The sequence below is a fragment of the Caballeronia sp. AZ1_KS37 genome, assembly GCF_023631165.1.
In the GTDB taxonomy this organism is placed as follows: domain Bacteria; phylum Pseudomonadota; class Gammaproteobacteria; order Burkholderiales; family Burkholderiaceae; genus Caballeronia; species Caballeronia zhejiangensis.
In genome coordinates, this window is the sequence record NZ_JALQDP010000030.1 from 228,918 (window position 1) to 285,255 (window position 56,338).

Sequence of the window (56,338 nt, forward strand, 5' to 3'; positions counted from 1 at the left end):
TCCCCGCAGCACGCGTCGCAGCCGGCGGTCGCGCTGACGCCGCAGCAGGCGCGCGATGCGCTTGCCGTGCTCAACGATCCCGCGCGCCGTTCGCAAGTCGCGGATACGTTGCGCGCGATCGCCGCGGCAGGCGCGCTGGCCGCGCCCGCGAGCGCGCCGCAGGCGGCATCGTCCGCGGCGCCGGCATCGGGCGCATCGGGCGTGCTCGCGCATTCGTTGACCGCGAATGGGCTCGCGTCGCAACTGTCGCGGCAGGCGGGGCACTGGCTCGTCGAGATCGGCGCGGGGCTGCGGCATTCGACCGTCGCGCTGCTCGATTTCGGCTCTGTGATTTCGTGGTGGCGCGACCGTACGTCGAGCGACGCGGGGCGCGCGCTCATCGGCCATGTCATGTGGACCGTGCTGGCCTCGCTGATTCCCGCGTTGCTGCTCGAATTCTTGTGCTTGCGCCTGCTGAAGCGCCCGCGCGCCCGGATCGCGGCACGCGGCGTCGCCGATGCTGAGGAGCAGGATCCCGACCTCGTGCGCGAACAGCACGCCGCCGAGCGCGCGGAAGACGCCGCCGCGCAAACCGGCGACGCCACCGCGATGCATCTCGCCGAGCGCAAGGCGGACACCGCGCGCGGCCAGCGTCACGCCGCGCGTCACTGGACGCTGTTGCAGCGCCTGCCGAGCGCGCTCCTGTACGGCTTGCTGTCGCTGGTTCCGCTGATCGTGTTCATCGGCGTGGTGACGTTGCTGATGTCGATCTTCATCGACGACAACACGGCCGAGGCGCGCGTCGCGGGCTCGCTCATCGACGTCTATCTGGCGTGCCGCGCCGTCGTAATCGTGAGCGGCTTTTTCGTCGCGCCGCGCGCGCCCGGACTGCGCCTCATCCAGATGCGCGATGCCGCCGCCGCGTACACGCATCGCTGGGTGCGGCGCATCGTGTGCACCGCCGGCGCGGGCATCGCGCTCGCCAATGCCGGCGAACCGATCGGCCTGTCGGGCGATGCGCGCATCGCGGTGCTGAAGGTCACGCTGCTGATCGTGCATCTGATGATCGCATTCGTGATCTTCCAGAGCCGCAATTCGGTGGCCGAGCGCATCCGGCAGCGCGCGCGTTCGAACCGCTCGGTGAGATTGGTCGGCGCGTGGTTCGCCGATATCTGGGCGGGCGTCGCGATCTTCTTCGTGATCGCGCTGTGGTTCGTGTGGGCGCTCGACGTGCAGAACGGCTACCGCACGCTGTTTCATCTCGGCGGCGTGTCCTTGCTCGTGCTGGTCGGCGCGCGCGTGCTCGCGATCGTCGCGTTCGGCGCGCTCGGCCGCGTTTTCCATCAGAACGACGAAGAGGATCTCGCCGGCGAGTCGATCGCGCGGCGTCGCGCGTATCGCTATTACCCGGCGCTGCGGCGCATCGTGCAGGCGCTGATTTCCGTCATCACCGTGGTCGCGCTGCTGCAGGTGTGGCACGTCGATATCGTGCATTTCTTCACGTCGGGCGGCGTCGGCAACCGGCTCGCGTCGGCGCTCGTCACCATCGTGATCGCGGCCGTGTTCGCCGTGCTCGTGTGGGAAGCGGCGAACATCGTCGTCGAACGGCGGCTCGAACAATGGACCGCGAGCGGCGAGCGTCTGCGCGCCGCGCGCCTGCGCACGCTGCTGCCGATGATGCGTACCGGCCTTTTCATCGTGATCGCGATGGTCGTCGTGCTGACGGGCCTTTCGGAACTCGGCGTGAACACCGCGCCCTTGCTCGCGAGTGCGAGCATCTTCGGCGTGGCGCTCGGCTTCGGCTCGCAGAAGCTCGTGCAGGATCTCATCACAGGCATCTTCCTGCTGATGGAAAACGCGATGCAGGTCGGCGACTGGGTGACGCTCGCGGGCGTGTCGGGCACGGTCGAATATCTGTCGATTCGCACGGTGCGCTTGCGCGGCGGCGACGGCTCGCTCTACACCGTGCCGTTCAGTTCGGTCTCGACGGTGAACAACACGAATCGCGGCATCGGCAATGCAGCGGTGCGCGTCTCGATCGCACTCGGTCAGGACGTCGATCTCGCCATTTCGACGCTCAAGGAAATCGGCGCCGCCTTGCGTGACGACGAAGCATTCCGCGACGGCATTCTCTCCGACTTCAGTTTCTGGGGCGTCGATGCCGTCGACGGCTCGACCGTCACGCTCGCCGGCCAGATCCAGTGCCGCGACAGCGCGCGCTGGCCGGTGCAGCGCGAGTTCAACCGGCGCATTCTCAACGAGTTCACGGCGCGCGGCATCGAGATCGCGAATCCGCAGCGCAACTTCGTGATCGTGAACGGCGGCAATCAGGAAGGCGGCCCGGAAGGCGTTCAGGACGCGGACGAGGCGGGCGCGGATCAGCGCGGCGAGCCGTCGAAGGCCGCGCAGCATCCGACGGGCGAGGCGGCGGGTTCGGCGAACGTCGCGTCGAACGCGCCGCCGCCGCGGTCATCGCAAAGCGGCACCTGAGTTTTCGGTTAGCGCTCCTATAATCGTGCGGGTTGACCGCGCCCTGGCCGGGCGCGGTCTTCTTTCGAAGGTCGAACCCTTACGAGGATCCGCTCGCCATGAGAAAACTCCGCGCGTCACGATCGATAAAGCTCAGAAAAACCGCCTGTGCGTCACTGTTCGCCGCCGGCCTCGCGACCCTGACAGGTTGCGCGTTCGCCCAGCCATCCGATGACAGCGGCCCCGAAGGCGGCCGCCACGTCAAAGTGATGATCGTCACGATGTTCGGCCCCGAGGGCCAGGTCTGGCTCGACAAGCTCGGTCCGTGGCAGGCGATCAAGGTGCCGGGACTGTCGCCGGATTATCCCGAGGTCAATTGCAATCGCGACGATGTCTGCGTCATCACGACGGGCATGGGTCACACCAACGCGGCCGCGTCGATGATGGCGCTGGCATTCTCCGACCGCTTCAATCTGCGGCACACGTATTTTCTCGTCGCGGGCATCGCCGGTATCGATCCGAAGCAGGGCACGGTCGGCTCGGCAGCCTGGGCGAAGTATCTCGTCGATTTCGGCATTCAATGGGAACTCGACGCGCGCGAGAAGCCCGCCGACTGGCCTTCGGGTTTCCTCGGCATCAACACGAAAAGTCCGTACGAGAAACCGCCGCTCGACTATCGGACGGAGGCGTTCGCGCTCAATGCGTCGCTTGCGGATGCGGCCTTCGCGATCTCGCGCAACGTCACGCTCTCGGACAGCGATCAGGCGAAAGTCGCGCGCGCGAAATTCAACTACGCGCCGGCCAACCAGCCGCCGCGCGTGATCCAGTGCGACACGCTCGCCGGCGATACGTGGTGGTCCGGCAAATATATCGGCGAGCGGGCGAGGGAGTGGACGCGCCTCCTGACCGACGGGCGCGGTGTCTATTGCACGACGCAGCAGGAAGACAACGCGACGTACGAGGCGCTCAAGCGCGCGGCGAGCGTGAAACGGGTGGATCTGTCGCGCGTGGCGGTGCTGCGCGCCGGATCGGACTTCGACCGGCCGTACGAAGGGCAAGCCGCTTCGGACAATCTGCTCAATTACGCCGATCAGGGCGGCTTTGCGCCGGCCATCGAAAACCTGTATCGAACGGGCAATCCATTCATACAGGAGGTTGTTACACATTGGGGCGCCTGGCGCAAAGGCATCCCGCAAAAGTAACGCCACAGCGTTACAAAGCCGGTAACAAGGCCATGTTTCTGGCAGTAACAACTCTTTTACTGCGACCAAGTAACTATTACCTAACCTGCCGCGGATCGGTAATCGCCGATTTCGCGGCATTTTTTTGCTCTTTCACGTCCGATGAATGGCGAATAAAAGCTGGGTCTTGGCGTCAACGGAATCCCGTAAATGCCCGTTATATGGCGCGGAAGGCGATTATCAAGATAAAAACGAAGCCGCGCCGGGCGGACCTCGCAAACGTTAGACAAATACGCACCGGATCAAAGAATCGGTCAAATTCTCCAGACCGAAAAAATTACCGACCTAAAGTGTTGTTTGCAACAAAATATTATTGAGACACTCTTGCGTTAGGTTCAGACAGTTCTTAGAATCCGTCTCACAGTGGTTGTTACAAGATGTAACGCACTGAAACAAAGATTACGCAGTACGTAGCCGGGCAGAACGCGTCCGGTGAGGCACAAAAAAGACATCGGCAAAAAGCCGGCGGGAAATCGGGGATTTACTGGAAGTTGCAACCATGAACGGTCGCGAAACGCTGGAATCGATCCGGGAAATCAATTTGTCGTACATCATGCTCGCGCAGCGTCTACTGCGCGAAGACCGCGCCATCGGCATGTTCCGGCTCGGTCTGTCGGCGGAACTCGCCGATCTGCTGTCGGGGCTCACGCTCGCACAGGTCGTCAAGCTCGCGTCGTCGGATAACCTGCTTTGCGCATTCCGCTTCAACGATCACACGATGCTGTCGGCCTTGGTGCAGCCCGCGAAGAACGCGGACATCGCGCCGACGCACGCGGCAATCCTGCTGGCTGGCCAGCCGGCCGAACAGTTCGCTTAAGTGATGACGGAGCGAGCCATGCTGAAGAAGAGCCTCACTGAAGACGCCCAGGAAGTGTTCCGCGCCATCGCGCTGATCGAGCTCGGCGCGCGCATGCAAGTGCTGGAGAGCGAACTCACGCTCTCGCGCGATCGCATGATCCGCCTGTATCGCGAAGTGAAGGGCGTGTCGCCGCCGAAGGGCATGCTGCCGTTCTCGGCCGACTGGTACATGACGTGGCTCGCCAATATCCACGCATCGCTTTTCTATAACACCTATACGTTCCTGAAGAACGAAGCCGGCTGTTCGCATCTCGATGCGTTGACCAAGGGGTATCGGCTGTATCTCGAGCACTGCAACCATAGCGGCGCCGAGGCGGTACTCGATCTTACGCGGGCCTGGACTCTTGTGCGCTTCTTCGACGCGGGCATGCTGCAGATGACGGCTTGCTGCCGCTGCACCGGGAAGTTTGTCGCACACAAACATGATTTGCAGAACAACGTGGTGTGCGGGGCCTGCCAGCCGCCGTCACGCGCGGGGAAGACCAAGAAAGCGGCGGCCGCGAAACAGGCCAGCAAAGAAGCCGCGCTGGAGGTAGTGATGTCGAAGAACGAAGTGCCGGAGCATGCGGAGCACACGGTACTCGCTAACGTAGCGGCAGTAGCGGCGTTACAGCCGCAACGAGCTAGCCTGGTCGCACAGGCTGCTTAGGCGGTAGCGGCCGCCGGCTTTCCTTCCGGGGACTGTCCGCGAGGATGGTGGATGTCCGGCTCGCCGCTACCGCGTTTTACTTCCCGCCCGTTTTCCCGAATCCATAGCCCGGCGCCGATTGGCGTGCCGGGCTTTTTTCTTTTGCCGCCCAGTAAAATGCTTCGATGGCACGCGCTCTCGAAGATAACGGCTTGGCTACCGCACAACAGGGTTTTCTGCTGACTCGCCACTGGCGCGACACCGCGGCAGGGACGGAAGTCGATTTCTGGCTCGCGACCGACGACGGCCCGAGAAAGATCCGCATCGCGACGCAGACGAGCGTCGCGTTCATTCGCGCCGAAGATCGCGCGAAGGCGGAGCCTGTCGTCGCCGGCGTGCGCGACACGTATCTGCGCGAGCTGCCGCTCAAGGACTTCCGTCAAAAGCCGGTGCTCGGGCTTTACTGCCCGCAGTATCGTCAGTTACTCGCGCTCGAAAAGAACCTGAGAAGCGCCGGCGTCAATGTCTTCGAGGCCGATATCCGTCCGCACGAGCGCTATCTGATGGAGCGCTTTATCACGGCGCCGGTGTCGTTCGAAGGCGCGCCGCGCGACGGTTACATTTGCAGCGAACTGAAGCCCGCGCCGGATTACCGGCCGTCGCTGAGCGTCGTGTCGCTCGATATCGAAACGAGCGTGAAGGGCGATCTCTATTCGATCGCGCTCGAAGGCTGCGGCGCGCGTCAGGTGTACATGCTCGGACCGCCGACCGGCGCCGCCGAGCCAGCGGATTTCGCGCTCGACTATTGCGACACCCGCGCCGACATGTTGCGCCGCTTCAACGCGTGGATCGCGCATCACGATCCGGACGCGATCATCGGCTGGAATGTCGTGCAGTTCGACTTGCGCATCCTCCAGCGGCACGCCGACGACTACGGCGTGCCGCTTACGCTCGGCCGCGACGGCGGCACGGTCGAATGGCGCGAGCACGGCATGAAGCGCGATCACTGGTTCGTGTCGATCGCGGGCCGGCTCGTCATCGACGGCATCGAGGCGCTGCGTTCGGCGACGTGGAATTTTCCGTCGTTCAGCCTGGAGTACGTCGCGCAATCGCTGTTGGGCGAGGGCAAGGCCATCGACAGTCCGTACGCGCGCATGGACGAGATCGAGCGGCGCTTTCAGGAAGACAAGCCCGCGCTCGCGCGTTACAACGTGAACGACTGCGAGCTCGTCACGAAAGTTTTCGACAAGACCGAACTGCTGCCGTTTTTGCTGGAGCGCGCGACCGTCACCGGTTTGCAGGCGGATCGCAGCGGCGGATCGGTCGCGGCGTTCACGCATCTGTATATGCCGCGGATGCATCGGCTCGGCTATGTCGCGCCGAATCTCGGCGACGTGCCCGAGGAAGCCAGTCCCGGCGGCTTCGTCATGGATTCGCGTCCCGGTCTCTACGATTCCGTGCTCGTGCTCGATTACAAGAGCCTGTATCCGTCGATCATCCGCACGTTTCTGATCGATCCGGCCGGGCTCGCGCAAGGCATGGCGGCTTCCGACGAGACCGCCACGGTCCCCGGCTTTCGCGGCGCGCGATTTTCACGCGACACGCACTGTCTGCCCGCGATCGTCGCGCAAGTGTGGGAAGCGCGCGAAGCGGCGAAGCGTCAGCGCAACAAGCCGCTGTCGCAGGCGCTGAAGATCATCATGAATTCGTTCTACGGCGTGCTCGGATCGAGCGGCTGCCGCTTCTTCGATCCGCGTCTCGCGTCGTCGATCACCATGCGCGGTCACGAAATCATGCATCGCACGCGCGAGCTGATCGAAGCGCGCGGCTACGGCGTCATCTACGGCGATACGGATTCCACTTTCGTCTGGCTGAGGCGCGCGCGCAGCGAGGAAGACGCGGGGCGCATCGGCCGCGCGCTCGTCGCGCATGTCAACGAATACTGGCGCGAGCATTTGCGCGAGACCTTCGGGCTCGACAGCGCGCTCGAATTGCAGTTCGAAACGCATTTCACGCGTTTTCTGATGCCGACGATCCGCGGCACGGAAGAGGGCAGCAAGAAGCGCTACGCCGGCCTCACGACGCGCGCCGGCGGCACCGAGGAAATCATCTACAAAGGGCTCGAAACGGTGCGCACCGACTGGACGCCGCTCGCGCAACGCTTCCAGCAGGAGCTTTACCTGCGCGTATTCAAGGGTGAGGCATACGCGGACTACGTGCGCGAGTACGTCGGACGCACGCGGCGCGGCGAGCTGGACGAACTGCTCGTCTATCGCAAGCGCCTGCGCCGCACGCTCGGCGACTATCAGCGCAATGTGCCGCCGCATGTGCGCGCCGCGCGCATCGCCGATGAGTACAACGCGCGTGCCGGACGCCCGCTGCAATATCAGAACGGCGGCTGGATCAGCTATGTGATGACGGCGGCCGGTCCCGAACCGGTGGAAGCGCGCCACGCGCCGATCGACTACGAGCACTACGTCAGCAAGCAGCTTCAGCCGGTCGCGGACGGCATTCTGCCTTTCCTGCGCGACGATTTCACCGCGCTGATGTCCGGTCAGAAAGAGCTGTTCTGAGTTCCGAGTCTAGAAACGCACGCCGAAACCCGCTTCGATGATGTCCGCATCGCGGTCGTAACGCGTGACCATGCGATTCCACGTCACGCGCGCGAGCCATCGATCCGAGAAGCGGTAACTCGCCGACACCGATACGAGACCGGAGAAGCGTCCGTCGCCGGTGCGGTTCTGCGCCAGATCGTCGTTCTGCGTAATCGACAGATACGGCCCCGCGCCGACGCCGAGCGTCAGCTTGTCATTCAAGAACGCGCGCGTCGCCCAGAGTTGCGCGGCAACGCCGTCGCGGCGCGACTGGACGTGGCCGCCTTCGTGCAGATACGACGCGGTGAAGTCGAAGTAACGCCACAATCCGCGCCGATATTCGATGCTCTCCGCCAGATTCGTTTCCGAGTCGGGACTGTTGAGGATCGTCGTGCCGAGCATCACCGTGACTTCGTTGTTGGTGACGTTGGTCGTGCGCGACACGGGGCGCGCGCGCGGTCCGCGTCCTTCGGGCGCGTCGAGCTGATAGCCGATGCCGAAGAGCAGCGCGGTCGTGTCGGGACCGCCGAATGCCTGCACGCGATTGAGCTTCATCTCCGCGATCCAGCGGTTGTCGAAGTAATACGCCGCGCGCAGCGTGAACATCGCGCCCCAGCCGTGCGTGTTCGAGTATTCGCCGCCCGACTGCGCCTCGCTCGTATCGAAATAGCGATACGGCCCGGCGCCCGCCGACAATTCCAGCCGCTCGTTCCATAGCGGCAGGCGTCCCCATAACTGCAGCGCCTGCCCGTCACGGTGATGATCGGGAATATGGCCCTCATTGAGCCAGGAAAAGCTCCAGGCGGCGTAAGGCCCGAGCCCTTCACGATAATTCGCTTCCCACGAATACGTGTTCTGGCTGCTGCTCTGGAGTGCGCCAGCCAGAAACGAAAATTCCTGCGAGTGAGCCGCGCTGCTCGCAATGCCGAGTAGCGCGAAAGCGATCGCGCGAAGGGCCGTTCTGCAATGTCGTTCGTTCTGGGTTCTTGTCATCGGCGAGGTCGGATTCGGAAGGTTCCGGCAACTTTGGTGCGGTCTGTTTCGATGCAGGATACAGACTTAGGAAAACTCCCGCAAAATTCTGACTAATTCCTATTTCCACCGACGGCAAGGGGAAACGTTTGCGCGGAACAATCGCTCGGCATGCGTTCGCAGCCACTCACACGCGGGGTTACGCGTTTCGCGGACCTTGCGTAGATTGAGTTCTCCCAGTGCATTCAGGCAAACGAGGTCAGCGATGGACTCCACCCCAATCGAATATCGAGGCTGTGAGCTTTCGGTCATCGTCCAGCATCGGGCTGGAGAATTCGTCGCGACGCTTCTGATCGAGCGGCCGGGCGGCGTGCGGCGCGCGATCGGGCCGATGCGCGCGTTTGCGACGGCGCAGGCCGCCGCGAACTTCGCGTTCGAATGCGGCAAGGCGGAACTCGACGGCGCATCCGCGATGCGCGCGCCGCGCGTCGCGGTGTCGGGCTGATGCCGTCGCTCAGGCGCCGCTCGTGCGCGGCTCGCCCGAAGTCGCCGCCGCGGCGCCGTCCGGCGTCGCCGGATGCCGCGCGCGATACACCGCGAGCGCGCACACGCTGACCGCAGCGATCGCGACCGGCCCGGCTACCGCTTCGAAAATGCGCGGCGGCAACCAGGGCGCGCCGAGCATCGCGCCGCCCGTGCCGGTGCCCGTCACAAAGAGCGCACTCAGCGACAGCCACGCGAGCGCCGGTTTCCCCGCGAGATGTCCGAACGACGCGAGACTCGACGTCGCGCACACGAACGCCGCCGCGAGCAGCTACTGCGGATTGACAAGAACACGCGCAATAACAAGAACACGCGCAATAGCATCGCTGACCGCGCCGTCGACCCGTCTCAAGAAATGCTGAGAATCGGCCTATTCCTAGGGGCAATCCGCTGATTTGACGCAATAATTTACAAATCCACGAGACGGGCCGGATAAGCTCGGATGTTCCATCCGGGCGGGTCGTCCGTATCTGCTCGCTTTCCGTCTTCCGACTGTTGAACCGCCATGGTGACTCTGGTTAGCTGTTTCTCCGATCGCAACGCGACATCATCGCTCGACAATCACATCGAATATTGCCGGCGCGCGAACGCGAAGCATCGTTTCGAGCCGATATCCGGCTGCGTCGATTCGCTCGAATTGCGCACGCTCTATAAATACCAGTTGCTGAACGACGTACTGCGGGAGGCCGAAGAGGGCGAACTCGTCATTTTCGCCACGGAAAACGCGTTGTTCCTCCGCTTTCACGACTTCGAGCCGATCATGGCGGACCGCGACGTCCTGGTCACGAAAGGGCATTTCGGCATCAACACCGAGATGTTCGTGCTGCGAAACAATGAAGAGAACCGGCGCATGATTCGTGGCTTCGCCGCGCAATGCCGCAAATACTTCGAATACGGCAAGTTCGTCACGGAGGAGGAACTGCTCGAAGCCCTGCCGACCGTGCCCGACTGGGACGACCTGAACGGCGTGGTGCCGATCGCGTCGATGTGGGCGAGCCAGCATCCGGATATTCGTGGCCGCGAAGTCGTCGCGGTGTCGATCGTCTACACGCCGCGCCTTTACAGCAAGTACGGGCCGCTGTGGCGCGCGGTGTTCGCGCGGCATGTGAGCGCGTGTCACGCGTCAGGCGATCTTCGCTTTTTCGACGATGCAGCGCCGATGTCGAGCGATTCAAACGAGCCGCTTTCGGTGTATCAGCCGGGACGTCCGATCGCGGTCGTGATGCTCTATACGCCCAACATCGCGAGCTATGCGCGCTTCGGCGAAGCGAGTCTGCGTGCGTACTGCGAGCAGCACGGTTATACGCTTTACGTGCATCGCGAAGTGCCGGCCGATTTCGGCCGCGATGCGTGCGGCAACTGGGCCAAGCCTTTTCTTCTCAGCAAGTACCTGCCGCAGCATGAATGGGTTTTCTGGATGGACGCGGACATCATCGCGATGAACCGGAGCGTGAAACTGGAGAAGTTCACCGAAGGGCGCGAACGCGTGCTGACCGCGGACATCTGCGGCTGGCGTTTCAATTCGGGCGTAATGGGCTTTCGCAACACCGAGGCGAATACGAACGTGCTCGACGCCGTGCTCGCGAAGGTGCGCGAGATCGAGGACATCCAGTACACGTTTTCGAGTCAGGGCGACCAGTATGTGTTCATGGAGCAACTGATCGCGCACGGTCTGTGTCCCGAGATGGATTCGCCCGAACTCGTGAGCTTTCGCGAACTGAACACGCCCTGGTATTACGCGGACCGGAACACGTTCCTCTGTCACTTTCACGGCCTGAGCACCGAGATGCGGGCGCTGTTCATGTCGATGGATTCGGTGCCGGAAGGCGGCTTCGAAGCCATCGAACATGCGGCGCCGCGCACGCCGCTCCTGATCCGCAAACCCGCGTGATCGCGGCTTACGCGCCGGCCATCTTTCTCATCAGGCGCACGCGGGGATCGACTGCTTCCTGCAGCGCCGGCTCCTCCGCGAAATGCCAGGCGAGGCTGCGCGCACGCACGCGGCGCGTCGGCTTGACGTGCTGACGCCGGCGCACCAGCGAGCGCACGGCGCGCCCCAGCGCCAGATCGATGGCTCCGCGCCAGTCGCGCGCAATCGACGTCGCGACGACCTTGTTTTCCCGATTCAACTGCACTTCCACCTGACAGCGCTTGTCGACGCCGCCGCGCGGCCCGTTGATGTCCGACAAGCTGACGGTCGCCTTCGAGATCAGCCACGCGAGACGGCGAAAGACGAATTCGCTGCGCGCTTTCGCAAGCTCGTGCATCGCAATGGCTTCGGGGTCGCGGGACTTGAACAGGACTTTCATTGACGCCTCCTCGTTGAACATGGGTTCAGCGTAAAGGCCGGTCGCGATCCGAAAAAGCAGATTGAACGGAACGTGAGCTTCGAAAAAACCGAAGTTAGCTCGTGGCTCGCGCAAGCACCTGCTGAGTCAACGGATGATGCCGTCCGCGCCGCGACACGATCGCGTGCACTTCCTCTTTCACGTCCGGCGAGCGGCCGAGCCAGCGCAGTCCGCGCAACAGCGGCGCATCGCCCGCGCCGAATTCCGCGAGCGGAAACACCCCGAGGCCGCGCGCGCCGAACACGGCCATCAGCGCACTGTCCTCGAATTCGCCGACGATGCGCGGCGCGATGCCTTGCGCCTCCAGCCATCGATCGAGCCTTGCCCGCAGCGACGAATGGCCGGTCGGCAAAAGAATGGGCAGCGACGCGAGACTTTCAGGGAAACGATCGATCGCGCTCTTGCGCACGATCGAAGCCGGCCCGTACCAGTCGACCGGCGAGGCGATCAGCCGCTCGCTCGTGAGACGCAGATTGTGATTGTGCGGCGCGGGGTGGCTCGCGAGCACGAGATCGAGCCGATGCAGCGCCAGTTCGCCGAGCAGTTCGTCGGTCTCGCCTTCGTGACACAGAAGACGCAGCGACGGATTGCCGAGCACTGGCGCGAGCAGCGCGTGCGCAGCAAGCTTCGAAATGCCATCCGACAGGCCGACCGCGAGACGCGCGAGCGCGCCGCTCGCCGCCTCGCGCACTTCGTCCTGAATCGACTGCCCAATATGAAAGATTTCCTCCGCACGCGCGAAGGCCACCTGTCCCGCTTCGGTCATCGTGACGCCGCGGCCTTCCGGCTTGAGCAGTTGATGCCCGAGCGATTTTTCCAGCTCACGCACTTGCGCGCTGATGGTTTGAACCGCCATGTCGAGCCGTTCCGCTGCGCGCGCGAACCCGCCTTCCTTCACGACAACCCAGAAATAATGCAGATGACGATAGTTGAGCATGTGCCGTGCGTCCTTTTCGATACATCGAAAAAACCGAAGTAGGGCTTCGATTATCGCTGATTTTTTCGAGTACGAGTTCAGCCGATTATGGCGCGATACGTTCAATCAAAAACCCTGTTACTCATGGAATATCTCCTTTCGCTCGCCGCCGATCCCGCCGTCTGGGCCGCGCTCGTCACGCTGATCGTGATGGAAGTCGTGCTCGGCATCGACAATCTCGTCTTCATTTCGATTCTCAGCAACAAGCTGCCCGTGGCGCAACGCGCGCGCACGCAGCGCATCGGCATCATGCTCGCGCTCGTCATGCGGCTCGCGCTGCTCGGCACGGTCGCGTGGATCGCGCAACTGACCACGCCGGTGTTCTCCATGTTCGATCATGCGTTCTCGTGGCGCGACATCATCCTGCTCGCGGGCGGCCTGTTCCTCGTCTGGAAGGCGACCACGGAGATGCGTCATCACGTCGGACGCGAGCACGATGTCGTGCCCGGCGTCGCGTCGAGCGTCGGCGGCATGACGGCGTGGGCTGCGATCGGCCAGATCCTGCTGCTCGATCTCGTGTTTTCCGTCGACAGCATCATTACGGCGGTCGGCATGACCGAGCATCTGCCGATCATGTTTATCGCCGTCATCTTCGCCGTCGCGACAATGCTGTTCGCCGCGCAACCGCTGTCGCGTTTCATCGAACGCAATCCGACGGTCGTGACGCTCGCGCTCTCGTTCCTGCTCGTGATCGCGATGACGCTGATCGCCGAGGGTTTCGGCACGCACGTGCCGAAGGGCTACATCTACGCGGCGATGGGCTTCGCGGGATTCGTCGAAGGTTTGAACCTGCTTGCAAGGCGCGCGAAGGGCAAGCGCGAGGCGAGCGTTCCCGCGCGTAATTCCGCTTGCTTCTCGTCGTCCGAGTGACTACGTTATTCGTTAGCGAACGTCTAAATTCTTTCGGGTCCCGAAATAATCAACCGACAAATTCGCGCGCGTCGCGGCCATGGCGACCAATCGTCGGCGGAATGCAGGCGACAGGAGCGAAGATGAGCCCGCATTGGGAGATCAGCACGGTGAGCGAAGCGTTCGAGCCCATCGCGCGGATCGATCCATACATCGTGTGGGCGCACGCGACGCGCTATCGCGATCTCGGCGGCATGCCGCGCGGCCGAATTCCCATCGCCATCGAGATGAAGCAGGGCGGCGAGACCGCGCAGCAGTTCGCGCAGACGATCGAGCGTAACGGCTGGCAACGCTGGATCTGGATGTCGGCGCTCTATCGCCATCCGCCCGCGGGGCTCGAAGCGACGCGCTTCTGCACGGCTCACGTGACGCGCGAATTCTTCGCGCATCTGAACACCGATCTCGCGGGCAAGTTCGAGCGCTTCACGGAGGCGCTGGCGATTTCAACGCACGTCGATGCGCGTACGGAACGCGTGCCTGCCGATCATGCACCGATGCGCGAAGGGCTGGGCAATGCGATCGTCGGCGTGTGCGATGAAGATATCGCGTTCACGCATCCGCGATTCTCCGAGGATGCAAACGGAACGCGCACGCGCTTTCAATGCTTCTGGAATCAGAACGATCCCGCCGACTCCGCAGCCGGGCTCGGTTACGGAAGCGAGCTGCTCAAACATCAGATGGACGCGCTTCTGGGCGACGCGCGCCTTCATGCGGAAGCGGCGGGCGCATGCATGTACGATCCGTCGCGCACGCAATCGACAGCCGATTGCGACGCGCCCTTGCCGATGATCGGCGTACAACTCAAACGACGCTATCGCACGATGCGCGACGCGTTCGGCCCTTGCCCCGATGCGGAAGTACTCGACGCCGTCCGCTATGTCGTGCAGCGCGCGCAGGACATCGGCAGTGCGGCGTGTCATGCGCTCGTCAGTCTGAATATCGGCAATGTCGCGTGGCAGCAGGACGGCAGCTCGCTCATCGAATGCGCGCTCGACGAACTGATGGACAGCGGCGCATGCTCGGTCGTGCTTCCGTCCGGCAATGTCGACTTGTCGCGCTGTCGCGGTGCATCGACGCTCGCGGAGCGCGCGGAATCGGAGTGGCGCTGGCGCGTGCGCGCGCATTCCGAATCGCCGAGTCTCGCGGAAATCTGGTTGTCGACCGATGATGGAACGCCTGGCGTCGACGTGCAGATCGTGCCGCCCGACGACGTCGCGAGTGCATGGATCGGGCTCGGCAACGTCGGCACGTTTACGCGCGGCGGCGATCCCGTGTGCACCGTCGTGCATCTCGGGCGCGGCGCGCGCGGCGAAGGGCACATGATCCTCGTCGCGCTCGCGCCGACCGCCACGCGCAGCGGCGTGCGCCGCGCGACCGCGGGCGAGTGGCTCATCCGCCTGAGGAACAACGCGCGCGCGACCGTCACGGCCTATGCGTGGATGCAGCGCGACGAAACATGGGCGCGCGATCCTGCTCAACCGCGCGCATGAAGCGCGATGATCTCCTGAAGATCGAGGTCGTGCTCCAGCGAATGCAGAAGCTCATCGTGGATTTCCCCCGCGCGATGCATCCGCAGCAACTCCGTGCGCCCGGCGGCAATCGCGGCGAGCACGACGTCGTAGTGCGCGTGGCGGGCATCCGTCGGGAACTCCTCCATGTCCTCGAAGCGCTTCGTGAGTCCCGCGCGATACGTGTATTGCTCGAGCAGTCGCGGATGGATCACATTGCCATCGGCGTCGTGCACCAGTGGCTGGATCGCCGCCAGTTGCGCGGTCTCCATGCGCGCCCACGCCTGAGGCTCGCTGAGATGGCGTGACGAGCGCTCGTGACCGCGCGTGAGCGACAACAGCGCGATGAGCGGGCCGATTGTCGCGCCCTGCAGGAGCACGGTGACGAGAATCACCGCGAAGCCGGCAAAGACAATCAGATCGCGGCCGGGCATCGTCTCGGGCAACGAAAGTGCGACGGCAAGCGTCACCACGCCGCGCATGCCGGCCCAACTGACGACCGTGGCCGCGCGCCAGTCGGGAACGCCTGCGGCGTCCGCGCGCTTGCGTCCGGTGACGGTCCACGCGAGCCACTTCATCGCCTCGACGCCGAACACCCAGATAAAGCGCGAAAGGATCACGACCGCGATCACCGCCGCCGTCGCGGGTCCGAGGAGCGAGAATGCATCGCCGACGCCGCCGAGCCGCACCGCGATGCCGCGCAGCGACAGTCCGATCAGCACGAACACGAGCGCTTCCAGCACGAACACGACAACCTGCCAGAACGCCGTGCCGCGCATGCGCTGCGCCGCCGTGAACACTTCGTGCTGGTGCCAGCCGACGACCATGCCGCACGTGACCGTCGCGATGACGCTCGATACGCCGAGCTCCTCGCCCGCGATATAGCTGACCCACGACGTCAGCATCGACGTGGTGATGACGAGGTAATCGTCCTCGAGCGCGCGCATGAGCTTCACCGCGATGAAGCCCGCGACGATCCCGACGACGATGCCGCCGATCGCCAGCCCCGCGAAGCTCGCGACGGCGCGTGGCGCGCTGAACACGCCGCTCATCGCGGCCACGAGCGCGAAGCGGAAGAGCACGAGGCTGGCGGCGTCGTTGAGCAGGCTTTCGCCTTCGAGCAGCACCATCAGCCGACGCGGCAGCGCGACGCGCTCCAGCACGGCCTTGGCGGCGACCGCGTCGGGCGGCGAGACGACCGCGCCGAGCGCGAAGCACGCGGCCCAGGGAAGTTGCGGCACGACGAGATGTACCGCGACGCCGACGACGAGCGTCGTGAACGCGACCGCGCCGATCGCGAGCAGCAGAATGCCGCTCAGGTTCCGCTTGAAGTCGTCCCACACGAAGAAGTACGCGCCGTACATCAGGAGCGGCGGCAGGAACACGACGAGCACGAGCTCCGGGTCGAGCTCGAATTGCGGCAGGCCCGGCACGAACGCCATCGCGACGCCGCCGACGAGCAGTGCGGCCGCGGGTGGCAGGCGCACGCGCTTGGCGAGCACTTCGAGCGCGATGATGGCGATCAAGGAGACGAGCACCAGATTGAATGCCGTAGCGGCGTGCATGGAATGTCCTCGGATTGTTTGGGATTTTTTTGCGGCAGTGCGCGGCGGCCCACGCAGATGACACGCCTCGCGCTGCTACCATCGACGCGGGACCGGGCCGCGAGCCGGGGTCATCGTATCCGAAAGGGAGGAGTAATGAGACGAAAGTCGTCGGGCGTGGCTGTGGCGGCCGTTCTGGTGGGCGTCGCCGTGGCGGCTGTGGTCTATATCGCGAGCTTCGGCCGTTCGCGTCATGCGGATGCCCCCGTGCCGACGCCTTCCGTGCTCGCCGCGCAAGACGGCGCCGCGAGCGCGGCCGCTTTCGGCGACGCGCCGAAGCATCAGGAGACCGCACCGGGCGACCGGACCGCCGCGCGCTGATTCGCACTGTCTAGCGTTTGTCGCACGCATCGTAGCGGTCGCGTTCGACAGGAATATGACTTGCTCGATCTCCGACGATGTCATTCCACGCTCGTCGGGAGCACTTCGCGATGGGACACCATCCTGAGCAGATTCCACCGGCCGCGCTGCCCGTCGACGGGCGCGGCATGATCGGCAACATGAAGACGGCGGCGCTCGTGTCGCTTTGCGGCGCAATCGACTTCATGTGTTTCCCGCGCATCGACTCGCCCACGGTCTTCGCCGCCCTGCTCGATGGCGATCGCGGCGGCGCTTTCGCCATCACGCCGCGCGCGCCCAACGCGAACGTCAAGCAGATGTATCTGCCCGAAACGAACGTGCTCCTCACGCGTTTCATGACCGGCGACGGCGTGTGCGAGCTGCTCGATCTGATGCCGGTCGCATCGAACGGGACGCGCGCCGATGCGTTGCCGAACTGCGTGCTGCGCATCGTGCGGCTCGTCTTCGGACGCATGACGCTCGACGTGCGCTGCGATCCGCGCTTCGATTACGCGCGCGCGAAGCACACGGCCCATGCGGTGGAGAAGGGCGTCGAATTCATGCGCGACGACGGTGCGCCGTCGTTGCGGCTGCGCTCGAATGTGCCGCTTACGATCGACGGCCAGAGCGCATGCGCGACGCTGAATTTGGAAGAAGGCGCTTGCGCCTGCTTCGTGCTCGGCGAGGCCGAAGGGCTCGCCGACATCGACGCGAATCACGACTCGATCCTCACCGAGACCATCGATTACTGGAAGGAATGGTCGTCGCGTTCGACGTATCGCGGGCGCTATCGCGAAGTCGTGCTGCGCTCGGCGTTGACCTTGAAGATGTTGAGTTCGGAAGAATTCGGCGCGATCGTCGCCGCGCCGACCTTCGGCTTGCCCGAGGCGCAGGACGGTTCGCGCCGCTGGGATTATCGCTTCACGTGGATACGCGACGCCGCGTTCTCCGTCTACGCGCTGCTGCGCCTCGGCTACACCGGCGAGGCGGAACGCTTCATGAAGTGGATCGCCGAGCGCAGCCGCGATTGCAGCGCGCACGGCCAGTTGCGTGTGATGTATTCCGTCGATGGCGCCGACGCGCCCGAAGAAAGCGAGCTGAAGAGTCTCGTCGGCGAAGTGCCGGGACGGATCGTGATCGGCAACGGAGCGCGCGAGCAGGTTCAGCTCGATGTCTACGGCGCGCTGCTCGATTCCGTCTATCTCTACAACAAGTACGGCGCGGCCATCTCCTACGATGGCTGGCGTCACGTGACGCGCACAGTCGATTACGTCGTCGAACACTGGCGCGAGCCGGACAACGGCATCTGGGAGTTTCGCAACGGCACGCGCGCATTGCTGCATTCGCGTCTGATGTGCTGGGTGACGGTGGATCGCGCGCTGCGGCTTGCAGAAAAGCGCTCGTTGCCCGCGGCGCTTGCGCGCTGGTTCGAAACGCGCGATGAAATCCATCGCGACATTCACGAACAGTTCTGGAACGACGACATCGAGAGTTTCGTGCAGACGCCCGGCTCCGACACGCTCGACGCCTCTGCATTGATGATGCCGCTCGTGCGCTTCATCGGCCCGAAAGATCCGCGCTGGATCGGCACGCTCGATGCAATCGGCCGCGAGTTGCGCGTCGATCCGCTGATCTTCCGCTATACGCGCGGCTCGACGCTCGATGGCTTGCCCGGCACCGAGGGCGGCTTCTCGGCCTGCTCGTTCTGGTATGCGGAGGCGCTCGCGCGCGCCGGACGTGTCGACGAAGGCCGGCTCGTGTTCGAGAAGATGCTCGCCTACACGAATCATCTCGGGCTCTTCTCGGAGGAAGTGGCGACGAGCGGCGAGGCGCTCGGCAATTTTCCGCAGGCGCTGACGCATCTCGCGCTCATCAGCGCGGCGTATCAGCTCGACAGGAATCTCGATCGCGTGCACGTTCCCTGGACGTGATCGCATGAAGAGAAGAGGACGGGCGCGACCCCGTCCTTTGCCGATCAGTCGTACAGCACGGCGGCGATCTTCGGATCGTTCATGTTGGACTTGTCGTACCAGTAGAAGCCGGTATCGACCTTCTTCGGCAGCTTTTCGCCCTTGAGCGCCTTCATCGCCGAATCGACGACGCACCTGCCGATGCCGACCGGATTCTGCGTGATCGCACCCGCCATGAGGCCCGACATGATGTCTTCCTTCTGCTCCTTGCCCGAGTCGTAGCCAATCAGCACGAGCTTCTTGCCCGATTCCTTGATGCCGATAGCCGCGCCCGCGGCCGAACCTTCATTGGCGCCGAAGATGCCCTTGATGTTCGGATTGGCCTGAATCATCGCCTTCGCGATCTCCGCCGACTTCAGATGATCGCCGCCGCCATACTGCACCGATACGATCTTGATGTTCGGATGCTTGGACTTCATCTGATTGAGGAAGCCGTCGCGCCGGTCGATGCCGGTGCGGCTCGTCTGATCGTGAACGATGACGCCCACTTCGCCCGCATTGCCGATGGCTTCCGCCATCTTGTCGGCGGCGAGCGCGGCGGCGGCGAGATTGTCGGTGGCGCAGGTGGTGAGCGGAATGTCGCTATCCACGCCCGAGTCGAATGCGATCACCGGAATCTTCTGGTTCTGCGCCCGCTTGAGCAGCGGAACGGCGGCCTTGCTGTCGAGCGCGGCGATGCCGATCGCCTGCGGCTTCTTCGCGAGCGCTGCGGAGAGCATGTCGATTTGCTTGTCGACCATCGCTTCGGTTTCGGGGCCTTCGAACGTGATGCGCGCTTTCTGCTCTTTCGCGGCCTGTTCCGCGCCCGATTTCACGGCTTGCCAGAACTGATGCTGGAAGCCTTTCGATATCAGCGGAATATACGGCTCGTCCGCATACGCGGCGCTCGTTGCGCCGACGAGCGCGCCCGCTCCGATCAGTGCGCCGATGATTCTTCTTTTCAGCATGATGGATCTCCTCCAAAGGTCAGGTTATCGATTTGTGCTCGCCGTGCGAGCTTTGATGCTCCCTGTCACGCTCCGCCTTTCTTGCGCCGCAGAATGTCCGCATAGACCGCGAGAATGATGATGAGGCCGGTCACGACGATCTGCCATTCCTGAGCGACCGACATGATGCGCAAGCCGTTGGTCAGCACGCTCATGATGAACGCGCCGATGATCGTGCCGAGTATCGTTCCCGAGCCGCCCGATAGCGACGTGCCGCCGATGACGACCGCCGCGATCGCATCGAGTTCGTAGCCTTGTCCGAGCGCGGGCTGCGCCGAATTCAGCCGCGAGGCGATAAGCAGTCCGGCGATGCCGCAAATCGCGCCGCCCAGACCGTAGATGGCGATCTTCCATCGGTCCACGTTCACGCCCGAAAGACGCACCGCTTCCTCGTTGCTGCCGAGCGCGAACGTATAGCGCCCGAGCGCGGTGCGATTGAGCGTGATGGCGCTCGCAATCGCGAGAAAGAACAGGATCAGCACCGCGTTCGGAATCGGCACGCTCGGCAGGAAATAACCGATAAGCGAGTCCTGCGAGATCATGTAGAAGTTTTCGGTGTCGGTGAAGTAGATCGGCTTGTCGGACGCGACGACGAGCGATAAGCCCTTCAGCAGCATCATCATGCCGAGCGTCGCGATGAAGGGCGGGATCTTCATCTTCGCGGTCAGCGTGCCCGAGATGGTTCCGCATATCGCGCCGGTGACAATCGCGGCGATCACGCCGATCCACATCGGCAAATGCCAGTAGGTGAGGAACACGCCGCATATCACGGCGGTGAAGGTCATCAACGTGCCGACGGACAAGTCGATGCCGCCCGTGATGATGACGAACGTGGCCGCGATCGCGAGCACGCCGTTGACCGCCGTCGCCTGCAGGATGCCGAGGATGTTGTCCATCTGCATGAACGCGGGCGACGCGAAGCTGAAGAACGCCAGCAGCAGGATGAGGCTCGCGAACGCCAGCAGCTTCTGCAATGCAGTAGGCGAAAACACGCGCGCGCGCAGGCCGCCAATGCGTCGTTCGTTGGTGAGCGGCGCGGTATCCGTGGGTTGTGTCATGAGTTGACCTCGTGTGTTCGAAAGTCCGGCTTATGCCGCTTGCAAAGATTCGCGCCGCGTCGCGAGCTGCATGATGCGCTCTTGCGTCGCTTCGCCCGATGACAGCTCTCCGGTGATGCGCCCCTCGCACATCACGACGATGCGATCGCTCATGCGCAGCACTTCCGGAAGCTCCGACGAAATCATCACGATGGCCTTTCCTTCCTGCGCCAGCGCGCGCAACAGCTTGTAGATCTCGCTCTTCGCGCCGACATCGATGCCGCGCGTCGGCTCATCGAAGAACAGCACGTCGCAATCGCGCTCGAGCCACTTTGCGATGACGATCTTCTGCTGATTGCCGCCCGAAAGCAGGCGCGCGGGCTGAGTAGGCGAGGGCGTGCGGATCGCGAGCAGCTTGATGAAATGCGCGGCCGTCTTGCGAATCTTCGCGCGGCGCAGGAACATGCGGCCCGCGAGAAACTTGCCGAGGTTCGACATCACGATGTTCGATTCGACGTCCATGCCCGTTGCGAGACCGAAGCGCTTGCGGTCTTCCGACAGGTAGCCGATGCCGCGCCTCACCGCATCGCTCGGCTTTCTGATCGCGGCCTTCGCGCCTTTGACGAAAATCTCTCCTGATTCCACCGGGTCCGCGCCGAACACCGCGCGCGCGACTTCGGTGCGACCCGCGCCCATCAGGCCGGCGAAGCCGAGGATTTCACCGCGATGCAACTTGAAACTGACGTCCCGTACCAGCGGCCCGGCGTTCAGATGACGCACCTCGAGCGCCACTTCGCCCTGATGCGCGCCGCCGAGAAACGACGTGAGGTCGGTGAGCGTTCTGCCGACCATCATGCCGATGATCGTCTCGACGCTCGTCTCATGCGTGTTCACGGTCGCGACATATTCGCCGTCGCGCATCACGGTCACGCGGTCGGAAATCTGCTTCAACTCGTCCATCTTGTGCGAGATATAGACGATGCCGACACCGCGCTCCTTCAACTGCCGGATGATGCGAAACAGCTCGGCGATTTCCGCATCGTTGAGCGCGGAAGTCGGCTCGTCCATGATGAGCACGCGCGATTCGAAGGACAGCGCCTTGGCGATCTCGACCATCTGCTGGCTCGCGACCGTGAGCGTGCCGACGACAGTGCGCGGATCGAGATTCACATGCATGCGTGCGAGAATCGCGCGGGCGTCGTCGTTGAGCTTGTCTTCGTCGAGCAACAAGCCCATGAGCTTGCGAGGCTCGCGGCCGATGAAGATGTTCTGCGCGATCGTCAGATGATTCATCAGTTGCAGTTCCTGATGAATGATGCCGATGCCCGATGCCTGCGCCTCGCGTGGACTCGTGAAGTCGACCGGCTTGCCGTCGACGAACATGTCGCCGGAATCGCGCGTGTACACGCCCGCGAGAATCTTCATGAGCGTGGACTTGCCCGCGCCGTTTTCGCCCATCAACGCATGGACCTCGCCCGGCATGACGTCGAAGCGCACTTCATGCAGCGCGCGCACGCCCGGAAAGCGCTTGCTCAACTGATTGACGGAGATGAGGGGTGTCATGGATGTGGCATGAATGCTCGGTTTCGTTGGACCTGTCATACGTGCGTCGAACGGCTATGGCGCGAACTGGTCGGGCCGTTCCTGCGCCGAACGGCGCAATTCCGCGACGACCTGATCGAGATGATCGTGCATCGCCTTCGCGGCAGTGTCGGCGTCGCCGCTGCGAATGGCGTCGAAGATGCGTTCGTGTTCATCGAGCGTATGGACGAGGCGCTCCGGACTCGCGAGAAGCTGTCTCGCGCGATCGAGCGCGCTGCGCGACACGGCGACGATCTCCTTCACGCGCGGCAGGTTGATCGCGTCGAGCAGGATTTCGTGGAAGGCGAGATCGAGCGTATGGAAGGCGAGACGCTGATCGGTCTTCAGCATCATCCGTTGCTGTTCGAGATTGAGCGCGAGCGCGTCGAGCGTCGCGGCCTCGCGAATGCGGGCGACGCCGCGCACCGTCTCGACTTCGAGCGCGCTGCGAATGAACAGATGCTGATGAATGTCTTCGAGCGCGATGGGCTTCACGCGCGTGCCGCGCTGCGGCAACACTTCGACAAGACCTGCGTGCTCGAGCCGGGCCAGCGCGGCGGAAACCGGAAATCGCGAGACGCCCATGCGCTCGCAGACGGCCAGTTTGTCGATCATCATCCCAGGCTCCAGCGCCAGCGTGACGATAGCTTCCCGCAACGCTGCCTCGACTGCATCGGTCAGGCTGCCGCGTTCGCCGCTGCCGATCTTGTGCAGTGCATCATAGGGAGTGCTGACGGTCGTCGCTGTATCGAGAGACGTGTTCACCGGCGCTTGATTTTCGAGATGGATGCTAGCATGCTAGAAAGCATCGACGGCGTTGTCAACGCGTGCATATGCCTAGTTCGAAGATTGGGACGTAGCGACTTTTTCATCGGTTAAATCGCAGACTCGACTTGGTCGACGACGCTTTCGGAGGGCGTTCATATGACAACGATCACCAGGCTGTCCGTGAGGGACATTCGCTTTCCCACATCGCGTTCGCTCGATGGCTCGGATGCGATGAACGCGGCGCCGGACTATTCCGCTACCTACGTCACGCTCGAAACCGATTCACCGGAAGGGCACACGGGCCACGGCCTGACGTTCACGATCGGCCGTGGCAACGAGATCTGCGTGGCAGCCGTGAATGCGCTGGCGCCGCAAATCGTAGGGAAGAAGCTCGCGGACATCACCGCGAACATGGGTGCGTTCTGGCGTGAATTCACGTCGGATAGCCAGTTGCGGTGGATCGGCCCGGACAAGGGCGCGATCCATCTCGCGACGGCCGCGGTCGTCAACGCGGCATGGGACCTGTGGGCGAAGTCGGAGGGCAAGCCGGTGTGGAAGCTGCTCGTCGACATGACGCCGGAAGAGCTCGTGCGTTGCCTCGACTTCCGTTACGTGACCGACGCCATCACGCCGTATGAGGCTATCGCGATTCTGAAGCGTCATGAAAAGACGCGCGGCGAACGTGTGAAGGAAATGCTCGAACAAGGTTATCCGGGCTATACGACGTCGGCGGGCTGGCTTGGCTACGACGACGACAAGATCCGCCGGCTCGCGCGTGAAGGCGTCGCGCAAGGATGGACGCATTTCAAGCAGAAGGTCGGCGGAAACATCGAGGAAGACGTGCGGCGCGCGCGCATCTTGCGTGAAGAGATCGGCGAAAAATCGAAGCTGATGATGGACGCCAATCAGGTATGGGACGTCGACGAAGCCGTGACCAACATGCGACGTCTCGCGGAGTTCAATCCATGGTGGATCGAAGAGCCGACGAGTCCCGACGATGTGCTCGGGCACGCGGCCATCCGCCAGCGCCTGAGTCCGCTGATCGGCGTGGCGACGGGCGAGCACTGCCAGAACCGCGTGATGTTCAAGCAGCTATTGCAGGCCGAGGCGATCGACTTCTGTCAGATCGACAGTTGCCGTCTTGGCGGGCTGAACGAGGTGATCGTCGTGCTGCTGATGGCGGCGAAGTTCGGCGTGCCGGTGTGTCCGCATGCGGGCGGCGTCGGGCTGTGTGAGTACGTGCAGCACATTTCGATCTTCGACTATGTTTGCGTGTCGGCGTCGCTGGAGAATCGCGTGCTCGAATATGTCGATCATCTGCACGAGCATTTTGTCGATCCGGTCGTGATTCGCAATGGGCGATACATGCCGCCGCAGAAACCGGGCTACAGCATCGAGATGAAAGCGGCGTCGCTCGACAGGCATCGCTTTCCGGACGGTGAAGCGTGGCAGGGTTTGAAAAGGAGTTGATGATCGTTTGGCTACGGGCCGTGCGGGGTGATACCGGCGGCTCGTGGCGGCTGACGCGCGGTATGGCTGCGGTGTTTCCCACTTGGGACCTACAAACAGAACTCCGATAATTTGTGTTATGTAAACTGACGAAGTTGCGGTCGAGCGGTCTTCACGTCCGAAAAATCCTCGATCAAAAATTTTCGCCTGAGAATCCCCACAACGCGAAACTTTCCCCTATAATTCGCGGCTTCCGTAGGCTCGTAGCTCAGCTGGTTAGAGCACCACCTTGACATGGTGGGGGTCGTTGGTTCGAGTCCAATCGAGCCTACCAACGACATTCAGACGCACCGTCGCGATCGTATCGCCACGGTGCGTTTTCATTTCAGGCGCGTCAGTCCCAGCAGTTGCGGAATGCCACCGCGACGATCACCGGCACCGTCAGCACGAGCGGAATCGCGAAGTACGGCACTTCGAGATGGACGATCCACGTATAGATCAACCAGGCGACGCCCAATGCGAGCGTGGCAAGTCCGATGAGCGCCGTCAGCACGTTGAGCGTGCGTGGCGTCATCCGCTTGCGGGAGGCTTCTTTGCCCGACGGAGTTTCCATGGCAGCGGGCGCATTCGAGCGCGATACGAGTACGTCTCAATTTTATACCGCCGTGCTCGCCGTCGTATTCGAATTCTTTTGACGAAACCGTCCGCCAACATCAGCAATGAAGGGCCATGGGAAGACTTTCCGAATCGAACTCGATGTCGTCGGGCAGACGGAATGTCGTTCCCGAAACGATTCGGCGCGCGGTCCATAACGCCGCGAATGCGTCAAGCACGTCGTCCAGCGACGCTTGCGCGGGCTTGCGCGCCGCGAGCGCCGTATCGATCGAGCCGCCGAAGCATCGCACGAGCAACGCGCGACGCAATGCGAATCCCGATGCAATCGCCTTGCTTTCGCGCAGGCCGTGCGCCGGACCGCCCTGCTCCATTCGCAGATGCATGAAGCTCAACTCGGGATGCACTTCGAAGACGCGCACATCATCATCGGCGAGCGTGCGCAGCATGTCATCGACTTCTGCAATCTTGTTGCGAAGGTGAAATGCCTGAATGGAGATTCGTTTTCCGGTGACGGCCTGATTGACCGCACACGCTTCTTCATAGCTCGACGAGACTAAAGCCGCGCGAATCGGCGGCGTAAAGACAGAGCTTGCGCGCGGACGTCCGAGTATTTTTCGAGCGAGCGTGTCACACGTCCGAACGCCATTCGATGAAAGACCGATCGGCATATCCACAGCAACGATAGCATTCGCGCGCTTCCATTCGAGCAGATCTTCGAAGCGGCCGATAACTTTCGTCGCGATCGTTCCGGTGCGACCGCATTGCTTCGCGACGAACCAGCCCGCCTTGCAGCCATCGACTCCGTATAGATCGGCATGTACATCGCGCTTAATGTTCATGCTGCGATCGTATCAACGATCATGAAATCATGCGTATCTCTTGAACGCGGGAAAAAAGCCCGGCGGGAAATCGTTCCGGCCGGGTCAAAGCACGCCCCTGGAAATACTTAAAAGTTATGCCGTATGCCGAGCGTCACGGACAACTGGCGATCGCTGTTCGAATTCGGCAGATTGGGAATCTGCGCGTAATTCGCCGGTCCACCCGTCGCCGGATCGATGCCTAGTCCCGCGCCGACCGCCTTCTGCATGATCGCGACGCCATACAGCGCAGTACGCTTGGACAGCGCATAGTTCGCGCCGACGTTCACTTGATGAAAACGCGTCGATGAACCCCCGTCCGGCTTCGCATTGTTATAGATGTAGGCAAGCCCGAGTTGCAGGAACGGCGTCGCGGCATAAGTCAGATTCACTTCGCCGATATCGAACGCGATGTCGCGGCCCTGCGGATTAGCGCTATCGGCAAAGTACTGGCTATGCTCGAGACGACTATGCGTATAAGTCAGCGCGATAGTCGCCGGCCCGATTGCATAAGATGCGCCCGCGCCATACGCCTTCAACGCTTCCGCGTTCTGCAATTGACAATAGAGTGCCGACGGATTCGAACACGCGAAATCGCCGATGTAGCCGTTTGCTCCGCCCAAAGCCGCATCGAGCGGATTGTGCAGGTTCAGATAACCTGCGCTGATCGAGATGGGCAAACGCGTATAAGCCGCGGCGAACGAATATCCGCGCCGTTGCCCGAAGTCGCCTGCAATGCCGCCGAGGCTATAAGTGCCGCCCACCGAAAAGCCGTTCCAGTCCGGGCTCGTGTATTTGATCGCGTTGTTGAAGTTGAACGCTTCGTTAAGGTTATCGACGTCGCCGATATGCGAACCATAAAGCGTCGCCCACGAATTGCTCGATACGTAAGGCCCGAGGAAATCGCTATACGAGTCGTATTGACGTCCGAGGGACAACGTGCCGAACTGTTCGTGCGCGAGGCCCACCCAAGCCTGACGGTTGAATAGCGCCCCGCCCTGCACCAGGCTTCCCGTTCCCGTATAGAAACTGTTCTCCACGTTGAATTTCGCTTGCAAGCCGCCGCCGAGATCTTCCACACCGAGCAAGCCGAAGCGTGAAGGCACGAGATTGCCGCCGGAGAACGCGAAGTTATGCCCCGAACCGACGCTCCCGTCCGCATTGGTGACTTGCTGATTGGTCGTATAAGTCAGCCCTGCATCCACCGTTCCATACAGCGTCACATTGCTTTGCGCCGATGCGCTCGCGCACACGGCGAGCGCCGCTGTCGAGACAAGTTGCCGCGCGATCGTTTTAGTTGTCATGCAAGCGTCCTCACGCGTAGTTGATCAGCACCGACTTGGTCTCTGTGTACATGTCGATCACGGCGCGTCCGAGCTCGCGCCCGAAACCCGACTGCTTGAATCCGCCGAACGGCATCGCGTTATCCAGCAGCGAGTGGCAATTGACCCATACCGTGCCCGCCTTGATGCGCGGCACGAGCTTGTGAATTGCCGAGAGATCGTTCGACCAGATGCTCGCGCCGAGTCCATAAGGCGTGTCGTTTGCCTTGGCGACCACGCTGTCGATATCGTTGAACGGCATCGCGACGAGCACCGGTCCGAAGATCTCTTCGCGCACGACCCTCATCGAATGATCGGTATCGACGAGCACTGTCGGCTTCACGAAGAAACCGGCGCCGTCCTTGGGCGCACCGCCCGCGATAGCACGCGCGCCTTCATCGCGGCCCGCTTCGATATAGCTCAGCACACGATCCATTTGCCGTGCGGAAACCAGCGGGCCGATCTGCGTCGATTCATCGAGGCCCGGTCCCATCGGCAAGGATTGCGCGATCGCCGCGACACGCTCCATCACGCGATCGAATACTTTCTCGTGCACATAGACGCGCGAGCCCGCAGTGCAGACTTGTCCCGAGTTGAAGAAGATCGCATTGGCGACGCCTTCTGCCGCTTTATCGATATCGATATCCGGCAGCACGATAACCGGCGATTTGCCGCCGAGTTCGAGCGACATGCGCGTCATGTTATCGAGCGCCGCGTGACCGATAGCTTTACCCGTCGGCGTGGAACCCGTGAACGCGATCTTGTCGATGCCCGGATGACGCGCGAGCGCCGCGCCCGCCGTGCGGCCGAGGCCGGTGACGACATTCACGACACCCTTCTCGATGCCCGCCTCTTCGATCAGCTTCGCGAGCCGCAATGCGGAAAGCGGCGTGTCTTCCGCAGGCTTCAGCACGACGGTGCAGCCAGTCGCGAGCGCGGGCGCGAGTTTCCACGATGCCATCAGCAGCGGAAAATTCCACGGAATGATTGCGCCGACGACGCCGACCGCTTCCTTGCGCGTATAGCCGAAGAAATCGTTCGACGGGCTATATGGAATCGATGCTTCCAGCGTGCTGCCTTCGATCTTGGTCGCCCAGCCGGCCATATAGCGGAAACATTGCGCGGCCATCGACACATCGAGCCCGCGGGCGACCGTGACCGGTTTGCCATTGTCGAGCGATTCGATTTCCGCGAGCTCGCGCGCGTTCGCTTCGATAAGATCGGCAACGCGCAGCAAGAGACGCTCGCGATCCGTCGGCTTCATGCGCGACCATGCGGAGTCGTCGAATGCGCGGCGTGCGGCTTGCACGGCGCGATCGACATCGATTTCGTCGGCGCTCGGCACGCGTGCGAGCAGTTCTCCATCGGCGGGATCGATCACATCTAGTGTCGCGCCGCTCGCGCTATCGACCCATGCGCCATCGATGAGCATTTTTTTCGCCGATGCGAGGAATGCGCGCGTGGAATCGAGCATCGCGGGATGCTGGCTGTTATTCATCGGGTTGTCTCCTAGTAATGTTCCGGGACGGCGTTCACGCCGTTCTCCTGCAATTCCTTGACGAGCTTCATGCGGATACGCGCGACATCGGTGAGCGCGGGTCTGCGATGCGCCGCAATTTCTTCCGCCGTATAAGGCTTGAACGATGCGGGCCGCGATTGCTCGTTCATCGTCGCGAGCAACCAGTTCAAGACGTTCGCGAGCTCTGCGTCGTTCAATGCGGAATTGGCAGCGCCCGGTACTCGCATCACAAACTGACGGCCGTCGGGAAGCGAGACGAAATGACCGAGCGAGTTGCGCAATGCGGGCACCTTGCCGGGAATGCCCGAGCCATCGGCGGTGTGGCATCCCATGCAATTGAGCACCCAGTCCTGTCGCGCGCGCGCCGCGTCGTACGCCTGCGTCTGCGATGCCGCCGTCGTCGACAGCGCGGCCAGCGTCCCAGCGACGAGCATCGCCCGCGGCTTCATAGCCCCAGGCCCTTCACGACTGCTTCGCGACGCTGGTGCACGGCGGTCTGATCGAGCGGGCCCGCGCGCCATGCCTTGACTTCGGCGACGTCGAAAGGCTTCGCTGAACCATGCTGCGCGTTCAGATCGAACACGACGTAGTTCAACACATCCGCGATCTCTTCATCGGAGAGCGATGCGAAGCTCGGCATCTTGAAGTTATAGCTTTTCTCCTTGACCTTGATCGGGCCGAACATGCCATAGAGCACGGTGTGCCCTAATTGCGCGCGGCCATCGGCAGAGCCCGCATATTTGCCGGGATATTCGACGAGCGGCGGCGCAAGTCCGTCCATGCCTTTTCCGCCTGCCTGATGACAGACCGCGCATTTGCCATCGAAGGTCGATTTGCCGCCCGGGTAATGCACTGTCTGTGCGAAAGCGCCCGAAGCAAAGCTCATTGCGCCGGCGACCAACGCCGCCATCAAAACAGTTGCAGTCTTCATTGCGTTGCCGCTCCCAACAGGACCGATACCGAGCAGTGGTAATTCGAATTGCCGTTCGCCATGCACCAGTTGATATCGTTATTGAGCGATAGCTTGTAAAGCGGCTTTTCGCGTTCATTGCGATTGCAGAAGCAGCGTCCGCAGCTCGTCTTGCCGCAGCAGTCGTTGTACGACACGATGTAATCCGAGCCGTCGTGCGGATTGCGGCACGTTCCGATCCACGTGATCGGAGAAGGCGTCGTGCCCGGCGGGCAACTGCTCGACGTGCCGCCACAGCAGCTGCAAAGCCAGCCGTCGATCGCGCAATACTTCCAGTAGTCGCAACTCGTCGGATCATCGCTTGCCGATGAACCCGGCTTCTTCGGCTCCGTTGCATAGGCGGTGCGATCGACCGGCAACAGCGGCACCATTGCCGATCCGACCAGCACTTTCCCGAGCTTCGCCATCGCGCTGCGCCGCGAACTGCGTTGCGCGACGCCGCGCGCCTTATGTTCGAAGAATGAATCCAGCCATTTCATGGACGCTCACCTGTAGGAATGGAAAAGTTATCGGCGTCTTCAGGCGTGCTGCCCGACTTGCGCTTCGTGGTCGTGATGGCCGTGATGCGCGTGGTCATCGTGCTTGCCGTGCACGAATTCCTGCAGCGACGCGACACCGCGTTCCTTCGCTTCGAACAGGCTTTCCAGATGTTCACGCGTGTTCACGAGACCTTTCGCGCGGACCTTGCCTTCGTCATCGAGCAGCACGGCATAGGGCAGCTTGCCGATCTGATAAGCAAGGCCGAGTTCCTGCGACAGCACATACGGATATTGCGAAAGACCGGACTTGCGATAGAACGCGGCGTGCTCTTCGAATTCGCCATCGCTGGCAAGCACGATGTCGACCGAACCTTCGCGCGCCTGGATCGACGGAAGCAAAGGCAGCAGCTTCTTGCACACGGGGCACGTCGGCGAAAGGAAGAAGACGAGCGTGTTGCGCTTCGAGTTCGACAGGCCGCCGACCTTCACTGCGCGGCCGGCGATATCGCCGAGTTCGAACACCGGTGCGATCGCGCCGACGGCCGGTCCCTTGTCGATCATGAGCGCGCCCGCGGGCATCATGCGTTCATAGAGAATGCCGACTTGGCGAACAAGTGCGAGACAGATCGCGCCGAGCGCGAGCAAAGCGGCCCACGACAGTGCGGCCGAAATCATCAGGGCGGTTTGCATCATGAATTCCTCAGAGAATCGAGCTTGGGAAGATTGACCAGCAGCACGTCGAGCGTGAACCACGCGGCGACGGCGAAAAGCGTGCAGGCGCCTGCGCTCAGATAGTCGAACCACATCAGCGCGCGGCTCGTAGCGGGAATGAGTGCGGCGGCCGCGAGCGCGGCGAGCATCAGAGCACGCGCGACGTGCCACCATCCGATCGACTTAGGCGTGCGCGTCGATGAGCTTGCTGCGATGAAGCCCGAGCAGCCACAATCGATGTCGGTATGACCGCGCAGCACGTTGATCGCGAGCGCCGCGCCGAAGAGCACGAAAAGCGCGGCCAGCACGATGGCGCTGACCATGCGGGTATCGGCGAACAACACGCCGATCGCGCCAGCCGCTTCGAGTGCAGGCAACGCGAACGACAACGGCGTCACTGCGAACGACGGCAGCAAGGCGAACGCTTCGAGCGAAGCGCGAAAGCGTGATGGTTCGCGCCACTTCGGCGCCGTGCCCGCGAGTGCGATGATCGTCGCGCTTGCGATGCACACCATGAGAATGACGGGATCGATCATCGCGTCACCTCAAGGGTTGAGCAGCAACGTCGACGTCGTGCCGAGTTGCTTTTCGACATGCTGGCGCTTGCCGGTCGTCGCGTCCATCACGACGAGATCGGATGTCGGCGTGAGGCCGTAGAAGAGCGGCTTGTCATCGGTGCTGACCTGGATCGCGAGCAGCGGATCGATCTTCTGCTTCGCGAGATCCCAGCGCGCTACGCGCTTCTTGCTCTGCGTGTCGTAGACCCAGATCTCCGTGCCCGGCTCTTTATGCGAACCGTCCGCGCCCTTGTGCATGGCCACGTAAAGACGATGTGTGCCCACATTCAGCGCGGTCTGCTGCAAGCCTCCCGGACGCCAGCCTGCCTTGCGTTCCTGATCGCTCAGCAAGGACCACGACGGTCCGAACACCGGTGCATCGCCGGAGAAATCGGCGGTACGCACGTTGCCGTTGAACGTGGTGAAGAGATACTGGTTGCCGTCGCGCACCGCGTTGATGAAGGCCGGGTCTTTATCGACGTCGATGAACGCGTCGGAGAGCTTGCGGCTCGCTTCCTTGCCGCTTGCATCGAGCTTGATGGTGAGCGCCTTGCCGCTCTCGCACAGTGCCGAGAAGCGGTCATTGCCGCTCGGATACGCGAGCACGCAAGCATCGGTGTCGATCTCTCCGAGAACCTTCTTCGCGGCCGTATCGATGACCGTGACCGATGTCGACGGCGTAATGTTCGACACGTAAAGTCGGCTACCGTCTTCCGAGAGGATCGTGCTGTAAGGCGTCGGCACGGTCTGACCGTGCTTGGCCGGGATCACGATTTCATCGGTCACCTCGAGCGTCGTGTTATCGATGATCTCGACTACATCGGTGCGTGCGCCATGGCTGCCGCGCGCGAAATACGTCGTCGCGACATAGCTCGTCTTGTGGTCGGGGGAGATCGTGAAGCCCGGAGCGAAGCCTGCATCGATCTCGCCGAGGAAGCGCTTCGTGTCGCCGTCGAAGACATGAACGCGCGCATCGGTCATGCTCGCAAACGACACATCCGTCACGAACACGCGATGCGGGCTATAGGGCGGGACCTTCGCAACCGTCAGTTCTTCCGGCTTTTCGGCCGCGCCCGCGTGCGGCTGACACGCAAGCAGTCCATACAGTAAGGCCCCCATGGCGGTGGCTAGCCGTCTCATCTCCATCTGTGCGTCTCCTTGTTTATCGTCGAAACGACTCTAAAGACGACAATAAAAAGAAGCACTTCGGAACCGGCAGCGCGTGCGTGCCGAAATGGAGCATTCGAAAGGGAGCCGACAGAGATGAGGCTTTTCGCGCAGATTTTCGAAGCACGAATGCCGACATCAAGCCGCGACAATGCGGCCTGTTATCGGCAACCAGGAATGCGTGAAGCGCTGTTCAGCGGGCGCGCGGCGTTTGAGAGGGAAGTTCGCCGAACAGGCTTTTGTAATCGCTGGCGAAGTGGCCGAGGTTCGAAAATCCCCAGCGCATTGCAGCCTCGCGAACCGGTACTTCGCTTTGCGATGTCGTTGTAAGAAGCCGTCTCACCTGAGCAAGGCGCACGGCTCGCAGATAACTTACAGGGTTCATCTGCGTGACGGATTGAAAGCTGTTTTGAATGGTGCGGCGGCTCACGCGCAGTTTTTCGCATAAATCCAGCACCGATATCGGCTGCTCCGGACGCGCAAGCACGAGATCGTGTGCGCGCCGCACGACGTCGGCGCGGCACGCATAAGTGAGCCGGTCCTCGCGCGTCGGTACATGAAACGTCAGGAGGTCGAGGATGCTTTCCGTGACCGTATGTGTGAAGCGATGCGCGCCATCATCGGACAAAATCGGATTCCGGTCCGCCAGCACGGTCTCGACCGCCGCGATGATGCGCTTACCCGCACGCGCGCCGGCGGCGCCGGGAATGCTCAGCACATGACGGCTGAGGATTTCGTCCTGCACATCGACGCCCGCCGCGTCCGCCGCTGAAGCAAGCAATTGCGCATCGATGGCGACGCCAAGCATCGACATATCGGGCGGCGAATGCAGAAGAAATTCCTTGTCGCCGGGCGCGACGACGAGCGCGTTTTCGTCGACCCGCACGCCCTGAAACGAGAACGGCGCGCCACCGCCGAGCACGAGTCCGAACGTGACGAATCCGGCCGGCAATTGCCCGCGCTGAACGATACGCACGTTCGCAGATTCCTGAAAGACCTGAACGCCCGCTAATGAAACCTGCTTCACCGTGCTGCGGAATGCGCCCTCGCCCACCTGGTCATAGCGCTGCTCCCACCCAGCCAGCGCATGCGCGTGGTGGTCGGCGTCCTCGAAGGTTTCGTAGTTGGCGTACATGCCCTCCTCCTGCTGCTTGCGTCGCCTCGACGCGACTGCTTATAGGTTTTCAATTTTTTTGCGTCAAGCTTTTCGATTCTTCTTCTCTAGTGCCTGTTGCGCAATCCTAGGAATGCACGATTGAAAAACACATGCGCTCATGCGTAGGCGATCACGCGCTATCGCGAAGTTCAGTAATTACTTTAACAACTAGTTCGCAAGGATTGCACCCTGATAGTGCGCCCAAGAAGGTTCGCAGATCAGAAGTCTGCGTTTTGACCTCGCGACACGGCAAATCAGTCAAAAGCGCATCTATCGATAAATGCCGCCGATGTCGATTCAAATTTGCCTCACTGATGATCGCATCCCTTTTCGGCGAATTTGACGCCGATATCCTCCGCATCGACACTGCCTCACACCCGAACCTCACTTCCCAACCACCATGAAGCCCAAAAGCAAGCGCTATACATACGAGTGGTATGTCGTCGTGATCTGCATGCTGGCTTATGTGTTCTCGTTCATCGACCGGCAGGTGCTCGCGCTTATGATCGAGCCGATCAAGCGCGATCTGCATCTCAGCGATACGCAGTTCAGTCTCTTGCACGGCTTCGCGTTCTCGCTGTTCTACGCGGTGATGGGCATGCCGATCGCGTACCTCGCGGACCGTTTCGCACGTCCGCGCATCATCGCTGCGGGCATTGCGCTGTGGAGCGTCGCGACCGCGGCATGCGGCCTGAGTCAGAGCTTCGTTCACATGTTCGTCTCGCGCATGAGTGTCGGCGTGGGTGAAGCCGCCCTATCGCCGGGAACCTATTCGATGCTCGCGGATTTTTTTCCCAAGGAAAAGATGGGCCGTGCAATCGGCATCTATTCGCTCGGCTCGTTCATCGGCGGCGGCATTGCATTTCTTGTTGGCGGTTATGTGATTGCATTGCTCAAGCACGCGAGCGTGTTCGCCTTGCCGCTGGTCGGCGAACTACGCGCATGGCAATTGACGTTCTTCATCGTCGGATTGCCGGGTCTTCTCGTCGCCTCCGTCTTCATGCTGACGGTACGCGATCCCGCGCGCAAAGGACTTGCGCAGGACGGGTCGGGCAAGGTCAAGCGAGTCGCGATGGGTGATGCGCTGCGTTTCATCGCCAATCATCGCAAGACCTTTTTCTGCCACTACGTCGGCTTCTCGTTCTATGCGATGGGCCTGTACTGTCTGATGAGCTGGACACCTGCGTTCTATATGCGCCGTTTCGCTCTCTCGCCGGTCGAAACGGGTTATATGCTCGGCATCGTGATGCTCGTCGCCAATACGACGGGCGTCTTCTGCGGCGGCTGGCTCAGCGACTGGCTGCTGCGTCGCGGACACACCGATGCGCCGATGCGCGCAGCGTGGATCGGCGCGGCATGCATGCTCGCTCCTGCGATCGCGTTCACTCAGACGACGAGCCTCGCCGCATCGCTCGCATGGCTCGTCGTGGCGATGTTCTTCGCGTCGTTCCCGTTGCCGACTTCCGCCGCCGCCATGCAGGCACTTGCGCCGAACCAGATGCGCGCACAGATATCCGCGATGTTCCTGCTGGTATCGAATCTCATCGGACTGGGTCTCGGCACGACGCTCGTCGCGCTTATCACCGACAAGGTATTCGGATCGCCGCTCGCGGTTGGACACTCGATGGCCATCATCAATGCCGTGGCGATCGGGCTTGCTGCCGTGCTGCTTTTCGTCGGATGCAGCCAATACCGATCGAGTCTCGAACGCGAAACGCGTGAAGCGCGCGTGACGATCGATAGCCCGGGCCTGCATGAGAGCATGCCCTCCGGCGCGACGCCGACACCTCGATATGCCGAGCGCTTGTGATCCATGTTGCTCACTCAACGCGCAACGTCGTGTCAATCCGTATGGTGCAACAAGGGCAACGCGAAGCAGCATTCCAGTCCGCCGCCCGCCGCGCGTTGCGCCCAGATCCGTCCTTCGTGACGCGACACGATGTTCTTGCACAACGACAGGCCGATGCCGTTGCCGCCCGCCTTCGACGACGAGAAGCCGTCGAACAGGCGTTCGAGCGCATCATCGGGCACGCCTGGTCCGTCGTCGATCACATGCAGTTCGGCTGTCTTTCCGTTCGTCATCGCGGCAAGCGTGACGGTGCCGGCAGACGGTTTCATGCCGCTCATTGCTTCGACTGCGTTGAATGCCAGATTGAGGATCACCTGACCGATAAGCACGCGCTCGCAACGTATCGGCAACGGCTCGTGCGATGGCTCGATCCTGACCGTCACGCCTTCGTCTCGCGCGCGCAACTGGATGAAGTAAGCGACATCCGCGAGCACGTCGCGAAGATCGGTCTGAGCTTCGGCAGGCTCCCGCTTCACGATGAACTCGCGCACGCTCTTGATGATATGCGCCGCGTGCTCTGCTTGCCGGTCCGCTGCACGCAGGCCCCAGATCGCGCTGTCGATGGAATCTGGCCGCGCGAGCCGCTGAATCGCGCCTTCGATGAAGTTGCGCACGGCAGCGAGCGGCTGGCTCAACTCGTGCGCGATCGCGGTCGCCATTTCGCCCATAGCGTTATAACGTCCCGCGTATTCGAGCATCCGCGCTTCGCTTCGCCGGGCTTCCTCGATCGCCACTTCATCGCTGATGTCGCGGAAATGAACCAGTGTGCCGTCTTCGATATCGATGCGCCTGCACGTTATGCGCAGCCATCGTTTCGCGCCGTCACGACGCGTGATCGCATAGCGTTGCGCGGGCGTCGAATGTTGGCGCGTCGCACTGCGCAACTGGGTGACGAGCCGGTCGCGATCGGCTCTCGTGCAATAGTCGAGCGCGACGCCGAGCGGCGCATCGTTCGCGACACCGAGCACGCGTCGTCCCGATTCGCTGATGAAACTCACCTTGCCGCGCGGCGTCAGCACTGCAACGCCCTCACCCAGATCCTGCATGTATTCGCGCAAGCGTGTTTCATAGCGGCGCAATTTCTGCCGCATTGCATCTTCAGCGCTGATGTCGCGAAACTGCACCATCACAACTTCGCGTCCCGTGAGCGGTACGTATGTCGCGATTGCCTCGGACAGCATGTCGACGCCCGCGCGCGAGCGATAACACCACTCATAACTTTGCGGACCTTCCGTGATGGAGCGATCCATCGCATTCACGGCAATTTCGCGGCGATACCTGATGTCATCGCGCGTCATATCGTGCGCCTTGAGCGGAAGCAATTCTTCCACCGAAAAACCCAGCGCGATGCATGCTGCGCGATTGGCCCACACGATGGCCTTCGTTTCGGCCTCGTGTAGCAGAACGCATTGCGTCAGCGCATCGAGCAGGCGGTGGAAATCGTCTTCGGTGGGGAAGTTCATGTCGTGGCGCAGGGGATACATGGTTGCAACGCTAACCATAGCATCGGCGCGTCCCGCACGTCGCTAAAGATTTCTTTAGCCGGACGGGAGGCTTCACCGAATCGCACGCTCGCCTTCCCAATTGTTTCAGCCTTTTTGCATTCCTAGACTGGCATTACTGCGTGTGGCTCGAAAGCACTTCAACTCAATCTCATGCGCCATACGAACGAAAAGGAGATGTCCCCATGTCAGCATCCGCGATTGCAGTCGCCCTTCGCGACGATCTGTCCAGTCAAACCGACGCGATAGCGCTCGACGATGTGATCGCCGAAATCGCCCGGCGTCGCGATGAATTCGACCGCGTGTCGCACGTACCGCGCGATGTCATCGATAAGCTCAAGCGCGCAGGTATCTATCGTGCGGCCACGCCAAAACGATTCGGCGGTGACGCGCGCGCACCGGGAGAATTTCTGCAGATGATCGAGCGCATCGCTGTCGCTGACGGCTCCGGCGCATGGGTCGCGAGTTTTGGATCAGCGAATCTCTATCTCGCCGCGTTGCCGCTTGCGACGCAAGCTGCAATCTACGCCGACGGTCCCGACCAGGTGTTTGCGGGCGGCCTCTTCCCCGTTCAGAACGCACAGCCAGCATCGGGCGGCTATCGCGTGAGCGGCACATGGAAGTTCGCGAGCGGCTGCAAGGGCGCGGACTGGCTCGGCGTCGGCATCGGCACCAGCAAGCCGGGTGAAGCACCAGGCAAGCCGCGTACGGCCGTGTTTCGCCCCGCGCAAGTCGAGATCGTCGAGAACTGGAACGTCGTCGGCATGCAGGGCACGGGGAGTCACGATTTGCGCGTGACGGATCAATTCGTTGCTGAAGACTGGACCTTCGTTCGCGGTGGCCCATCAACGGTCGATGAACCGCTCTATCGCTATCCGACCATCGCTTATGCGGCGCAAGTGCTCGCCGTCGTGAATCTCGGTCTGGCGCGCGCAGCGCTCGATGTCGCGAATCATATGGCCGGAGGCCGCAAGACAACGACAGGCGCGCCGCAACTCGCCGACCGCGCCTACTACCGGATCGAGCTTGCAAAAGCGGAAGCGCAACTGCGCAGCGCACGGGCCTTCTTCTACGAATCGACCGACAGCGTATGGCAATCGATTCTCGCGGGCAATGAAGTTATGCCGGAACAAGTGAGCCTGCTACGCCTCTGCGCAACGCAGATTGCGCGTGAGGGCGCCGATGTCGTGAATCGCGCCTATCGACTAGGCGGCACGATGGCGATCTATCGCACGCATCCATTGCAACGCCTGATGCGCGACGCGATGGTCGTCACGCAACACGCATTTCTCGGCGAAGGGAACTACGACGGCGCGGGTGCCGTGTTCGTCGGTGTGCCGCCCATTCCCGGCTATCTTTGATCCCCATTCATCGCATAACGCATAACATCAGGAGTAACGCTTCATGACCGATAACCGAAACCTGCCTTTGCGCGTGCTCTTTTGCTGCGGCGTAACGCAGAACTTTTTTGATTTGCCGCGCGAGAAGATCGGCGAAGTATGGCAAGCCTACGGCAAGATGCTCGCTGCTGCCGAAGCGATGGAGAACGTGCGCGTGTTGGGCGTGATGGACGACGATCGTCTCGTCGTCGGCCAATCCGATGGCGCGCCGTGGACCTTCTACATCATGGCCGACGTAGCAGACTTCGATACGGCCGCCGCGGTATGCAATCTCTATCGCACGACGCCCGTCGGCGAATACAACCTGTGGCGTTATGGAAAGATCGAGGCGCGTGTCGGACGTGCATTGTCGGTACCGTGATGCAATGCTCTGCGCCGTCGCCGCATACATTGCGGCCGCTCTCGCCCATTAGAAAAGGAACTCGAATATGTCCAAGAGAATCGCGCTCATCACGGGTGCCGCGCGCGGCCGCGGCGCCGTGGTCGCGCGCCGCTTTCATGCCGCAGGCTATAGGGTTGCGCTGGCCGATATCGCAATCGAAGCAACGCAAGCGCTCGCATGCGAGCTGAGTGCGGACCAGAGCAGCGCATTCGCCATCAGGCTGGATGTGGCATCGAAGACGGACTTCGAACACGGACGCGATGCCGTGCATGAACGCTGGGGCCGAATCGATGCGCTCGTCAACAACGCGGGTGCATCGAAAGTCGTGCCCGTGATGGAGATTACCGCAGAGCAGTTCGATCAGGTCATCGATATCAATCTGCGCAGCGTGCTCTTCGGCTGTCAGGTATTCGGCCTCTATTTCGCGGATCGCGGCGCGGGTCGCATCGTCAATATCGCATCGCTGGCGGGACAGAACGGCGGTTCGGCGACCGGCGCGCATTACGCGGCCGCCAAAGGCGGTGCGATTACATTGACCAAGGTTTTTGCGCGCGATCTGGCCGCGCGCGGCGTGACCGTCAATGCGATCTCACCTGGTCCGCTTGACCTTCCGATCGTGCATGAGAGCCTGCCTGCCGACAAACTCGACAAGGTTATCGCCGGCATTCCCGTGGGACGTCTCGGCTCGGCCGATTACATCGCCGACGTGGCCGTGCTGCTCGCATCACCAGATGCGTATTTCGCCAACGGTGCATGCTGGGACGTGAACGGCGGCCTTTACATGCGTTAGCGAGTTCGAATCATGCGCGCTCGTCGCCGGATGGGCTCCATACTTCGAGCACATCGCGCACGAGCGTCGCGATGGACGCAGCTCCGAGCTTGTCCTTGATGCTCGCGCGATGCACGTCGACGGTCTTGACGCTGATCTGCAGATCGGCGGCGATGCGCTTGCTCGCTTTGCCCTCGATCACGCCGCGCAAGACCTCCTTCTCGCGCCCGGTCAGCGAGTCGACGCGCTCGCGCAACTCGCGTTGCCGCTGGTCTTTCGCGTGACGCTGCATCGCGAGCTTCATCGCGCGCTGCACGCGATCGAGCATTTGCTGGGAGTTATAGGGCTTCTCGACGAAATCGATCGCGCCATGCTGAAGCGCGCGAACGGACATCGGAATGTCGCCGTGACCGCTCACGAAGATGATCGGCAAAGTCGCACCGCGGCGGTTGAGTTCGGCTTGCACGTCGAATCCGCTCGCCTCCGGCATCCGTACATCGAGCACGAGACAAGCGGGACGACTCACATCGAATGCGCGCAGAAAATCGGCGGCATTGGCGAACCCTTCCGACTTCACGCCGACTGAATCGAGCAGCCATGCAAGCGAGGTACGCATGCCGTTGTCGTCATCGACGATATAGACCATGGGAGCGGAAGAATTCATTGCGATTGCTCTTTCGATGCGCGCATCAGGGACCAAGCGCGCCGGAGGATTCGGCTGTCTCATCGCAGGGTCTGTTTTTTGATGCGCCAATGATAACCAGCCGAAATTCACCGCGAAAGTCCTTTCTTTACCTCGATGACGCGAGATAGGTAAAAGCTTTAGTGCGTTCGGTAACTACGCCGGGCGAGCGGGCGGGACGTGCCGATTTTATTTGTGCGGTTCAGCGCGTACGCTTGATTGACCATTTGCTATACACAACCTGAACATGAAACGAACAGGAGACGCTCCCATGTCCGCGCTGCCCCGTCCCGACCTTTCCGATATCGATCAGGTGCGCAAGCTGTTCCGCCAGGCCATGGCTCATCTGGGCGCAGCAGTGAATGTGATTACGACGACAGGCACGCATGGCCGCTGCGGCATTACTGCGAGCGCGGTGTGCTCGGTCACGGATGCGCCGCCTACGCTGCTCGTCTGCATCAACAGGTCGAGCGCCATGCATGCCGCATTCGTGAACAATCGCAATGTGTGCGTGAACGTGTTGCCGGGTCACCTCGAACAGATCGCGCGACACTTCGCCGGTCTCACGCAATTGTCGATGGACGAGCGCTTTTCGTTACCGGTGTGGGACGAAGGCGCGAACGGCGTGCCGGTGTTGCGCGATGCGCTCGCCAGCCTGCAAGGGACGATCGTCGAGGCGAAGGAAGTGGGATCGCACTCGGTGATGTTCGTGCAAACCACCGCGATCCGCGTGCGCGACGACGGCGATAGCCTGATTTATTTCGATCGAAACTTTCATCGCGTGCCGCGTGCATGTGATGCGCGGTAGTGTGCGCGCGAGCCTGATTCGTTTTCAGGCTCGCGCACACTGATCAATTCAACGCCGAAAGACGCGTATTCAGCCGCGCACGCGTGATCGCTGCGATTTGCGCGAGCGCCTCATCGAGTTCCTGCTGCGTGCTGCGTCCAATGCGACGTTCGAGCGCGCTGAAGATGCCTTCGCGCGTGTAGTGCCGCACGCAGATGATGAACGGAAAGCCATGCCGCTCGAGATAAGCTCTGTTGAGACGATCGAGCGACGCTTCCTGTTCCATCGACATGGCATCGAGCCCGGCGCTCTTTTGTTCGGCATCGGAATCGGCCGTCATCGTTCCCGAGCGAATGTTTGCGCCCGATAACAACGGATGCAGGTTCAGAAATGCGCGCTGGCTTTTATCGTCCAGATTGCGGATGACATCCATCATCGCGTCATGCAAGGCATTGGCGGATGCGAACGGCCGCACGCTCCACGCGCCCTCCGCCGCTTGCGGAAAATGCTCGAACACGCTTGCGAATGTACCAATGAATGCCGCGCGGTCCAGCGAATTGACCGGCTCCAGGTTGATCGACTGTGACATGCTCGCGTCTCCTATGGCGTGTCGATGGCAATTCGTGCCGAGTATAGGAACCGCGCGATCGGGCGGCGAGACAGCCGATCCTATTGACCGCATAACAGAACACGATAGCGCTACGCGCGATGCATGTCGCGCAGCGCGCGCAATTCCTGAGCGGCCGCCGTCAGCATGCCGCGCAGCCAGACGTGCGATGCCGAGCGATGCCGCGACGGATGCCACAACTGATAAAAGCGCATGAACGGAAATTCAATCGGGGCGTCGAGCACAACGAGCGGAAGATGCTGCGCGTGATAATTCGCGAAATGCCTGCCGGTCGTGAGAATAAGATCGGTGCCCGGAATCAGGCTCGGCGCGAGATTGAAGTACGGGCAGCTCACGCGGTTATCGCGATGCACGCGCATGGTGCTGAGTCCCGTATCGACGACGCCGCGCTGATCGCGCGAATATGGCGTGGGCACGATATGCGATGCACTCAGATAGTCCTGGGCATCGAACTTGCCTGATTGCGCATAGACGCTATCGCGCGCGACCACGCACACGACATCGTCCTCCAGCAATACCGACAAATGAAGATGCTCGGGCGGATTGGGCCAGTTGCCGATCACGATATCGGGCGAGCCTTCGGAAAGCCCCTGTTCGTAATTGAATGAAGCCGAAAGCGGCACCGCAATGAGGCGCGCGCGTGGTGCAGCGTGCCTGAATTCGCGCACGACATGCGCAAAAAACGGGGGCGCCAGGTAATCGGGCATTCCGACGGTAAAGCTTTGCTCGGTTGTCGCGGGATCGAAATGATCGTCGGATACGAGCAGGTTATCGAGCGCACTCAATGCGGCCTGTGCGCTCTGCGCGAGCTGAATCGCGCGTTCGGTCGGCACCATCGCGTTCTTTTCGCGCGTAAGCAGCGGATCGTTGAAGATGGCGCGCAGACGCTTGAGCGCCGAGCTGATGGCCGGCTGCGACTGGTTCATACGAATGGCCGTGCGTGACACGCTGCGTTCCCCGATCAGCGTGCACAGCACGCGCAGCAGATAGGTATCGAATGGATCGTCGGTGCGATTCATGATGATTTCGGTGTCTCTATTGTTCGCGTGGCTGCGCCGCTATTTTGCCAGCCGGCACTGCGGGAACCGCTTCATGCGAGGCGCGCTAGGGTAATCCATAAGGCGTGAAAAGTGCGGCGAAAAACCGTGCAAAGCCCTATCGCACAAGGCTTTCGAACCCATATACATGTTGCTATGGGGCCTATTGGCTCGTCCCCCGTTCCCGATTTTTTGGCCGTTTCTATACTTGCTTCCAACCGAGCGCACGGCCGTGTCCGCGCGACGCAAACCGACTGGAAAGGAGAAACCATGTCGCTCATCAAACAGGAGATGCCGGTTTTCGCGAGCGCGGTAGAAAGCGCCGAAGCAAGCGTCTATCGCAAGGTTTCATGGCGCCTGCTGCCGTTCCTCGGCGTGCTGTGGGTGCTCGCATGGCTGGATCGCGTCAACATCGGCTTCGCGAAGCTGCAAATGCTCGACTCGCTGCATTTCAGCGAAGCCGTATACGGTCTCGGCGCGGGCATCTTCTTCATCGGCTACTTTCTCTTCGAAGTGCCGTCGAACATGCTGCTGCAGAAGATCGGCGCGAAAAAGACCATCATGCGTATCACGATATGCTGGGGCGTCATCTGCATGTTGCAAACGCATGTCACCACGCCCACGCAGTTTTATGTCCTGCGTTTCCTGCTCGGCGCATTCGAAGCAGGGTTTTATCCGGGCGTCATTCTTTACCTCACTTACTGGTATCCGTCGCAGCGGCGTGCGCGCGCCTTCGGCACGTTCATGTCGGCTTCTGCGATCGCGGGCGTGCTCGGCGGTCCCCTCGCCGGCTGGATCATGACGTCGATGGGCGGCGTGCACGGCATGCACGGATGGCAGTGGCTCTTCATCATCGAAGGTATTCCGTCGGTGCTGGCCGGTGTGTTCGCGTACTTCTACATGACCGACAAGCCCGAGCAGGCGCGCTGGCTTTCCGATGATGAAAAGCGCGTCGTGCTCGATGCCCTGCAACGCGACAACGCAGCGATGGGCGAACGCGGTCACGACTGGCGCTCGCTCTTCAAGAACCGCAAGGTGTGGCTGCTGATCGCGATCTTCTTCTGCCTGCTGTGTGCGAACTCGACGCTCACTTTCTGGATTCCCACCGTCATCAAGGACGTTGGCATCAGCACGCCGATGGCGGTCGGCTGGATCGCGGCGGTCGCCTATTTGTGCGGTGCTGCGGGCATGATCATCAACGGCGCGCACTCGGATCGCAGCAATGAAGTGCGCTGGCACTTCAGCGGTGCGGCAATCGTCGGAGGCATATCGATGGCCGCGCTCGCGATGCTGATGGGTTTCGACAAGATCTCGCCGGTGATCGCGCTGCTCGCGATGACCGCATCGCTCATCGGCACCATGAGCGCGATTCCCGTTTTCTGGCAATTGCCCAACCGCTATCTCGCTGGCAGTGCGGCCGCAATCGGCGTGGCGCTCATCAATTCCGTCTCCAATCTCGCAGGCTTCGGCGCGCCCTATGTGATGGGACTCATCAAGAACGCGACGGGCAAGGTGACGACCGGCCTGTACCTCGTGGCCGTAATCGAAGTGCTGGCCGCGGTGCTCGTGATCGTCGGCATCCGCAAGCTCGGCAACAAACAAGGGGCCTGACATGCGCGACAAGAACACATCATCCCCTGCATTCGACGTGAGTCGCCGTCGCTTTGCTCTGCAATCCGTGGCACTTGGCGGCAGCATGCTGATCGCGAAGACGGCGCTGTCCGCCGATGCACCCGCGCCGAATCAGACGACCGGCCCGGTGCAACAGGATGGCCTGAGCCCACGCCTCACGATGCACGGCCTGGACACATGGCATGGCACGCCCGCTTCGGGTATGCGCGTGGAGCTGTTTGCGATCGACGACGGGCGTTCGAAGTTCCTTCAGACGATCACGCTGGCTGCAAGCGGACGCAGCGAGCCTCCCCTCCTGATCGGCGATACCTATCGCGCGGGGACTTATGAGTTGTTGCTGCATGTGGACGAATACTTCGCCGCACGCAAGGCGGATCTTCCGCAGCCGATGTTTCTCTCGAAGATCCCGCTGCGCTTTCGCATCACGGACGTCAATCAGCGCATTCATTTGCCGGTGCTGTTCGGACCGTGGAGCTACAACTACTACCGCGGCAGTTGAGCCGGAAAGTACTCGAACGCGAGATCAGGAGAAAACATCATGGCCGCAGGCATTACCACGCACGTACTCGACGTCGCACTCGGCAAACCCGCCGCCGGGATGCAGATCGAATTGTTCGATATCGGCAGCGAGCCGCCCACGCTGCTCGCGCGCACGCGCACCAATCGCGACGGACGCACCGACTCGCCGATCCTGCCGGCGGCGCAAGCGCGAGCGGGGAATTTCGAGTTGCGCTTCTGGGTCGCCGATTACTTCAAGACGCCCGATGTCTTCGCGGACGTCGTGCCGGTTCGCTTCACGCTCGCCGATGCGACGCAGCACTATCACGTCCCGCTGCTTTGTTCGCCTTGGAGTTTCGGCACCTATCGCGGAAGTTGAATCAGCGCTTACTGCAATTGACGATTGATGTTTCGCAACATGGAGACGCGCACGAACGGATAAGAAAATGTCTAAAGCAACTTCCATTTCTTATTCGAACCGGAGTGAAATCTGGATTTGCAATGTGCGTCTCACCACTTACCGTCCTGGAGCGATATTCTAGACTTTCCACTGCTACGCATTTACACGAATCTCCTCTAGCGCATTGCGGATGTGCATGGCATAGTGCGATCGACGATCTATTAGAGGTAACTCATGTCAACGCTAGAAAGTATTCAGGCGCGTATCGAAGCACTTCAAGCGAAAGCGGATGCGCTCGTTGCAAAACAATCCGAGAATGCGCTGCAAAAGATTCATCACCTGATGTCGAGCCATGGATTGACCATCTCGGACATCGAAAGCTATTCCGGTTCACGCAAGAAGGCGGGCAGTTCGGCTTCCGCGAAGAAGCCCGGCGCAGTCGCCTATCGGGATCCAAAGACCGGTGCGACCTGGAGCGGCCGCGGACGCGCGCCGGGCTGGATCGCCAATGCAAAGGACCGTAGCAAGTTTGCGGTTGGAGCAAGCGCGCAGGGAACCAAGGCTAAAGGAAAAACGCGCGCTGCGGTCAAGCGCAAAGCAAAGGGACAACCGCGCGGTCCTCAACCCGCGCTCTATCGCGATCCGGAAAGCGGCGCAACGTGGAGCGGTCGTGGCCGCGCACCCGCATGGCTCGCATCGGTTAAAGATCGGACACCGTTTCTGATTGCCTGACACTGTATTCACACAAACGGCGGAGTTCGTGCACGACTCCGCCGTTTTCTTTGCGGTCCGGAGTTTCAATCTATACACGCGGATCGAAATCGAATTCGATCCTGATGCCGCCCGGTTCGTAAATCATCATGTGGCGCTTTGGACCGGCTCCTAGCAGTTCCGGCGCGAATTCCACTGCCACTCCCGGCCATGTCGACACGCGCTCGAGAATCGTCGCGAGTGCGGCTTCATCCGTTGCGCGCAATGCGAGATGATGAAGCCCGATATTCTTTCGCCGATCGAATGCTATAGGCGCCGATTCATCCTTCACCTGCCATAACGTAACCAGCAGCTTTCCGTCCGATACGAATACGGCGGGATACTCGGACCGCTCGCCGACGATCTGCCAGCCGAGACATTGAACGAAAAAGTCACGCGTTGCGTCGAGATTGCGCACGGTGAGACCTACGTGATCGATTCCAGATGTCAGCATCGCTTCCTCCGCGTGCATTCGAGCGTTCAGGAGAAAGGCCCCCGAACATTCGACATGCTTATGCCAGCGTCAATTTGACGTCGATATTATTGCGCGTTGCATTCGAATAAGGACAGACGATATGCGCCTTGTCTACAAGCGCCTGTGCCTCGCTGCGATCCATTCCCGGTAGCGAGATCTTCAATTCGACCTCGATGCCGAAACCGTTCGGGATTTGACCGATGCCCACGCTGCCATCCACCGCGACATCTTTCGGCAGCGTGATCTTGTCGCGAGCGGCGACGAATTTGATCGCGCCGATAAAGCACGCGCTATACCCTGCGGCGAAGAGTTGCTCGGGATTGGTGCCATCGCCACCACCGCCGCCGAGTTCTTTCGGGGTTGTCAGCTTGAGATCCAGATTGCTTTCGGGCACGGTCGCGCGGCCGTCGCGCCCGCCAGTGACATGAGCATGTGCACGGTATAGAACCTTTTCAATCGACATCGCCAGACTCCTGTGCGTTGTGTTGAGCGGATCTCGCGGCGCGCATGCGCCGGAAGTCCGCCGACATGAGTTCCCCACTGGACGCTGCCCGATATGGGCACGTTCCAATAGCGAAGGATACTCAAGTCACGGCGAGCTCGCCTGACGCATGACCGACGCGCCGAAGCAAGCTCGCTTCAATCACAAGACGACGGGTTCTCTGCCTGAAAAGACCGGATCTGCAACGGGCGATGTGTTTTCCTTCGCGATACGTTCGCACACCGCGACCACATGCGCCGAACCGGTCGTCATGAAGAGGGCGTGATCGAGGTCCGAAAAGATCGCCATTCGCACGGATGGATAGCGCGACAGTCGCGCGCCCTGCTTGCCGAAATGCGCGGCGATCAGATCCATGCCCGCATCGTACGCGCCATAGACGAGCGCTGTCTTTACGCCTTTGGCATCGAGCGCACGAATGATCGGTCCCGGTTCGGTCGCGAGCTCCGGCGCCGTGCTGCTCAGGCGGTCGAGCCTCAACACATCGACGATACGCGAACGCGCGCGCGTCGCCATATAGCCGAGCACGAAGCGCAATACGCGCATCAACTGCTTTTCGCCGCGCAGGATCGCTTTCCATTTCTGCGGATCGAGCATCGAGAATGCATAACCCGCCATGGAATTGCGCGTCGATTGACGCAAGCCGTCGGGCGCGACGTCCGCCGGTCTTTTAAACGTCGGCAGATTGACTGTGACGACACCGTTGATCGCATTCTCGGCGACCGCCGCCTTGAGCGCGTGATAAGCGCCCGAGCACACGCCGAATGCAAAGATCGACTTGTAGCCCTGCCGCGCGAGCCAGCGTGCGGCGGCCGCGGTGTCGTCAGTCGCGATCTGGTTATAGATTCGGCCGAACGCCGTATCCGATTGCACTGCGCCGGGCGCGGCCGGACTGTCGCCTCGGCCTCGCGCATCGAAACGCAATGATGCAATGCCGCGCCGCGCAAGCTCGCGTGCAATGCGAACGGATAGCCGGCTGTCGCCGACGCGCGCACTCGCCGATGTATTCGCAATGAGAAACACCGGACCTCGCGCGGCCCCCGTGCGCGGCTCGCACAAAATGCCGAAAAGCTTTTCGTCGCCGATGCGTACTGGGCGTTCGATAGCTTCGGGTGTGTCTATCTTTAGAGCGGACCAGTCAACGGCATCGGCCGACGACGGCGCTTGCCTGTTTGATGAATCCTTGCCAGCGATCCATTCCACGACTTGGGCGAACGCTGCGCGCGGCAATGCGTTGAATGCAGTTTCCTGAAGAAAGCCAGTGAGATCTTCGAACGGACGCGCCTGTGCTTCCACGCCCTTTTCGATGAGCGCGTCGCACAATGGATCCGTGCCGCCCGCCTTCATATTCATGACCAACGCGCGACGCGCTGGTGCCGCCGCAGCGTCTCTTACGCTCGCGACGAGATCGATCGCCTGCAATGAGCCTTTGAATTCATCGCTATAAACCTGGCCGAGGACGTTGAGCCGCGCGTCGTCCTTTTGCATCTCACGCAAAGGCGGTGCAAGCAGTTCGAGCCATGTCTTGCGCACGATGCTCAACTCGCGCATATACACGCGGCCACTCGCAACGGGTGCGAGCAGTACGAGGTCATCGACCGGTTGACGCAATGCGGCCTCGAGCGCGAACGCGGCGCCCACGCGAAAGCCGCATAACGTGACGTGCTCTATGCCTGTCGATGTCTTCAGCCATTCGATGGCCGCGTCGACGTCATCGACCGACGATTGGAATTGATCCGGTGCGAGATCGGCGCCCGCCGAGTCGCCCGTGCCTCGATAGTCGAAACGCAGCACCCATAGGCCTCGCGCGGACAGCGCTTCGGCGAGATGCCGCATGCCGCTATATGTCCACACGTATTCGTGCCCATAGGTATTGCAGAGCACTACGCCGCGCGTGCCGCTTCCGGCGTGCAGCCATCCGAATCGGTTCCCGAATACAACCGGTCTCATATCGATCTCGTCCTCGTCTTTGGTGGCGCGCAAGGATCGATGACTCGTCGTCCCGTTCTTGCAATGCCTGGCCGTCAACGTCCCGCCGAATACGGGATCGCGAGGTATTGAGACGATTATATTAAGCGTCCTCTTCGTAACACGGCTTGCACCGGCGAATAGGTGCGAATGAGCTACCTATTGGCGCATAAGACATAGCTTGTGTGAGCTACCGCTCATTTCTTTATGCAAGGTTCGTCGGCATAACGTCAGATTGGCTGCAGACGAGTCCCCTCGCCTGCCTATATGACTTTTTGGAAGATCGATTCTCTATCAGAGATCCAATACGAGTACCTTGCTCGTCGCACGCGACACGCACGCGGTCAGATAGTCGGTCTTTTCTTCTTCGCTCATGATGCAGTCGTTGTGCTCGACGTCTCCTTCGAGATAACGCACCTTGCACGTACCGCACAAGCCCGCGCAGCATGATGTCTCGATGAACACGCCCGCTCCCGCCAGTGCATCGGCAATGCTCTCGTCCTTCGTCACTTCGATTTCCTGTCCTGTGCTCGCGATACGCACGATGAAGCTGTCGTTCGCATCGTTGGCGGCCTGCTCGCCAGCGTTGCGCTCAGGTGCCTTGAAGTGCTCGAAATGCACCGTTCCGGACGGCCAGTGCCGCGCCGCATCCGCGCACGCTTGCATGAAGCCGCCTGGACCGCAGTAATAGACGTGCTCGCCTTCGCCGGGCGCATTCAGCAAGTCCCCGATATCGAGGCCCGCCGATGGATCGCCGCCATCGAAATGAAAATGCAGACGCCCGCTTGCGCGCATGTGCTCGAATTCCTCGGCGAACGCTGCGCTGCCCGCATCTTTCGCGCAGTAATGCATTTCGTATTCGATACCGGCATCGTCGAGTTCATGCGCCATCGCCTTCAATGGTGTGATGCCTATCCCGCCCGCGATCAGCAACACGCGGCGCGCGCCGTCGACGAGATGAAAGTTATTGCGCGGCCGGCTTACACGCACGATGTCCTGCACGCGCAATTGCTCGTGAAGCGCCTTCGAACCGCCGCGCCCGCGTTCATCGCGCAATACGGCGATCACATAGCGATGCCGCTCGCGTGGCGCATTGCTGATCGAATACTGCCGCACGACGCCGCCCGCGAGATGAATGTCGATATGCGCGCCCGCTGTGAAAGGCGGCAATGGCGCACCGTCGGGATCGACGAGTTCGTATGAATTGATGCCTCGGCCTTCGAAGCGGACCTGACGCACGAGCAGATTCAAGGTCTGACTCTGCGCGTCGGTCGAGATGGATTGTGTTGACATGGTCGACATTCCTCGAATCGATGATCCCGCATCGCGAGAGCGCCGTGCGCCCTCGTCGGCCGGCTTATTGCTTCATCGCGAGTTCGAGTTCCTCGAAGCGTTCGCGTACGAATGCGGTACGTGCATCACCCTTCAGCTTTTCGCTTTCCGCAAGGATCGCAACGATCTGCTTCGTCACCTTGCGACGGCGCATGACTTCTTCTTCGACGGTTTCGCCTTCGGGGATCTCGAACACATTGCCCGAGCAGAAGCTATTCGGCGCGCCCGTGTTCTCACGAAACCATTCCGCGAAGTTTTGCGCCGACGCGGCCGGATTCGAACCGCGCAACGCGTCGCGCAGCATCTTGCGGAACAGGAACAGGCCCGCGTCGAACTTCGTCGGATTCTCGAGCGCATGCACCGCGATTGGCCGTTGGCTGATGATGGCTTCGTAGTCGCCGGGCGCGTATTGCGCCTGCTTGTAGTTCGCACGCTCACGATGATTGGGCGGAATCGGCACGATGTCCTCGATCGTGTATTCGGCGAAGCGCTCGGGACGACGCATCGCGACCTGGCCGTCGAGGAAGTCGATCGACTCATAGCCCACCAGTTCCTTCTTGCCGATACCGCGCGTATCGATGCCGGGGCCCATGACGCGCCAGCCGATCATCTTGCTGTTTTGGTCGTCGACCGGAACCGTCCATCGGATGATATGAAAGCGGCTGAAGAGCTTCTTCTTCGAACCATCTTCCGATGTATAGGCATGCAGGCTCAGATTTGGCAGCACTTGATGCTGCACGCGCACGAACAAGCGGTCCTTGTTCACGCGGCGCGCGCCCGCGCACGCGAGACTGCGGCCTTGTTGGACCGGCTGAAAATGCATGTCGGGCGCGACTTCCATCGACGCTGCGCCGACTTCGTCGAACGTCGTGCCCTGGAACTGTCCTTTCACCACGTTCTTCGCGGCATGCAATGCGGTCGGATGAAAGTTATCGGCGGCGTTGTCCTGAACCTGCAACCAGTTGCAATGCTGGAAGTTGCTGTAGGGCACGAGTTCGTCGCCGGGCATCACGGTGTAGTCGCCTTCCCACTCCGGAAACGGCGGCTCGCTTTCCGGCGGTCCCATGTAAGCGAACACGAGACCGTGACGCTCGACTGCCTTATACGCACCTTGCCGAATGGAACACGCGTACTTTTCGGCCTCTTTCTCTTCGCCCTTCGGAAACGGCACATGCAGGCACGCGCCGTCCACGTCGAACACCATGCCGTGATAACAGCACATGATGCCGCGCTCTTGAATCGCGCCGTATTCGAGCGATGCGCCGCGATGCGCGCAATGCGCGTGCAGCAGACCCACACGCCCGCTGCCGTCGCGGAATGCCACCAGTTCTTCGTTGAGGATCTTCAGAAAGCGCGGCGTGTCGGTCAGCTCCATCGACATGCAGACCGGATGCCAGAAGGCGCGCATGTATTCACCCATCGGCGTCCCGGGGCCCGTCTCCGTCAGTTCCGGATCGTGGCCCGGCACCTTGTTCACGTAGTAACCGCCGTAGGGCACGAGCTTCTTGACTGTCGCGGCCGCGCCGCCGCTGCTCTGATGCCCTTCCAGCTTGTCCGATTTGATGGTCATGGGAAATCCTGTTTCGAGTGGGGTTGAATCGATCGATGCCTGAGACCTGAATTCTGCCTTCCGAACTCCGAACTCTGTATACGAAGACTAGCGATGTGGATAGGCGTTGTCTCTATGGGTAAACGTGAATGAAAACAGGCACGCGATAACGTTGCGTTGACGCGTAAGGCCGGCCCGCTGTACCCTTGCCGTATTCTGTATCCAGAACTTACGCTCGAATCATGCCCGCCAAACTTCTCAAGCTCCAGGCCCGCACCGACTATGTCGACGAGGTCTACAAAGTTCTGCTCGACGCCATCAGTTCGGGTTCGCTCGCGCCCGGCACGCGCATCACGCAGGAAGAGATCGCCGAACAGCTTGCGGTTTCGCGCTCACCCGTCCTGCAGGCGCTGCGTCTGCTGAAGAAAGACGGTCTTGTCGTCGATGCGCCCGGACGCGGTCTCCTCGTCACGCCGCTCGACCCCGCATGGATCAGTCATCTCTATGAGATTCGCGGCGCGCTGGATTCGCTCGCTGCGCGTCTCGCCGCCGAACGCGGCGCGAAGATCGACAAGGCGATCATCACCAATGGCAGGCGCGCGTCGAAGAGCGACGATGTCAAGGCGATGATCGATGCCGACATGGCCTTTCATAACGCGATCTACGTGGCATCGGGCAATCCGTTGATCGCCGAGACCGCGCAGACGCACTGGGTTCATCTGCGCCGCGTGATGGGCGCCGTGCTGCAGGCATCGGGACAACGCAAATCGATCTGGGACGAACATGCTGCCATCGCGGCGGCCATCGCGGAAGGCAACGGCCACCGTGCCGCCGAACTTACCGATCTGCATACCGCCAACGCGCGAAGAAACCTCGTCGAACGGCTCGGCGTCGTGCTGAGCGAGCAACGCGAACGGGAATCGGAAGCAACGTGATCTCACGCACGGGTTGCGAGTTGCATCGACGGCGAAAGCCCCTGTTTCAAGGGGCCGTTTCGCTTGGCGTGCGCGAGTCAGTCGCTGCGACGGCGGCTGTTCACGAGCGCGGCGGGCACCGCGAACACGAGCAGGCTGCCGATCACGCAACTCGCCGCGAGACCGAGCACGCCGCTGCCCGTCGAACCCGACTGCGTCTGGATCACGCCGATGAGCCAGGGACTCACGACGCCCGAGATGCTGCCCACGGAATTCGCAAGCGCAAGGCCCGCGGCCGCAGCGCCGCCGCTGAGAATCGCGGGCGGCAGAACCCAGAACTGCGAGATGGTCGTGACTACGCCCATCGTCGCGAGCGTGAGACCGATCATGCCGAAGAACGTGGAGTGCGCGTACATCACGCTCATAAAAAGGCCGAGCGCGCCGACGAAACCCGCGCCCGCAAGATGCCAGCGTCGCTCGCCACGCTTGTCCGAGCTATGGCCGACCGCGAGCATCGCAATGGCGCCCGCTGCATAGGGAATCGCCGAGAGCAGGCCGATATCGAGCGGATCGGTCACGCCGCTCGCCTTGACGAGCGTCGGCAGCCAAAAGCTCACGCCGTAGAGCCCCATCGTGAAGAAAAAGTACGTCACGGACAGCAGCAGTACTTTCGGATGCAACAATCCATCCTTTACCGAATGCAGCGCATGCGCCGGCTCTTCGTCGCGCAGATTGGCTTCGAGCATTGCTTTTTGCGAGTCGTTGAGCCACTTCGCATCGGCGACCTTGTCGTCGAGATAGAAGTACGCGACCACGCCCAGAACGGCCGTCGGAAGGCCTTCGAGCAGGAAGAGCCATTGCCATCCCGCGATGCCGTGCGCGCCGCCCATATGCGTCATGATCCAGCCGGACAGCGGCCCGCCAACGACGCCGGACATCGGAATGCCCGTCATGAAGAGCGCGGTTACTTTGCTTCGGCGCGAAGCGGGAAACCAGTACGTGAGATACAGCAGGATCGCCGGAATGAACCCTGCTTCGGCCACGCCGAGCATGAAGCGCATGATGTAGAAGCTCGTCGGCGTCGTGACGAACATCATGCCGGCAGAGATCACGCCCCACGTCACCATGATGCGCGCGATCCAGCGACGTGCGCCCACGCGCAACAGAATGAGATTGCTCGGCACCTCGAACAGCAGATAGCCGACGAAAAACACGCCCGCGCCCGCACCGTAGACGGCGTCGCTGAAATGCAGATCGTTGAGCATCTGCAACTTCGCGAAGCTCACGTTGATGCGATCGAGATACGCGCACAGATAGCACACGAAGAGAAATGGCAGCAGACGCCATGTCACCTTCGCATACGTCGACGATTCATCGCCTGTCAGATACGCAACCGGACTGTGGGAACTCATGCTTTGTCTCCTGGTTATGTCATGCGTCTGGATCGCTCACATGTTCGTCACCTCAAACCAGAAAGACAAACGATGCCTGTTCATCCATCCATGACAGGCTCTCATGCATAAGGTGTTTCCATGAGGCGCATTCCGAACTTCGTACTCCTGCGCGCATTCGAAGCAGCCGCGCGTCTGGAAAGCTTCACGCTTGCCGCAAGCGAGCTTCATCTCACGCAATCGGCGATCAGTCATCAGGTCAAGGAACTCGAGCAGTATTTCGGCAGGCCGCTCTTTCATCGGCGCAACCGGCGCGTGGAGACGACGTCCGAAGGCCGTCGCCTGCATGAAAGTCTCGGACGCGTGTTCGATGTCATCGAAGCCGCATGCGCCGAAGTCACGCTCGATCCGCTCGCGCAAGTGCTCGCCGTTCATTGCGCGCCGAGCTTCGCCGTGAAATGGCTCGGGCCGCGTCTGCCCGAATTCATGCAGGCCCATCCGAACGTGACGATACGTCTGTCGTCGGACGCTGAGCCCGCCGATCTCGCACGCGCGCGCGAAGTCGACGTTGCCATTTCATATGGCTTCGCACACGAACGTGCCGGTGTCGTCTCGCGCGCACTGGGCACGGAGCGCATCATCCCGATGTGTTCTCCGTCCTTGTTGCAGGAAGGCGTGCCAGCGCCGGAGCACATTGCGAGGATGACGCTGATCGACTCGCAACTCAGCCGTGTGACGTGGCCCGGCTGGTTCGAGCTCAATGGGCTCGACATGCCACGCGGGCCGCGGCCTTCGTTCGACCGTGCGGCGCTCGCGATATCCGCGGCGGTGGATGGCATGGGCGTCGCGCTGGAAACGACGCGCCTCGCCGAGCGCGAGCTTGCGCGCGGCGATCTGATCGAGTTGGGCGCGGGTGTGTTCGCGCCGCTCGCAAGGGAGACGCACTTTCTCTCTTATCGCGCCAACGAACGTGATGTCGAAAAAGTGAAATGTTTCTGCGACTGGGTGCTGGCGAAGGCTGGCCTCGAAGACGCGAAAGAAGTCGAAGCGTGAGGCGAAATCATGCCGCCTGTCTCGCCCGCTCCTCCTCGACCATCCGGGCGTGTGCATACACGCGATCGCGTTCGCGCGCGACGAGCGTGCGCTTGCGTGCAAGCGTCTGTCGATGATATTTCGGGTCACCCATCTGCATCACGTATTCACCGTGACGATGACGCAGGTAGCGCTGGAAAAACTCGGCGCCGGGCAAGCCGCTGTCGAGCGCCATGAGCACGCCGTAGTCGATGTCGTGCACATCCCCGAGTGCCTTGATTGCGGATTCGAGCGCGGCATAACGCTGCGGCAGTGGCACCCCCTTGTCGCATAGCGCATGAAAGCGCTGATAAGTCAGCACTTGTCCGTGCGATGCACACCGCCATAACACTTTCGCAAGCCGTTGACTGAGTTCCGTTTCCACGTTTCCTCCCGCAAGGTGCGCGGATCGTATGAGTGTGACATTCCACCGTCATTCGGATTTCGAAGACGGCATGCGGTTGCCTGGAAAATCACCTGCAACGCCAGAAGATATGCGCAACGCTCGCCATTGCGCCAAATCGCCTTGCGCGCATCGCCGAAAGCGTCATGCAATGCGGCCAGGTCGAAGAAACCTGTCTATGAAGATTCAGTTGAGCACGTTTTAATAATTCGCATGTTTCTATTTCCCACGCTGAAAGAAAGAACTCATATAGCGAAGAACACGAAATGCGATAAACGTCTATGCTTATTAGACCTTTCACAATGCAC

General features: G+C 61.6%; 54 protein-coding genes and 1 tRNA gene (1 of these 55 running past the window's edge). 24 read left to right on the plus strand and 31 right to left on the minus strand.

Features of this window, described 5'->3' with window-relative positions:
• The 5 genes from NCS00_RS17295 to NCS00_RS17315 all read left to right on the plus strand — a co-directional run.
• Positions 1-2,469, plus strand: partial view of a mechanosensitive ion channel domain-containing protein gene (locus tag NCS00_RS17295; protein WP_175979333.1) — the 3' portion only. It extends 87 nt beyond the left edge of the window; only the last 2,469 of its 2,556 coding nucleotides appear in the window; the start codon falls outside the window, past its left edge; its stop codon occupies positions 2,467-2,469.
• Positions 2,470-2,567: 98 nt separating this feature from the next.
• On the plus strand, positions 2,568-3,650 hold the full coding sequence (locus NCS00_RS17300; protein WP_033536139.1) for a purine-nucleoside phosphorylase: 1,083 nt from the start codon (positions 2,568-2,570) through the stop codon (positions 3,648-3,650).
• Between the two features lie 538 nt (positions 3,651-4,188).
• Entirely contained in the window at positions 4,189-4,506 is a 318-nt protein-coding gene (flhD, locus tag NCS00_RS17305; protein ID WP_008353371.1) for a flagellar transcriptional regulator FlhD, read from the plus strand.
• Between the two features lie 18 nt (positions 4,507-4,524).
• Positions 4,525-5,196 carry a flagellar transcriptional regulator FlhC gene (flhC, locus tag NCS00_RS17310; RefSeq protein ID WP_008353370.1) on the plus strand — a complete coding sequence of 224 codons (672 nt, stop codon included), beginning with the start codon at positions 4,525-4,527 and terminating at the stop codon, positions 5,194-5,196.
• A gap of 164 nt (positions 5,197-5,360) precedes the next feature.
• Positions 5,361-7,748 (plus strand): DNA polymerase II, encoded by a 2,388-nt coding sequence (locus NCS00_RS17315; RefSeq protein WP_250440602.1) that lies wholly within the window; start codon positions 5,361-5,363, stop codon positions 7,746-7,748.
• Between the two features lie 9 nt (positions 7,749-7,757).
• On the opposite strand, the gene NCS00_RS17320 is transcribed toward NCS00_RS17315, so the two are convergent.
• Positions 7,758-8,762, minus strand: coding sequence for a hypothetical protein (locus NCS00_RS17320; protein ID WP_008353368.1), 1,005 nt, complete (start codon positions 8,760-8,762; stop codon positions 7,758-7,760).
• A gap of 244 nt (positions 8,763-9,006) precedes the next feature.
• Here NCS00_RS17320 and NCS00_RS17325 point away from each other — a divergent pair, with 244 nt between their 5' ends.
• On the plus strand, positions 9,007-9,246 hold the full coding sequence (locus tag NCS00_RS17325; protein ID WP_008353367.1) for a hypothetical protein: 240 nt from the start codon (positions 9,007-9,009) through the stop codon (positions 9,244-9,246).
• A gap of 9 nt (positions 9,247-9,255) precedes the next feature.
• Here the strand turns inward: NCS00_RS17325 and NCS00_RS17330 are convergent, their stop codons facing one another.
• Entirely contained in the window at positions 9,256-9,537 is a 282-nt protein-coding gene (locus NCS00_RS17330) for a hypothetical protein (RefSeq protein ID WP_250440603.1), read from the minus strand.
• A 252-nt stretch (positions 9,538-9,789) separates the two neighbouring features.
• On the opposite strand from NCS00_RS17330, the gene NCS00_RS17335 reads away from it, so the two are divergent.
• Positions 9,790-11,175, plus strand: a complete 1,386-nt coding sequence (locus NCS00_RS17335; RefSeq protein WP_008353366.1) for a glycosyltransferase family protein — start codon at positions 9,790-9,792, stop codon at positions 11,173-11,175.
• 7 nt (positions 11,176-11,182) lie between these two features.
• Here NCS00_RS17335 and NCS00_RS17340 read toward each other — a convergent pair whose 3' ends face one another.
• Together NCS00_RS17340 and NCS00_RS17345 are read right to left on the minus strand one after the other, a co-directional pair.
• Complete coding sequence (locus NCS00_RS17340) at positions 11,183-11,593, minus strand: HPF/RaiA family ribosome-associated protein (RefSeq protein WP_008353363.1); 411 nt, start codon at positions 11,591-11,593, stop codon at positions 11,183-11,185.
• Positions 11,594-11,687: 94 nt separating this feature from the next.
• Positions 11,688-12,569, minus strand: a complete 882-nt coding sequence (locus NCS00_RS17345; protein ID WP_008353361.1) for a LysR family transcriptional regulator — start codon at positions 12,567-12,569, stop codon at positions 11,688-11,690.
• 123 nt (positions 12,570-12,692) lie between these two features.
• On the opposite strand from NCS00_RS17345, the gene NCS00_RS17350 reads away from it, so the two are divergent.
• Complete coding sequence (locus NCS00_RS17350; protein WP_008353360.1) at positions 12,693-13,478, plus strand: TerC family protein; 786 nt, start codon at positions 12,693-12,695, stop codon at positions 13,476-13,478.
• Positions 13,479-13,600: 122 nt separating this feature from the next.
• Positions 13,601-15,007 carry a S8/S53 family peptidase gene (locus NCS00_RS17355; RefSeq protein ID WP_250440604.1) on the plus strand — a complete coding sequence of 469 codons (1,407 nt, stop codon included), beginning with the start codon at positions 13,601-13,603 and terminating at the stop codon, positions 15,005-15,007.
• On the opposite strand, the gene NCS00_RS17360 is transcribed toward NCS00_RS17355, so the two are convergent.
• Positions 14,992-16,590 (minus strand): Na+/H+ antiporter, encoded by a 1,599-nt coding sequence (locus tag NCS00_RS17360; RefSeq protein WP_250440605.1) that lies wholly within the window; start codon positions 16,588-16,590, stop codon positions 14,992-14,994. The two genes, NCS00_RS17355 and NCS00_RS17360, sit on opposite strands and share 16 nt — an antisense overlap.
• Before the next feature lie 135 nt (positions 16,591-16,725).
• On the opposite strand from NCS00_RS17360, the gene NCS00_RS17365 reads away from it, so the two are divergent.
• On the plus strand, positions 16,726-16,950 hold the full coding sequence (locus NCS00_RS17365; RefSeq protein WP_250440606.1) for a hypothetical protein: 225 nt from the start codon (positions 16,726-16,728) through the stop codon (positions 16,948-16,950).
• Positions 16,951-17,060: 110 nt separating this feature from the next.
• The gene (locus tag NCS00_RS17370; RefSeq protein ID WP_250440607.1) at positions 17,061-18,899 is read left to right on the plus strand and encodes a glycoside hydrolase family 15 protein; all 1,839 of its coding nucleotides are present in this window, start codon (positions 17,061-17,063) and stop codon (positions 18,897-18,899) included.
• 44 nt (positions 18,900-18,943) lie between these two features.
• Here the strand turns inward: NCS00_RS17370 and NCS00_RS17375 are convergent, their stop codons facing one another.
• The 4 genes from NCS00_RS17375 to NCS00_RS17390 form a co-directional block, all read right to left on the minus strand.
• Positions 18,944-19,885: an ABC transporter substrate-binding protein gene (locus NCS00_RS17375; RefSeq protein WP_008353355.1), complete on the minus strand. Its 942-nt coding sequence runs from the start codon at positions 19,883-19,885 to the stop codon at positions 18,944-18,946.
• A 65-nt stretch (positions 19,886-19,950) separates the two neighbouring features.
• Positions 19,951-20,982 (minus strand): ABC transporter permease, encoded by a 1,032-nt coding sequence (locus tag NCS00_RS17380; protein WP_008353353.1) that lies wholly within the window; start codon positions 20,980-20,982, stop codon positions 19,951-19,953.
• A 30-nt stretch (positions 20,983-21,012) separates the two neighbouring features.
• Positions 21,013-22,524: a sugar ABC transporter ATP-binding protein gene (locus NCS00_RS17385; protein ID WP_008353351.1), complete on the minus strand. Its 1,512-nt coding sequence runs from the start codon at positions 22,522-22,524 to the stop codon at positions 21,013-21,015.
• A gap of 54 nt (positions 22,525-22,578) precedes the next feature.
• Positions 22,579-23,307, minus strand: a complete 729-nt coding sequence (locus NCS00_RS17390) for a GntR family transcriptional regulator (protein WP_175979340.1) — start codon at positions 23,305-23,307, stop codon at positions 22,579-22,581.
• Between the two features lie 159 nt (positions 23,308-23,466).
• On the opposite strand from NCS00_RS17390, the gene NCS00_RS17395 reads away from it, so the two are divergent.
• The gene (locus NCS00_RS17395; RefSeq protein WP_250435765.1) at positions 23,467-24,780 is read left to right on the plus strand and encodes an L-fuconate dehydratase; all 1,314 of its coding nucleotides are present in this window, start codon (positions 23,467-23,469) and stop codon (positions 24,778-24,780) included.
• A 236-nt stretch (positions 24,781-25,016) separates the two neighbouring features.
• A tRNA-Val gene (locus NCS00_RS17400) sits at positions 25,017-25,093 on the plus strand.
• Between the two features lie 60 nt (positions 25,094-25,153).
• On the opposite strand, the gene NCS00_RS17405 is transcribed toward NCS00_RS17400, so the two are convergent.
• The 11 genes from NCS00_RS17405 to NCS00_RS17455 all read right to left on the minus strand — a co-directional run bounded on the left by NCS00_RS17405 (position 25,154) and on the right by NCS00_RS17455 (position 34,091).
• On the minus strand, positions 25,154-25,372 hold the full coding sequence (locus NCS00_RS17405; RefSeq protein WP_033536141.1) for a hypothetical protein: 219 nt from the start codon (positions 25,370-25,372) through the stop codon (positions 25,154-25,156).
• A gap of 100 nt (positions 25,373-25,472) precedes the next feature.
• Complete coding sequence (locus NCS00_RS17410) at positions 25,473-26,213, minus strand: DUF429 domain-containing protein (protein WP_250440608.1); 741 nt, start codon at positions 26,211-26,213, stop codon at positions 25,473-25,475.
• A 107-nt stretch (positions 26,214-26,320) separates the two neighbouring features.
• Entirely contained in the window at positions 26,321-27,535 is a 1,215-nt protein-coding gene (locus NCS00_RS17415; RefSeq protein ID WP_250435824.1) for a porin, read from the minus strand.
• Between the two features lie 10 nt (positions 27,536-27,545).
• Positions 27,546-29,051, minus strand: a complete 1,506-nt coding sequence (locus NCS00_RS17420; RefSeq protein ID WP_250440609.1) for an aldehyde dehydrogenase family protein — start codon at positions 29,049-29,051, stop codon at positions 27,546-27,548.
• An 11-nt stretch (positions 29,052-29,062) separates the two neighbouring features.
• The gene (locus NCS00_RS17425; RefSeq protein ID WP_409017557.1) at positions 29,063-29,521 is read right to left on the minus strand and encodes a c-type cytochrome; all 459 of its coding nucleotides are present in this window, start codon (positions 29,519-29,521) and stop codon (positions 29,063-29,065) included.
• Positions 29,518-30,003 (minus strand): c-type cytochrome, encoded by a 486-nt coding sequence (locus NCS00_RS17430; RefSeq protein ID WP_250435828.1) that lies wholly within the window; start codon positions 30,001-30,003, stop codon positions 29,518-29,520. The genes NCS00_RS17425 and NCS00_RS17430 overlap by 4 nt, the downstream gene beginning before the upstream one ends.
• Positions 30,000-30,521, minus strand: a complete 522-nt coding sequence (locus NCS00_RS17435; protein ID WP_008353338.1) for a methylamine dehydrogenase light chain — start codon at positions 30,519-30,521, stop codon at positions 30,000-30,002. The genes NCS00_RS17430 and NCS00_RS17435 overlap by 4 nt, the downstream gene beginning before the upstream one ends.
• 39 nt (positions 30,522-30,560) lie before the next feature.
• Positions 30,561-31,214: a methylamine dehydrogenase accessory protein MauD gene (mauD, locus tag NCS00_RS17440; RefSeq protein WP_175979346.1), complete on the minus strand. Its 654-nt coding sequence runs from the start codon at positions 31,212-31,214 to the stop codon at positions 30,561-30,563.
• On the minus strand, positions 31,211-31,768 hold the full coding sequence (locus NCS00_RS17445; protein WP_175979347.1) for a MauE/DoxX family redox-associated membrane protein: 558 nt from the start codon (positions 31,766-31,768) through the stop codon (positions 31,211-31,213). Before NCS00_RS17445 ends, mauD begins: the two co-directional genes overlap by 4 nt.
• A gap of 9 nt (positions 31,769-31,777) precedes the next feature.
• The gene (locus NCS00_RS17450) at positions 31,778-32,908 is read right to left on the minus strand and encodes an amine dehydrogenase large subunit (RefSeq protein WP_250440611.1); all 1,131 of its coding nucleotides are present in this window, start codon (positions 32,906-32,908) and stop codon (positions 31,778-31,780) included.
• A gap of 241 nt (positions 32,909-33,149) precedes the next feature.
• Positions 33,150-34,091 carry a helix-turn-helix domain-containing protein gene (locus NCS00_RS17455; protein ID WP_008353332.1) on the minus strand — a complete coding sequence of 314 codons (942 nt, stop codon included), beginning with the start codon at positions 34,089-34,091 and terminating at the stop codon, positions 33,150-33,152.
• 421 nt (positions 34,092-34,512) lie between these two features.
• On the opposite strand from NCS00_RS17455, the gene NCS00_RS17460 reads away from it, so the two are divergent.
• Complete coding sequence (locus NCS00_RS17460) at positions 34,513-35,922, plus strand: spinster family MFS transporter (protein ID WP_250440612.1); 1,410 nt, start codon at positions 34,513-34,515, stop codon at positions 35,920-35,922.
• Positions 35,923-35,954: 32 nt separating this feature from the next.
• Here NCS00_RS17460 and NCS00_RS17465 read toward each other — a convergent pair whose 3' ends face one another.
• Positions 35,955-37,424 (minus strand): sensor histidine kinase, encoded by a 1,470-nt coding sequence (locus NCS00_RS17465; RefSeq protein WP_250440613.1) that lies wholly within the window; start codon positions 37,422-37,424, stop codon positions 35,955-35,957.
• Positions 37,425-37,648: 224 nt separating this feature from the next.
• Here NCS00_RS17465 and NCS00_RS17470 point away from each other — a divergent pair, with 224 nt between their 5' ends.
• From NCS00_RS17470 to NCS00_RS17480, 3 genes are all read left to right on the plus strand, one after another.
• A complete protein-coding gene (locus NCS00_RS17470; protein ID WP_250440614.1) occupies positions 37,649-38,824 on the plus strand; it encodes an acyl-CoA dehydrogenase family protein in 1,176 nt (391 codons plus the stop codon).
• A gap of 43 nt (positions 38,825-38,867) precedes the next feature.
• Positions 38,868-39,224 carry a hypothetical protein gene (locus tag NCS00_RS17475; protein WP_250440615.1) on the plus strand — a complete coding sequence of 119 codons (357 nt, stop codon included), beginning with the start codon at positions 38,868-38,870 and terminating at the stop codon, positions 39,222-39,224.
• Between the two features lie 67 nt (positions 39,225-39,291).
• Positions 39,292-40,035, plus strand: a complete 744-nt coding sequence (locus NCS00_RS17480; protein ID WP_250440616.1) for an SDR family NAD(P)-dependent oxidoreductase — start codon at positions 39,292-39,294, stop codon at positions 40,033-40,035.
• A gap of 10 nt (positions 40,036-40,045) precedes the next feature.
• Here the strand turns inward: NCS00_RS17480 and NCS00_RS17485 are convergent, their stop codons facing one another.
• The gene (locus NCS00_RS17485; RefSeq protein WP_175979354.1) at positions 40,046-40,678 is read right to left on the minus strand and encodes a response regulator transcription factor; all 633 of its coding nucleotides are present in this window, start codon (positions 40,676-40,678) and stop codon (positions 40,046-40,048) included.
• Positions 40,679-40,967: 289 nt separating this feature from the next.
• Between NCS00_RS17485 and hpaC the strand changes: the two genes are divergently transcribed.
• Positions 40,968-41,504, plus strand: coding sequence for a 4-hydroxyphenylacetate 3-monooxygenase, reductase component (gene hpaC / locus NCS00_RS17490; RefSeq protein WP_008353320.1), 537 nt, complete (start codon positions 40,968-40,970; stop codon positions 41,502-41,504).
• Between the two features lie 43 nt (positions 41,505-41,547).
• Here the strand turns inward: hpaC and uraD are convergent, their stop codons facing one another.
• Together uraD and NCS00_RS17500 are read right to left on the minus strand one after the other, a co-directional pair.
• Entirely contained in the window at positions 41,548-42,072 is a 525-nt protein-coding gene (uraD, locus tag NCS00_RS17495) for a 2-oxo-4-hydroxy-4-carboxy-5-ureidoimidazoline decarboxylase (protein ID WP_250440617.1), read from the minus strand.
• A gap of 110 nt (positions 42,073-42,182) precedes the next feature.
• On the minus strand, positions 42,183-43,130 hold the full coding sequence (locus NCS00_RS17500) for a LysR family transcriptional regulator (protein ID WP_008353318.1): 948 nt from the start codon (positions 43,128-43,130) through the stop codon (positions 42,183-42,185).
• A 288-nt stretch (positions 43,131-43,418) separates the two neighbouring features.
• Between NCS00_RS17500 and NCS00_RS17505 the strand changes: the two genes are divergently transcribed.
• The 4 genes from NCS00_RS17505 to NCS00_RS17520 all read left to right on the plus strand — a co-directional run bounded on the left by NCS00_RS17505 (position 43,419) and on the right by NCS00_RS17520 (position 46,410).
• Positions 43,419-44,759 (plus strand): MFS transporter, encoded by a 1,341-nt coding sequence (locus tag NCS00_RS17505; protein WP_250440618.1) that lies wholly within the window; start codon positions 43,419-43,421, stop codon positions 44,757-44,759.
• Position 44,760: 1 nt separating this feature from the next.
• On the plus strand, positions 44,761-45,279 hold the full coding sequence (locus NCS00_RS17510) for a hydroxyisourate hydrolase (RefSeq protein WP_175979356.1): 519 nt from the start codon (positions 44,761-44,763) through the stop codon (positions 45,277-45,279).
• 39 nt (positions 45,280-45,318) lie between these two features.
• Complete coding sequence (uraH, locus tag NCS00_RS17515) at positions 45,319-45,657, plus strand: hydroxyisourate hydrolase (RefSeq protein ID WP_008353315.1); 339 nt, start codon at positions 45,319-45,321, stop codon at positions 45,655-45,657.
• A 255-nt stretch (positions 45,658-45,912) separates the two neighbouring features.
• Positions 45,913-46,410 carry an H-NS family nucleoid-associated regulatory protein gene (locus NCS00_RS17520; protein ID WP_008353314.1) on the plus strand — a complete coding sequence of 166 codons (498 nt, stop codon included), beginning with the start codon at positions 45,913-45,915 and terminating at the stop codon, positions 46,408-46,410.
• Positions 46,411-46,480: 70 nt separating this feature from the next.
• Here the strand turns inward: NCS00_RS17520 and NCS00_RS17525 are convergent, their stop codons facing one another.
• The 5 genes from NCS00_RS17525 to NCS00_RS17545 all read right to left on the minus strand — a co-directional run bounded on the left by NCS00_RS17525 (position 46,481) and on the right by NCS00_RS17545 (position 52,272).
• Positions 46,481-46,882, minus strand: a complete 402-nt coding sequence (locus tag NCS00_RS17525; RefSeq protein WP_033536174.1) for a VOC family protein — start codon at positions 46,880-46,882, stop codon at positions 46,481-46,483.
• A gap of 58 nt (positions 46,883-46,940) precedes the next feature.
• Positions 46,941-47,366, minus strand: a complete 426-nt coding sequence (locus NCS00_RS17530) for an organic hydroperoxide resistance protein (RefSeq protein ID WP_008353310.1) — start codon at positions 47,364-47,366, stop codon at positions 46,941-46,943.
• A gap of 180 nt (positions 47,367-47,546) precedes the next feature.
• A complete protein-coding gene (locus tag NCS00_RS17535) occupies positions 47,547-49,352 on the minus strand; it encodes an alpha/beta fold hydrolase (protein ID WP_250440619.1) in 1,806 nt (601 codons plus the stop codon).
• A 312-nt stretch (positions 49,353-49,664) separates the two neighbouring features.
• Entirely contained in the window at positions 49,665-50,663 is a 999-nt protein-coding gene (locus tag NCS00_RS17540; protein ID WP_250440620.1) for a PDR/VanB family oxidoreductase, read from the minus strand.
• A 64-nt stretch (positions 50,664-50,727) separates the two neighbouring features.
• Positions 50,728-52,272 (minus strand): Rieske 2Fe-2S domain-containing protein, encoded by a 1,545-nt coding sequence (locus tag NCS00_RS17545; protein WP_250440621.1) that lies wholly within the window; start codon positions 52,270-52,272, stop codon positions 50,728-50,730.
• A 221-nt stretch (positions 52,273-52,493) separates the two neighbouring features.
• Between NCS00_RS17545 and NCS00_RS17550 the strand changes: the two genes are divergently transcribed.
• Positions 52,494-53,186, plus strand: a complete 693-nt coding sequence (locus NCS00_RS17550; protein WP_008353303.1) for a GntR family transcriptional regulator — start codon at positions 52,494-52,496, stop codon at positions 53,184-53,186.
• A 77-nt stretch (positions 53,187-53,263) separates the two neighbouring features.
• Here NCS00_RS17550 and NCS00_RS17555 read toward each other — a convergent pair whose 3' ends face one another.
• Positions 53,264-54,577: an MFS transporter gene (locus NCS00_RS17555; RefSeq protein WP_175979360.1), complete on the minus strand. Its 1,314-nt coding sequence runs from the start codon at positions 54,575-54,577 to the stop codon at positions 53,264-53,266.
• A gap of 120 nt (positions 54,578-54,697) precedes the next feature.
• Here NCS00_RS17555 and NCS00_RS17560 point away from each other — a divergent pair, with 120 nt between their 5' ends.
• Positions 54,698-55,609, plus strand: a complete 912-nt coding sequence (locus tag NCS00_RS17560; RefSeq protein WP_008353300.1) for a LysR substrate-binding domain-containing protein — start codon at positions 54,698-54,700, stop codon at positions 55,607-55,609.
• 7 nt (positions 55,610-55,616) lie between these two features.
• Here NCS00_RS17560 and NCS00_RS17565 read toward each other — a convergent pair whose 3' ends face one another.
• Positions 55,617-56,012 (minus strand): hypothetical protein, encoded by a 396-nt coding sequence (locus tag NCS00_RS17565; RefSeq protein WP_033536146.1) that lies wholly within the window; start codon positions 56,010-56,012, stop codon positions 55,617-55,619.
• Positions 56,013-56,338 lie beyond the last annotated feature (326 nt).

Bases quoted from the DNA above. Each gene is read 5' to 3' on its own strand.
- mauD (WP_175979346.1), bottom strand. From the start codon at position 31,214: ATGATGCAAACCGCCCTGATGATTTCGGCCGCACTGTCGTGGGCCGCT.
- flhD (WP_008353371.1), top strand. From the start codon at position 4,189: ATGAACGGTCGCGAAACGCTGGAATCGATCCGGGAAATCAATTTGTCG.
- NCS00_RS17560 (WP_008353300.1), top strand. From the start codon at position 54,698: ATGAGGCGCATTCCGAACTTCGTACTCCTGCGCGCATTCGAAGCAGCC.
- NCS00_RS17350 (WP_008353360.1), top strand. From the start codon at position 12,693: ATGGAATATCTCCTTTCGCTCGCCGCCGATCCCGCCGTCTGGGCCGCG.
- hpaC (WP_008353320.1), top strand. From the start codon at position 40,968: ATGTCCGCGCTGCCCCGTCCCGACCTTTCCGATATCGATCAGGTGCGC.
- NCS00_RS17485 (WP_175979354.1), bottom strand. From the start codon at position 40,678: ATGAATTCTTCCGCTCCCATGGTCTATATCGTCGATGACGACAACGGC.
- NCS00_RS17505 (WP_250440618.1), top strand. From the start codon at position 43,419: ATGTCGCTCATCAAACAGGAGATGCCGGTTTTCGCGAGCGCGGTAGAA.
- uraH (WP_008353315.1), top strand. From the start codon at position 45,319: ATGGCCGCAGGCATTACCACGCACGTACTCGACGTCGCACTCGGCAAA.
- NCS00_RS17315 (WP_250440602.1), top strand. From the start codon at position 5,361: ATGGCACGCGCTCTCGAAGATAACGGCTTGGCTACCGCACAACAGGGT.
- NCS00_RS17395 (WP_250435765.1), top strand. From the start codon at position 23,467: ATGACAACGATCACCAGGCTGTCCGTGAGGGACATTCGCTTTCCCACA.
- uraD (WP_250440617.1), bottom strand. From the start codon at position 42,072: ATGTCACAGTCGATCAACCTGGAGCCGGTCAATTCGCTGGACCGCGCG.
- NCS00_RS17430 (WP_250435828.1), bottom strand. From the start codon at position 30,003: ATGAAGACTGCAACTGTTTTGATGGCGGCGTTGGTCGCCGGCGCAATG.
- NCS00_RS17520 (WP_008353314.1), top strand. From the start codon at position 45,913: ATGTCAACGCTAGAAAGTATTCAGGCGCGTATCGAAGCACTTCAAGCG.
- NCS00_RS17480 (WP_250440616.1), top strand. From the start codon at position 39,292: ATGTCCAAGAGAATCGCGCTCATCACGGGTGCCGCGCGCGGCCGCGGC.
- NCS00_RS17460 (WP_250440612.1), top strand. From the start codon at position 34,513: ATGAAGCCCAAAAGCAAGCGCTATACATACGAGTGGTATGTCGTCGTG.
- NCS00_RS17405 (WP_033536141.1), bottom strand. From the start codon at position 25,372: ATGGAAACTCCGTCGGGCAAAGAAGCCTCCCGCAAGCGGATGACGCCA.
- NCS00_RS17385 (WP_008353351.1), bottom strand. From the start codon at position 22,524: ATGACACCCCTCATCTCCGTCAATCAGTTGAGCAAGCGCTTTCCGGGC.
- NCS00_RS17360 (WP_250440605.1), bottom strand. From the start codon at position 16,590: ATGCACGCCGCTACGGCATTCAATCTGGTGCTCGTCTCCTTGATCGCC.
- NCS00_RS17535 (WP_250440619.1), bottom strand. From the start codon at position 49,352: ATGAGACCGGTTGTATTCGGGAACCGATTCGGATGGCTGCACGCCGGA.
- NCS00_RS17345 (WP_008353361.1), bottom strand. From the start codon at position 12,569: ATGCTCAACTATCGTCATCTGCATTATTTCTGGGTTGTCGTGAAGGAA.
- NCS00_RS17475 (WP_250440615.1), top strand. From the start codon at position 38,868: ATGACCGATAACCGAAACCTGCCTTTGCGCGTGCTCTTTTGCTGCGGC.
- NCS00_RS17455 (WP_008353332.1), bottom strand. From the start codon at position 34,091: ATGTACGCCAACTACGAAACCTTCGAGGACGCCGACCACCACGCGCAT.
- NCS00_RS17335 (WP_008353366.1), top strand. From the start codon at position 9,790: ATGGTGACTCTGGTTAGCTGTTTCTCCGATCGCAACGCGACATCATCG.
- NCS00_RS17500 (WP_008353318.1), bottom strand. From the start codon at position 43,130: ATGAATCGCACCGACGATCCATTCGATACCTATCTGCTGCGCGTGCTG.
- NCS00_RS17380 (WP_008353353.1), bottom strand. From the start codon at position 20,982: ATGACACAACCCACGGATACCGCGCCGCTCACCAACGAACGACGCATT.
- NCS00_RS17300 (WP_033536139.1), top strand. From the start codon at position 2,568: ATGAGAAAACTCCGCGCGTCACGATCGATAAAGCTCAGAAAAACCGCC.
- NCS00_RS17540 (WP_250440620.1), bottom strand. From the start codon at position 50,663: ATGTCAACACAATCCATCTCGACCGACGCGCAGAGTCAGACCTTGAAT.
- NCS00_RS17410 (WP_250440608.1), bottom strand. From the start codon at position 26,213: ATGAACATTAAGCGCGATGTACATGCCGATCTATACGGAGTCGATGGC.
- NCS00_RS17375 (WP_008353355.1), bottom strand. From the start codon at position 19,885: ATGCTGAAAAGAAGAATCATCGGCGCACTGATCGGAGCGGGCGCGCTC.
- flhC (WP_008353370.1), top strand. From the start codon at position 4,525: ATGCTGAAGAAGAGCCTCACTGAAGACGCCCAGGAAGTGTTCCGCGCC.
- NCS00_RS17420 (WP_250440609.1), bottom strand. From the start codon at position 29,051: ATGAATAACAGCCAGCATCCCGCGATGCTCGATTCCACGCGCGCATTC.
- NCS00_RS17545 (WP_250440621.1), bottom strand. From the start codon at position 52,272: ATGACCATCAAATCGGACAAGCTGGAAGGGCATCAGAGCAGCGGCGGC.
- NCS00_RS17425 (WP_409017557.1), bottom strand. From the start codon at position 29,521: ATGAAGCCGCGGGCGATGCTCGTCGCTGGGACGCTGGCCGCGCTGTCG.
- NCS00_RS17355 (WP_250440604.1), top strand. From the start codon at position 13,601: ATGAGCCCGCATTGGGAGATCAGCACGGTGAGCGAAGCGTTCGAGCCC.
- NCS00_RS17445 (WP_175979347.1), bottom strand. From the start codon at position 31,768: ATGATCGATCCCGTCATTCTCATGGTGTGCATCGCAAGCGCGACGATC.
- NCS00_RS17450 (WP_250440611.1), bottom strand. From the start codon at position 32,908: ATGGGGGCCTTACTGTATGGACTGCTTGCGTGTCAGCCGCACGCGGGC.
- NCS00_RS17340 (WP_008353363.1), bottom strand. From the start codon at position 11,593: ATGAAAGTCCTGTTCAAGTCCCGCGACCCCGAAGCCATTGCGATGCAC.
- NCS00_RS17465 (WP_250440613.1), bottom strand. From the start codon at position 37,424: ATGAACTTCCCCACCGAAGACGATTTCCACCGCCTGCTCGATGCGCTG.
- NCS00_RS17370 (WP_250440607.1), top strand. From the start codon at position 17,061: ATGGGACACCATCCTGAGCAGATTCCACCGGCCGCGCTGCCCGTCGAC.
- NCS00_RS17320 (WP_008353368.1), bottom strand. From the start codon at position 8,762: ATGACAAGAACCCAGAACGAACGACATTGCAGAACGGCCCTTCGCGCG.
- NCS00_RS17365 (WP_250440606.1), top strand. From the start codon at position 16,726: ATGAGACGAAAGTCGTCGGGCGTGGCTGTGGCGGCCGTTCTGGTGGGC.
- NCS00_RS17325 (WP_008353367.1), top strand. From the start codon at position 9,007: ATGGACTCCACCCCAATCGAATATCGAGGCTGTGAGCTTTCGGTCATC.
- NCS00_RS17525 (WP_033536174.1), bottom strand. From the start codon at position 46,882: ATGCTGACATCTGGAATCGATCACGTAGGTCTCACCGTGCGCAATCTC.
- NCS00_RS17550 (WP_008353303.1), top strand. From the start codon at position 52,494: ATGCCCGCCAAACTTCTCAAGCTCCAGGCCCGCACCGACTATGTCGAC.
- NCS00_RS17510 (WP_175979356.1), top strand. From the start codon at position 44,761: ATGCGCGACAAGAACACATCATCCCCTGCATTCGACGTGAGTCGCCGT.
- NCS00_RS17415 (WP_250435824.1), bottom strand. From the start codon at position 27,535: ATGACAACTAAAACGATCGCGCGGCAACTTGTCTCGACAGCGGCGCTC.
- NCS00_RS17435 (WP_008353338.1), bottom strand. From the start codon at position 30,521: ATGAAATGGCTGGATTCATTCTTCGAACATAAGGCGCGCGGCGTCGCG.
- NCS00_RS17555 (WP_175979360.1), bottom strand. From the start codon at position 54,577: ATGAGTTCCCACAGTCCGGTTGCGTATCTGACAGGCGATGAATCGTCG.
- NCS00_RS17530 (WP_008353310.1), bottom strand. From the start codon at position 47,366: ATGTCGATTGAAAAGGTTCTATACCGTGCACATGCTCATGTCACTGGC.
- NCS00_RS17470 (WP_250440614.1), top strand. From the start codon at position 37,649: ATGTCAGCATCCGCGATTGCAGTCGCCCTTCGCGACGATCTGTCCAGT.